The organism is Stenotrophomonas sp. TWI700, from assembly GCF_039673645.1.
GTDB lineage: Bacteria > Pseudomonadota > Gammaproteobacteria > Xanthomonadales > Xanthomonadaceae > Stenotrophomonas > Stenotrophomonas maltophilia_AA.
In genome coordinates this window covers 1-57,671 of record NZ_JBDJMB010000001.1, presented here as the reverse complement: position 1 = coordinate 57,671, position 57,671 = coordinate 1, and the positions used below count along the sequence as shown (strand labels likewise).

The window sequence follows — 57,671 nt, the reverse complement described above, 5'->3', positions numbered from 1 at the left end:
CGTTGGACACATTGTGGAACAGCGCCACCGTGGCGCCGGTGCGTCGCACGCGATAGCGCGCGATCTTGTCGCCGGCATCGTCGTAGAGATTGAAGCTGCGGGTCTGGAAGCCACCGCCGGCCTGGAAGGCGTATCGATTGTGCAGGTCGAACGGGTGGTAGTACTGACCGGTCAGGCCGGGTTCGCTGCCGATCTGCAGCGCGATGCGCGCTTCGGCGCCGTAAGGCGACAGCGGCGAGAACAGCAGGCCGGCGCGCAGGTTGCTTTCGTGATTCCCTTCGAGGTCGTTGCTCAGGCTCAACCCTGCCTCCAGGTACACCGGTCCGTTGGGCTTGGGATACGCCGACACCACGACACCGGTCCTGCCGTCGCGCGCCTGGATCTCGTAGTTGATGCTGGCCAGCGTTCCCATGCCATAGGCGCGCAGTACGCCGGCCTGCATCGCCTCCACATCCAGCGGTTGGCCGATGCGGACCGGGAGATAGGACAGCAGCAGGGCGTCGGCGTACCCGGTGTGGTTGTCGATCTCGACGAAATCGATCGTGGCCGGCATTGCCGGCGGTGCGCGTCCGGCACGCTGCGCGGCCAGCCGGGTGTAGGTCTGCGGCGTCTGCGCGAACGCCTGCAGCGCCGGCGTGGCCTGGTCGGCGGCGAGCTGGCCGATCCGCAGCGCTTCGGGTGCCTTGTCGAAATCGCCGGTGGCGACCTTGCCGGTCAGGTCCGGCGAGATCAGCAGATCCTGCGCGCCCAGACTGTCCAGCTGCGCCTGCGCGCTGCGGGTCGTCAGGAAGCCGCTCAGCTGGCCGATCACCTCCACCAGGCTTGCATTGCGGTCCAGCGCGCTCAGCGGCGTGCCCACGTCCACCGCGATCACCCGGTCGGCGCCCATCGCCCGCACCACGTCGATCGGCACCTGGTTGGACAGGCCACCGTCGAGCAGCACCCGGTCGTGGATCACCACCGGACGGAAAATGCCCGGCAACGACATGCTGGCCCGCATCGCCATCGGCAGGCTGCCCTCGGACAACACCACCGGCTTGCCGGTATTGATGTCGGTGGCCACCGCCCGGAACGGGATCGGCAGGTCGTCGAAACGGCCATTGACGCGGCCACCGCCGGTGGCGCGCTCGAACAGGGCGATCAGCTTCTCGCCCTCGGAGACGCCTCCGGCCAACGCGACCGCCTTGCCCTCGCCGCCCAGCCCGATGCCGATCGGGGCCAGCTGGGCATAGTCGTCGGCCTTGCGTCGCAGCGAGCGCTCGCGGCGCGGCAAGGTATCGGTGAACAGGCTCAGCCATTCGGTGCTCAGCACCAGCTGCTCGATCTTCTCGGGCGTGGCGCCGGACGCGTACAAGGCCCCCACCAGCGCGCCGGCACTGGTCCCGGCGATGCAGTCCACCGGAATGTGCAGCGCCTCGAGCTGTTTGAGGATGCGGACATGGGCGATGCCCCGTGCGCCGCCACCGCCCAGCGCCAGCCCGATCCGTGGCCGGGTGTCGCCCGGGCCGCGCACGCCACAATGGCCGCCCTGGCCGGCCAGGTCGTTGGCCGCAACGGGTTCAGCCGCCCGCAGCGGCGACAGCGCGGTGCAGGCGAACAGGCTCGCGAGCATCAGCGCCGCCGTGAACGGGAAGCAGTACCGTGAAGGAATCAGCGCCACGCGCTGCCCACCCGTCAACGGCTGGCGGTGGCAGCGGGCGGGAAGCCCGCGAGCATCTTGTCCAATGCGGCCTCCACCGCAGCGTTGATCTTCTCCGGCGACGAAGGCACGGTGCTGCTGGCCGTGCCGCGCCACACGGCCTGCTTTGTGCGCGTATCGAACATGTCCAGCACCAGCGTGCCTACATCATAGGTACGCACGGTCGTGGTCGCGTTGCCCATGCCCCCGCGCCAGCCACCGCGCCAGCCCCACCCGCCCATGCCGGTCCCGGTGTAGAAGGTATCGAGCGTCTGCTTCCGGTCGGTGACGGTGTGTGCGGCGAGCGCGATGTCGCCCTGCGGCACCTCGCGCAGGCCCTTGGCCTGCAGTCTGGCATTGATGCCATCGACGATGCGTTGTTGCACCAGGGGCGAGCCGGCCGTTGGCTTGACCGCCCAGCTGTAGGTTCTGTACGCGCCGAAGTTGGCTGCCGGATCGAAATCGGTGTTGACGGTCGGTGTGGATGCACAGGCGACCAGGCTGGCCGCGACGGCGGCGATGCAGAGCGCTTTCATGACATGAGCCTCCCAGGTATGGACCGAATGACGCACTGCGGTCGCAGGCGTCCTGCTACAGCCAGTGACTCTCTGCGATCAGCAACTGCGCGGGCCGCGCAAGGATCGCGAGACGAACGATTCACCCTTCACCGCGGCCTCAACCGCCTCCAGCAGGTCATCACCTGCGTCGGACTTGAGCACATAGCTGCACGCTCCCAGGGCCATTGCCTGCGACACCATCTGCGGCGCGGCGTGCACGGTGATGAACACCACACCAAGAACGGGGCGCCGCAGTCGAAGCCGGCGTGCGGCCTCCAGCCCATCCAACTCCGGCATGCCAATATCCGTCACCACCACATCGGGCAACATCGCCTGTGCTGCCTGCACCAGTGAAGCCCCGTCCTGCACGAGCCCGATCACCTCGAAGTGCTGGGCAAGCAGCCCGCGCAGCTGGCGTCCCATCGCGCACCCATCCTCGGCCAGCAGTACCCGTACCGCGTTCATCGCACTCACCCGCTCGACACCTGTCCTGATGGTGCGACCGGACACCGGACGCTCACAAGGGAAAAACCACCGCGGGCGGGCAAGTAAATCTACTGGCTGCACACATCCAGGCTGCCTAGGGGCGGATCAGGCCCTCCAACTGCGCCTTGCGCACCAGCTCCAGCGTTCCGTGCACCCCCAGCTCCTGCATGATCGCGTACTTGTGCGATTCGATGGTGCGCACCGATACCCCCAGTGCGTAGGCAATCTGCTTGGAACGCAGGCCACGGCCGACGTATTCCAGGATGCGCAGCTGCTTGTCGGTCAGCGCATGCTGTCGGCGCCCCGACGACACGATCGCATCCGCCGCCAGGCTGGGCGTGACATAGGTGTGGCCTTCCATCACGCCCTGGATCGCGCGCACCAGTTCGTCGCCGGCCGCACTCTTGAGCATGTAGCCGCGGGCACCGGCACGGATCGCCTCGGCCGCCAGGCTGGACTCGTCGTGCATGGTGAGAAACAGAAACGGCGTCAGGCAACCTTCGCTGCGCACCTGGCGCATCACCTCAAGGCCGCTGATCCCGGGCATGCTGATATCCGAAACGACCATATCCGGCGGTTCGTGGCGGAGCGAGGCCAGCAGCTGCTCGCCGGACGACACCAGCACGATCGAGTCAAAACAGTCCATCAACAAGCGTTCGATGCCTTGGGCCACGAGCCGGTGGTCATCGGCGACGACGACACTGCGGAACCGCACAGACCTCCCCTGCACGCACGAGACGCCCATTGCCTGCCTCCGTTCGCTACGATCGCCCCCATGGACCCGTCGCTGCAGCCACCATCACCAGGTTGGTCATCGGCAATGCGCCACGACAAGCCTTGCCGATGCGTCTGCAGCGTGCCGAACATGCGAGTGGCTGCGTGACGGGGCCGTGATGCCACGCACGCGATGTCGCTTGCTGCAGCCAGCGGCTCAGGTCACGATTCAGCGTCGCAGGGTGTCTCGAGGACACTCCCCGAAGACAGTGCGGTACAGCAGGGAAAAGCGGCCCAGATGCCCGAAGCCCAGCCGCAGGGCTATCTCCGTCACGCTCCCCGTCGCATCTGCCTGCAGCAATGCGCTGCGCGCGCGGTTCAAGCGGGCCACCTGGTGCCAGTGGCAGGGCCCATGTCCGTAGGCATCACGAAACAGACGCTCGAGCTGGCGTTCGCCCACGCCCAGCGCGAGCGACAGGGCCGCGCTGTCGAACGGCCGGTCAAGATGGCCTTTCAGATGGGTCTCGGCCCGCCGCACCACGGCATCGCGGTGGCGTTCGATCCAGCTGCCATCGGCACATCGTTCCGGTCCGGCATCGGCGGCACTGACCGCATCCACGAAGGCCCCCAGCAGCAGCGCCGACTGTGCCGCCAGCTGCTCCCGCGTGATCAGGCCCTGCCAGCGGGCGGCCGTGTCCAGTGCCGTGGACACGCCGTAGCGCAGTGCCTGCGCGTGCGCAGGGTCGGCAGCTCGGCTGCACCAGCCACTGCGTGGCAGACGCAGTTCGCGACCCACCCGCGCGACCGCCTCGCGCTGCAGGACCTCGCGCGGAATCAGCAGCACGGCCCACTGCCACCCCCCGGGGCGCGGGCACACATTGAGTTCGCTGTCCTCGGCGAAGACCATCACCTGGCCCGCCGGAATCCAGCGCCCGTTGGCCCACATCGGCTGCCGGCAGGACACGGTAATTGCCAAGGCGATCAACCCTTTACCAAAACTGCCGCTGGCGAAAATCGGCAGCGTATAGGTGCCGCTGTCCAGGCTGAACTCCGGAAAAACCAGCCGCTGCAGGCACGCGCGAAAGTGCCCGGCGGCCAGCAGGCGCTGTTCGAACCGGGCGTCGCGCACCACCCCCAGCAACGCATCGGCGTCGAAGCCATCGACGACGAAGCGGCTGTACGGGGCCATCGGTTCGTCCATGCCAGTTCCTCGAACAGGTCGGAAAGCGGATAGCGCGACGGGGGACAAGCTGCTTACATCGGCGCGATTGTGGGGCGGAAATACCATCGCTACAAGCGGTGGCACCCGGCCTCCGCAAGCATGAAACGCATCACCTGGAGACCTGTCCAAGGGGCGCCCGCGTCCCCTGGGGACGAGCCCAGATCCGACGCTTCCTCACGCACCGGCCGAGGTCTACGTGCACGTCAGCGCGACCGTGACGCACATCGCACCCGTCGACAGCAGCCGTGCAATACCGGCGGACGAAGCGGTCAGCCCACCCGCCTCCACACGTACATCACCTGCGCTTCGCACAGCATTCACGCACGTGCTACCGCTGTTGATCGGCTGCCTGCTCGGCCAGTTGTTACCGACGCTGGCCCAGATGCCGGGCTTCCGCCTGCACGTGCTGTGGATTCCGGGCCCGCTGTTGATGGGCTGGCTGCTGTTCACTCCGCGTCCGCAGTGGCGCACATGCATCCTCGCGGCCGCGGCCGGCACCGTGCTGGCGTTCGTGCTGGTGCCGTTCGTCGGGCTGAGCGGGCTGATGGCCAGTACCGGTGAACTGGCCCTGGTGTCTGCCGCGGCCTGGCTGTTGCTGCGCTGGCGGCGGGCGGGCTCCGCGCTGGAGGTATACCGCGACATCGCGCTGTTCATCGTGCTCGGGGGCATCGCGCTCCCCGTGTGCGTGACGTTGTGGCAGATGCTCGTCTTTCCCGATACGCCCAGCGGACCCGCACCGGGCGGGCTGCGCACACGGCTGCTCTGCAGCAGCGTGAGCTACCTGCTGATCGTGCCGGCGGTGGTCAACATCGCGCGGGTGCTGCAGTCGCCAGAACGTCGCGCCGGCTGGCGCTGGCACACCGTCGCCGTCGCCGTGCTGCTGTTGGGGGCGCTGGGCGTGATCTGGGGCATGGACTGGGCCGAAGGGGTGATCACCCCGCTGCTGGTCCTGGCCCCCATCCCGCTGATGATCTGGGCGTTGATCGTGTTCGGGGTCAGCGGGGCGTCGGTGTGCATGCTGATCGTGGCGGTGCTGGCGATGCAGTTGAGCATGGCCGGCGTGGGTCCGCTCGCCTTCTGGACACCCGAGCGCAACCTGATCACCGCCCAGGTGTGGACCGTGGGCACCAGCTGCGCCCTGCTGTTCCTCGGCGCGCTGTCCGAGCAGAAGCTGTCCAATCACCTGAAGCTGCAGCAGGCCTATCGCCGGCTGGGTGAGGTGACCGGCCGGATGCTGGTAGTGCAGGAAGAAGAGCGCACACGCATCGCACGCGACCTGCATGACGACGTCAACCAGTCGCTGGCGGCGATCTCGATCTGCCTGAGCACCCTGCGCAACCAGATTCCAGAGTCCGAGCGGCACAGCGTGGTCGAGCTCCAGGAGCAGTTGCTGACGGTGTCCAATGACATCCGTTCGATCTCCCACGAACTGCATCCAAGCATCCTGCGTTTCACCGGCCTGGCCAGTGCGCTCGATGCGTTCTGCATCAAGCGCAATGCACGCGGCGCGCTGCGCGTGCGATGCCGGATCGAGAGCCCGCCCCGGCTCGGTGACGACCGCGAGCTGAGCCTGTTCCGCATCGTGCAGGAAGCGGTGAACAACGTGGATAAGCACGCGCGTGCCAGTACCGCCCACGTCCTGGTCACGGTGCGCGGTGAGCAGCTACTGCTGCGGGTCGACGACGATGGGATCGGCATGCCGGTAGCGGGCAGCACGCCGGCGGCGCCGGGGCTGGGCATGATCAGCATGGAAGAGCGCGCACGGCTGCTGGGCGGCAGCCTGCAGATCGGTTCCAGCCCGCTGGGCGGCACCCGTGTCGAAGTGCGGTTTCCGTTGGGCGATGTGGCGTCCGACCATGGGTTCCATCGCGCGCTGCAGACGCCGCTTTCACCTGGTCGTGACAGTTGAAAAAAGAAGTCGTCCGGGTGCATCCGCCACGACACTCCCGCCGTAAGTGAAGGTGCGTCATACCGGCGCATCCATTTGGGAGTTTTGGTCATGAAGATCCAGTTCGCAGGCCTCGTACTGATCGGTTGTCTTGCCGCTACCGCGTCCCCGCTCGTCTTCGCGCAGGACCCGGCCGCGCCGATGGCCGCGCACAGCAATCCGATGGTCGGCGGTGCGGCGATGTATGCCAACAAGGACATCATCGACAACGCCGTCAATTCCAAGGACCACACCACGCTGGTCGCCGCGGTCAAGGCCGCCGGCCTGGTCGATACGCTCAAGGGCGCAGGCCCGTTCACCGTGTTCGCACCGACCAACGCCGCGTTCTCGGCACTGCCGAAGGGCACCGTGGAGGGGCTGCTGAAGCCTGAAAAGAAGGCGGACCTGACCAAAATCCTGACCTATCACGTCGTTCCGGGCGCAGTCACTGCCACCGACCTGATGGCGAAGATCAAGCAGGGTGGCGGCAAGGCCAGCCTCACTACGGTCGAAGGCGAAGCGCTGACCGCGCACGTCGTTGGCAAGGGCATCACCCTGACCGACAGCAAGGGCCAGGTCGCCCACGTCACCATCGCCGATGTGAAGCAGAGCAATGGCGTGATCCACGTGATCGACAAAGTGCTGATGCCGTAACCGGAAACGGCGGCCGCAGACGACCGGCGGCCGCCCCGGAGCGGAGGGAGATGACCTGGCGCGCCGTCTTCAGGACGATGACGGGGGAGACATCACGCTGTGCGGACGACGCGCCAGGTCAAGACGGTCCCTCGCCGGCGCATGCGTGCGCCGGCCGGGTGTGTACACGGGGAAAGAGAACGCGGTCCGCCGGCGCTCAGCGCGGCAGTGCCTTGCCGGACAGCTCGACGCGTCGGTTGGGCGCCAGGCACACGATCAGCGCCTTGCGCTGCGTCTGCTCGCACTCCACCAGCGGATCGGCCTTGCCCCGCCCTTCGGCGACGATCGCCGCCGCCGGTACGCCGCCGGCCACCAGCGCGTCGCGCACGGCCTCGGCGCGCCGTTGCGACAGCACCCGGTTGTAACGGTCGCTGCCGATCCGGTCGGTGTAGCCGATCACCTGGATGGTCTGCACCCGGCTGGCATCGCGCACCTGCTGCAGCAGCGTCTCCACGTTACGGCGTCCTTCCGGCGTCAGCACGGCACTGTCGAACGCGAACATCGCATCCGCCGCCAGCCGCAGCGGCTCGCTCGGCATCGGTGCGGGCGCCGGTGGCATGGGTGGGCGCGGTGGATCGAGCACGGCGGCGCAGGCCTGCGGCTTCCAGTGCGCTGTCTGGGCAATGCCCTTGCCATCGAAATCGACTTTGAACTGGCAGGTGAAGTAATCCCCACCCGGGCTGCTGCGGAAGTTGAACAGGTAGTTCCACTCGCGCACGCCCCACATGCCTTCGCCGAAATGCGGGGTGCCCAGCAGAGCGTACAGCTGGCGTTTGCTCATGCCACGGGCGAACAGGCGCAGGTTGTCGACGTCCACGAACAGCCCCTCCTTCAGGCTGGCCTTGGCCGCATCCGGGAAGCTCACCGCCTCGGCGTCGACGGCGGTATCAGGCGAAGTGGCGCGTTGCTCGCCGTGGCTGGCGCAGGCGCCGAGCAGCAAGGCTGCCAGGCTCAGGCCCAGTGACCGCAGCAGCGGCCCCTGGGGAATGGTTGTGGGCTGCATGTGCATGGTGTTCCCCCTGTAAACGTTGAATGCGGACCGTGTGACCCGGTGCCGGCGGAGGGCCGGCACCGGGCGCGGTCACCACTGGATGCCGGCACCTACCGCGACACCACCATCGCCGCGGCTGTTGGTCGAACCGCTGAACTTGTAGATCCAGCGGCCGCCTTCGGAGACCCCCGAAATGCCCACCGCCACGCCGGATTCGCCGTTGAAGCTGCCTGCGGCGAGCGAGGCCATGCTGCGGCCGGCTTCATAGGGCTGCGGCAGGGCGGCCACCGCCATGGCCGAGGCGACACCGGCCGAGGCGCGGTTGTCGGTCTTCTGCAGATTGCGGTCGAACGAGTCCATGCGCTCGTCGGTGTACGCCTTGGACCAGTCCAGGGTCTGGGCCATGCCGCTGCGCAGCTGGTCCACGTTGACGGCATCGGTGCCGGCGGTGCCGGGCGCGACGTTGCGCACCGTGGTCGGACCGCTGGCGGTACTGCCGAGTGTCACGCTGTTGAGGTTGGTGGTGCCGTTGACGTTGGTGTCGTAACGGATCGTGCCCTGCTGGGACGCCTGCAGCTGGCGGACGTTGACCGCGTCGGTGGCTTCGCTGCCATCGGCGACGTTGGCGATCTGCCGCTCCGCGCCACTGCTGCCCACCGAGACCGTGTTGGCCCGGTTGGCCACCGAACCGGCGCCCAGCGCGACGCTGTTGCTGCCCTGTGCGCTGGCTCCGTTGCCCAGTGCGGTCGCGTTGGTGCCTGCGGCCGCTGCGCCGGCACCGCCGGCCACCGCGTTGTCGCCGGTCGCGGCCGGCGCGGCGAGGTTCTGCGTGTTGTTGACCTGGAACATCCCGGAGGTGCCGTTGTTGATGTTGTTGATCTGCGTGTCGGTATAGGCCTTGGACTCGGTGATCGCGTAGTTCACGCCGTTCTGCAGCTGGCCGACATTGACCGCGTCATAGCGTTCCGAACCATCGGCCACGTGGGTGACCTTGCGCTCGGCACCGGTGCTGCCGACGGCCACCTCGCCCACCGAGTTGCTGGCACCGGCCTGGCCGTAGGCACCGGTGTACCCGGCCTGTGCACCCACGCTGGCCACCGAGCCGGCGCCGAGGGCGACGCTGTTGTCCGCGCTGGCGTTGGCGCCGTCGCCGATCGCCGCGCTGCCGCTGCCCGCCGCACTGGCCAGCGGCCCGATGGCGATGCTGTCGGCACCGCCCGCGGTGGCCGCACCCTTGGTCGAGTTGACCTGCACGTACTGGCTGGTGCCGCCCGGCTGGATCTGGTCGATGCGGGTATTGAGGTTGGTCAGCGAGGTATCCACCGCCGAGAAGGCTGCGGTGACGTCGCTGTAGTCGTTGGCGATGACGCTGCCATTGGTGGCGATCGAGGAGATGCGGAAGGTCGGCGCGGTCCAGATGCCGGTGTTGCCATCGAAATTGGTGGTGCCGCCGAAATACCCGACCAGGGCCGCGTTGGTCTGGAACAGCTGGTTGCCGTTGACCGCATCCAGGCTGCCGGCCAGCACGCGTCCGTCGGCCAGGTTGGTCAGCGCCACCGCCGCGCCGCTGGCATCGCCGGCCAGGGTGATGGTGTTGGTCGCGTCGCCACTGGCATCGGCGTCGTACTTCACGGCCAGGCGGTCCACGGTGTCGGTCTGGTCGGCGACGTTGGCCAACGAGGTGCTCACGGCATCGAAGGCGCTGCCGACGTTGTCATAGCTGCCGGGGGTGACCTGGCCATCGCTGGCGACGTTGTTGATCGTGTAGCTCGGCGCGGTGACCAGGCCGTTGGCATCCAGCGCTGCGCCACCGCCCAGATGGGTGGCCACCGCCTGATTGGCATTGAACAGCTGGCCCAGGTTGACGGCATCGGTCGCCTGGGTACCGGCGGCGACATTGACCACCTGGCGCTCGGCACCGGCCGCACCGACCGACACCGTACCCTCGCGATCGGCCAAGGCACCGGCGCCCACGGCGATGCTGTTGGCCGCGGTTGCCGAGGCCCCGGTGCCGACGGCGATGCTGTCCAGCCCGGCGGCGGCGGCGGCGGCTCCGGTCGAGTTGATCTTCAGGTAACGGCTGCCGACGCCGTTGCGGATGTCGGTGATCTGCGTGTTGAGGTTGACCAGCGAACCGTCCACCGCGGAGAACGCGTCGCTGGCGTTGTCGTACACTCCCTGCGCGACGGCGCCACCGCTGGAGATCGTGGAGATCTGGAAGCTGGGGGCGGTCCACGCGCCGGTGGCGGGATCGTAGGCGGTGACACCGCCGAAGTAGTCGACGATCGCGCTGTTGGTATCGAACAGCTGGGCGCCGTTGACCGCCTCGGTGCTGCCCGCGGTGACCGCACCGTTGGCCAGGTTGCCGATCGTGGTGGTGCCGGTGCCGCCGCCGAGGGTGACGCGGCGATAGTCCGCACCGCCAGCCCCGTCGTCGTCGTAGGTCACCGCCAGCGTGCCGACCGCATCGATCTGCGAGATCGCGCCCTGCAGCTGGGCCACGTTGACCGCATCGGTGGCGGCACTGCCGGCAGCCACGTTGCTGATCTGGCGCTCGCCACCGGCGAAGCCGACCGAGACTTCACCGGCCGAGACCTGCGCCGCACTCAATCCATAGGCGCTGTAGCTGGCCTGCGCACCGCGGTTGGCCGCCGAGCGGTAGCCCAGCGCCACGCTGTTGGCCTGGTTGGAGGTCGCTTCCGAACCCAGGATGGTCTGCCCGTTGGCGGTGCCCGTCGCACTGTCGCCGACCACCACGGAGTGGCCCATGCGCGCTGCGTAATCGGCCGTCGGAACGCCCGTCGGATCGGTCGGGTCGTTGACCCCTGCGCCCGGGAACGCCACGTTGGCGTCCTGCTGCGGCAGCTCGTGGCGTGCGTTCGCACCGATCACCACTTCCCTGGACCCATTGGCATAGGCGCCGTCGCCCACCAGCACCTGATAGTCCTGCGCGGCGTTGACCGCCCAGCAGTCCACGCTGGCGACCAGCAGATTGACGCACTGGTTCGACCATGCCGGCGAACCGTCCGGCAGCACCAGCCCGAGCAGGCCGTTGGGGTCGCCGTTGTTGATGTTGTAGATGTAGCTGTCGGAGGTGACGCCACCGATCAGGGTCAGGTGCGAGCTGCCGCCAGTGCTTGCCCCGCCCAGCCCATCGAGCAGCGTACCGACCGGGGTCAGGTTGACCACCGGCACGCCCAGCACGTTGGTGACCGAGTAGGTCTGCATGACGTTGGCGCTGCTGACTGCGAGGTTGCCGTTGCGGACATAGCCGTCGCCACCCAGCAGCCCCTGCGCGGTCGGGCCGACCAGTTGCGACAGCGATCCGACCAGGCCGCCGGTGCCGATGACCAGCCCGGCATTCGGATCGGCCGGGGCCGGCCCCTTCGGGCTGCCCGGCGGCAGCGCGGTCGGCGCCGGGAAGACCGTGCCCAGGATCGGCGTGGTGATCGCACCGACCGCACCCAGCACCGGGGTGGTGAGGGTACCCACGGTAGTGCCGACGCCGTCGAGCAGGCCGCCGACCGCCCCGCCGACACCGTTCAACACTCCCCCTAAGGCGTTGCCCAGACCATTCGGCGCCAGCGCCATCGAGCTGGTCTGCACGGCACTGACGCCGGCATCCACGAGCTTGGGATTGCGGTCGGCCGCATCGACCACGTGGCCGAGCGCATCCACGCGCACGCCGCCAGCGACATTACTGGCCAGCGATGCCTGCACGGCATCCGGTGCGTCGGGCGTCACCGTGGCATCGGCGATCAGCGCCGCCCTGGCCTCCACCTCGGCCGCCGCCAGGCGTGCCTGTGCCGCCGCATCGACGTTGGCCTCCAGTGCGGCCTTCCGTGGTGACGGTGTCGCCGCGACCGCCACGCTCGCCTTCGCCTCGGCGTTCACTGCCAGCGCGGTATCCGCTGCCGCAGTGAGTCGCGCATCGGCCTTGACCGGAACGTGCGCCGTGGCTGCGGTCGGCGCAACCGAGGCGACCGCGTTGATGTCGGCATGGGCATTCAACCCGCCACCGTTGCTGTTACCTGCCGCGATGCCCAGATCGGCCAGGGCCGCCCCCTGGGCGCCCGGCGCGGCAACGCGCCTGGGCAGATCCGCGTTCGCCTGCGCAGCGGCCTGCACCTGCAGCGCCGGCCGGTTGGCCGTCGGTGTGCCGAGGTTGAGATTGACCTTGGCATCCACGCTCAGCAGGGGGGCGGTGCCACGATCACGTGCCGCGGCTGCCAGCGCCACTTCCGCATCGAGCTTCACCGGCAGTGGCGCGGTGTACTTGGCGGTCAGCGCCTGCAGGTCGGTGAGCGTCTGGTTCTCACCGGCCCATGCACTGCCGGTGCACAACGCCAGCGAGAGACCCAGCGACAGCACCGACATCGGCACCTTCAGATGCACGACGACCGGGCCGGCGGCCAGGCTGCCACGCGCGGTGGCGATTTCGGAGACGACCACCAGGGCGTTCAGCCGGTGGCTCCACACCAATCGAAAAATACGGTTCATCAGGTATTCCCCCGTGTACGAATGCGTTGAACATCACCGGTGCCTGACGGCACGTGGATGTCATTACAGTCGAGGGGTCAAACCGCGAGCACTTCATTCCGGCAGCACAAACGTGCGTTCCGGCAAGACGACGGGTAAAACCGGCAGCGGAATAGGCAATTTCGGCAGGTTGCCGAATATGTGCACGGCCGGCGTGTGGATACTCTTCTGAATGCTCAGGCCGGGCTGCCCATCTGCGCGGGCGCGCGCATCAGCGTGTCGCGTGGCAGCTCGCCAAACACGCGTCGATAATTATCGGCAAACCGCGACAGGTCCCACAGTCCGCAACTGAGCGCGATCGCCTTGACCGATTTGCGGCTGGAATCGGCCATCGACAACCCGCGGCACGCGGCGCACAGCCGCAGCATCGAGAGATAGCGGTTGGGCGAGGTGCCGAACAGGTCTTCGAAGGCATACCGCAGCGCGCGCTCGCTGACACCGGCCGCGTCGCAGATTTCATTCATGTAGATATAGCGACGCAGATTGAGCCGCATGAAGTTCTCGGCGCGCTGGGCGATCAGATAATGGGTACGCCGGCCCCGGCTGCAGGTCGGGTGGTCGTCGCTGCCGGCGCCCAACAGGGCCTGGATGTGGTCATGCAGCAGGCTATCCACGGCATCGGCCGCCAAGGCGCCGCCCTGCCCGACCAACGCGGCATGCACATCGGCATAGCGCTGCATCAGGCGCGCCCCGCCGCCGGCCGCGCCAACGTGGAACAGGGACAGCGCCTGGCCCGAAGGCAGTGTGTTGCGCAGGCTGAGTTCGGTCAGTTTGCGCTGCACCCGCTGCATCGGCGCGAGCAGCAGGGTCAGGTGGGTGCCGGCGCTGAGCGTGAACTCGCTGATGCCTTCGGGCAGCACGGTCAACGCCATCCCCGCCGCGAGCGGCATGCCGTGGCACCAGCTCACATTCTCGTCTGTGGCGTGGATCAGGCCGAGCAGGCACCAGTCCTGCGGCAGCATGAAACGACCGCGGAAATGGAATCCGCTCACGGCCGTGCAGAACAACGCCTCGTCATGCACCTGCGATTCAATGGCGGCCCGCGGGCCGTTGCCATCCAGCAGCACCATTTCCAGATCGCAGACACGCAGGACACCACTGAGCGATGCCAGGTCGAATGCCCTGAGCCCGCTCTCGATCCGGTTATCCACCACACCATCTACCATGACAGTGATGCCCCCCTTTGGCTGGATCCCCGGTGCCCTCGCTACACGGCCACCGGGTGCGCACTCCTGCGATTCCTGCTGCGCAGTCTGTTACGGCCAACCTCGCGCCGCGATGCCGCCAGCCGGCCGATCCAGATCATTCAGTGATTCCCGCTAAATGATTCAGCAGATGCCATGTCGCTCTGCGCGCGTGATTCGATGCGCATTTTTGGCAAGTATGCCCGAACTGGACGCCAGGTAAACAGAATCACAATCGTCGTCACAAATATGGCCAGAACCCCGGAAGTCCAGCGTTTGTACGCGTCTGCGCACCGTCAAATAGTTGACATCACATTGCGTTCACTTAATCTCCACCCGGAGTTCACTTTGGCGCTATTACATCAGGGTCATATAGCTCAGCCACGGCTGACCGGTTTTCCCTAAAGTTGAATCCGGGCCTGCCGATTTTGTGTATTGGATACCGCGCGATTCGTCGAGCATCCAGATCAGGACGCCCGGACATACCGACGCGGTGATACTGCAACACAGGGGGAACGCCATGGACAGCAACCTTCATCTTCAGTGTGTTCATTGCCACTGCCGCGTGCCGGCAGCAGTGACGTACTGTCCAGCGCGATCTGCCGTCAATGACGTCGGCCGGGCACAGCCCGGCCGATAGCGCAGGCCTGTAAAGGGCCGCATCGCGCAGGATGCGCGGTCGAGATGGACGTCCTGGCGGAGTCAGGCACCACCATCGGTACCAGGGGTTGTATCCGCCCGTTCGGGCTCTGATTGGGAAAGGGAGAAACCGTCATGAATGCATCCGTTCGCAAGTTCCTTGTGGAAGAAGATGGCGTGACCGCGCTCGAGTACGGCCTGCTGGCCGCCGTGATCGCGGGCATCCTGGTGGCCGTCGGTAAAAATCAGATCACCGACTTCTTCGGGAATCTGTTCGAGAAGCTCGGTGAGGTCGTCGACGCCGCCACCGCTGCCGCGGCCTGATCGACTGTTGCTGGCTGCCTGCTGTCGCCCGGCCCTCCCGCGGCGACGGCATGGCGCGGACGTGCTGGGGCACGACCGATTCGGGGGACATAACGCATGGAACTCCTTCCCCTGGTGGCATTGCTGCTGGGCATACAGGTCGCCATCCATGACCTGTATGCCCGACGGGTGTCCAATCGTGGGTTGATGCTGGCCACCGGCCTGGCACTGGTGGCGTTGGCCTGGCAGTGGCTGATGGCGGGCCGCGGCTTTCCGGGTACGCATCTGCTGGGCTTCGCGCTGGGTTTGCTGTCGCTGCTGCCCTTCTATGCCATCGGCTGGATGGGCGCCGGTGACGTGAAGTATTTCGCGGTGCTCGGCCTGTTGCTCGGCGCCGCACCGCTGCTGCCGATCTGGATCATCGCCAGCCTGCTCGCCGGTGCACATGCGATGTGCGTGATCGTGGCACGGCGCATTGGGCCTGTCTTCTTCCACGACGCACTGTCCACCGGCTCCAGCGGTCCGGTCTCGCGCAAGGTGCAGCCGGTGATCGCGCAGTGGCGTCATGCACGCCAAGGCCGGGTCGGCATTCCTTACGCGGCCTACCTGGCCTTCGCCAGCCTGTGGTGGGTGCTGCAGCAGCATTTCGGCGGTGCCGCATGAGCGTCACACGTCGGTACTGCCGTCCTGCCCGGCCCCAGCGCGGCATCGCCACGCTGGAATTCGCCTTGATGCTGTTGTTCGGCCTGTTGCCGCTGTTGCTGGTCACGTACTCCGGCGTGATGATCATGGCCGCGCAGCAGACACTCTCGGCGGCTTCCGCAGAGGGAGCGCGCGCCGCCTTCCGCCACGCCACGCCGACCGAACGCCGCACCGCCGCCTGCCTGGCGGCACGCCGCTCCATGCAGTGGCTGCTCACGTACGCCAAGCAGGCCCCCGACTGCGCTGCGGCTGCCGCCCCGCCGATCACCGTCTCCACGCCCGCGCCGTGCGCCGACCTGCCGGCCGCGCAGTGCATCCGCGTGGAAGTGAGCTACGACTACAGCACCTACCCGTTCCTGCCCGGCACCGGCCGCGTCTATGGCTGGGTGATGCCCAAGCCACTGCGCAGCACCGCCGTCGCCCAGCTCGACCTCGGCGGCAACTGATGACGCTCCGGAGAACAGCATGCTCAAATTGACCCGCATCACCGCGATCCTGTTGATCGGCCTGGCGGTGATCCTGGCGATCGTCGCCTTCGGCGTCAGCCGTCGCGCCAGCCAGACGCCCCCCGGGACGCCGGCGACTGCGAACACGCCTGCACAACCGGCGAGCTGGCCGGTGGTCGAAGCGGTCGGCGCGTTGCCGGCCGGACGCCCGATCACGGCCGAGGACCTGCGCGTCACCGGCCATCCCCAGCGCCCCACGGGCGGCTACACCTCGGTCAACGCCCTGATCGGTGCGGTGCCGACCCAGGACATCCCGGCCGGCACCCAGATCCAGACCGCGCAGATCGCGCAGGGCTTTTCGTTGCGCCTGAACCCCGGCGAGCGTGCGCTCGCCGTGCCGGTGGACGAACTGGTCGCCGCCGGCAACCGCATCCAGCCCGGCGATTTCGTCGACGTCTTCCTCAACCTGCGCGCCTCGGGCGGGGTGCGCGATGACGGCGATGCACAGACCCGGTTGCTGTTGTCGCGCCTGCGCGTGCTCAGCTATGGCGCGCAGGACGTACAGAGCGTGGCCACGGTGCCGGCCGATGGCAGCGAGCCGCCGCCCGCAGACAGCCGCGCACAGGACATCACCGGCGGGAGCAGTTCGGCGGGCGGTTCCCGCAGCGAGGGCACCACGGCCCCGGCACGCAGCGCGGTACTGGCCGTGCCGGTCGCCGAGGCGAACCGGCTGCTGCTCGGCGCCCAGCAGGGCAAGCTGTTCCTGGCGCTGCGCAACCCGGCCGACATCGGGCTGCCGGACCAGGCGCTGTTCCCGACGCCCAGCCGCGTGCTCAGCCCGCGCCGCGAGCTCTCCGCCGACGAGCGCCTGGCCTTGCAGCGCCCGGAGAATGACGCCTATGCCGGCATTGATACCGATGCATTGGCCGGCCGCGGACGCAGTACCGCCGCCACACTGCCGCTACCGACCAGCGCCCCCCGCCGCGCCACGCCGCGCGCGGACCGCGGCATCGAGATCATCCGTGGCGACATTTCCTCCCATAGCGGGTCGCGCTAAGCCCATGCCGAGACAGCCCATGACCGAACGCCCCACCCTCGCGCGCCGTCTCTCCCACGTTCTGCCACGCTGCCTGCTGGTCGGCGTGCTGATCGGCAGCCCGCTGTTGGCCAGCGCCGAGGCAGAGCTGGTGCTGCAGACGCGCGAACAGCGGCCGTGGTCACTGCCGGCGAATCTGGAGCGGGTGGCCATCGCCGACCCCAGCGTGGCCGACGTGGTGATGCTGCGCGGCCGTGAGGCGCTGCTGGTCGGCAAGGCGCCGGGCAGCACCACGTTGCTGTTGTGGCGCAACGGCAGCCGCGAGCCGGAGCGTCTGCAGGTCGAGGTGCGCAGCGCGGTGCAGGGCGCCGTAAGCGCACAGGGTGGCGGCACCGGCCTGATCGTGCAGGACGGCCAGGGCCTGCTGCAGGGCCTGAGCCCGTCGCTGCTGGACCACCAGAGCAGCGTGAAAGCGGCCGCGATGGCGGTGGGCAAGGACGGCCAGCTCGCCGACATCGCCACCATCGCCAGCGGTGGCGTGGTCCAGGTCGAGGTGAAGATCGTCGAGTTCAACAAATCGGTGCTGCGCCAGATCGGCATGAGCTTCGGCAACAAGAACTTCAACCGCAACAACGGCTTCTACTACGGCATCACCCGCCCGGGTTCCACCCTGCCGGGCCTGCTGCCGGTAGGCGAATCGGCCGGCCCCGACGACGTCATCATCACCAACCCGCTCTCGTCCGCATTCGGGCTGGTATTCAAATCCCTCACCCATGGGTGGGATGCGAACATCGACCTGCTGCAGAGCAACGGCATGGCCCGGGTGCTGGCCGAGCCGACCCTGGTCGCGCTATCCGGGCAGAGCGCGAGCTTCCTGGCGGGTGGCGAGCTGCCGATCCTCGAGCCGCAGGGCCTGGGCACCACCACGGTGACGTTCAAGCCGTTCGGCATCGGCCTGACCGTGACCCCGACCGTGCTCGGCCCGAACCGCATCGCGCTGAAGGTCGCCCCGGAAGCAAGCGATCTCAACTATGCCGCCGGCATCACCTACAACGACGTGCAGGTGCCATCGATCACCACGCGCCGCGCGGACACCACGGTCGAGCTGGGCGACGGCGAAACCTTCGTGATCGGCGGGCTGGTCAGCAACAACGTCACCTCCAATGTGGACAAGGTGCCGCTGCTCGGCGATCTGCCGATCATCGGCTCGTTCTTCCGCACCCTGAATTACAAGAAGGAAGAGAAGGAGCTGGTCATCATCGTCACGCCACGGCTGGTGCAGCCGCTGGCCCAGGGCACCGAGGTGCCGCTGCCGGGCCAGCGCGAGGCATCGCCGAACCTGCCGGTCTGGGGGGCCTGGCTGCTGAGCCCGGCGTCCTCGGACCAGCTGCCCGGATTCTCGCGCTGAGCCCGATGCCAGGAACCTGCCCGCCATGTCCGCCACCCTGCAACTGGTCCAACCACGGGATGCTTCGATGAAGCTCGTGCTGTTTGCGCCGGACCGCGAACTGGCCCCCCTGCTCTCGGCGTTGCTGCCGTCGCTGGGCACGGTGCAGTGGCTGGACAGCGCCGCGCCGGCGTCGGCGCTGGAATCCCTGCGCGATACCGGCTGCGTGGTGCTGTTGGACTACCGGCATGAGCACGCGGCGTTTTCCGCGGCCCTGACCCGCCAGCTGCAGGCGCAGGCGCCCGAGCTGCCGCTGGTAGCCGTTGGCTCGACCCAGGCCGAGCACATGGACGGCGTGGTGGCCGCGCTGCGCGCCGGGTTGCGCGACCTGCTCGACCTGGACAGCGCGCCACAGGACATGGAGGCCGTGCTGCGCCGCGCCGCGTCGCTGGGCGTGCAGGGCCGTGGCACCGTCCCGGTCGCGCCACCGGCACGCGCGCGCATGGTGCTGCTGCTCGGGGTACGCCCCGGCGTCGGCAGCAGCACGCTGGCCGCGCATCTGGGCGTGCTTGCGCAGCAGGCCACGACGGCCCACCCGGATGTTCCGGCTGAAGCGGCACCTGCCGACACGGGCACGTTGCTGCTGGACCTGGGGCAACCCACCGGCGATCTGACGCTGTACCTCAATGTGGACCCCAGCTTCCATTTCGACGATGCGCTGCGCAACGCCGGACGCATCGATGCCACGCTGGCGCGCACCGCGATGGCCCACCATGCCACCGGCGTCACCCTGCTCGGCCAGCCGCCGGGCATGGAGGGGGCCGCACTGCCCGACCCCGGCATGCTGATGCAGCGCCTGCGCAGTGTCTTCCACACCGTGCTGTGCGACCTCGGCGGCGTCCCCCTGCGCCAGTTGCCGGTGTCGCTGCTCAACAGTGCCGATGAAATCTGGCTGATCGCCGACCAGTCGATCGGTACCCTGGTCTCGCTGGACCAGATGCTCCGCCATCTCACCCAGGTCGGTGCGCGCGATGCCCGGGCGCAGCTGATCATCAACCGCCATGACGATGCCAGCGGACTGAGCCCGGCGCAGATCGCCGCCCGTTTCGAGCTGCCGCTGTTGGCGGTACTGCCCGATCGGCCCACACTGCGTTCCAGTGCCAGCCATGGCCGCCTGCTGCTGCAGGATGCGCCCCGTGATCCGTATGTGCGTGCCCTTGCCCCGCTGTTGTCGCACCTGGATCCGACGGCCCCCGCGCCGGCCAGGGGCTGGCGGGAACACCTCGCCCTTCGCCTGAGTGGTTCCCCATGGAAGACAAAGTGACCCCGTTCCCGACCCCCACGGCCCGTGCCGATGCCGGCCCCGAAGCCGAGCCTGGCGCGCAGCCGTTCGAGCAGTCCGAGCAGTACCAGAAAGTGCTGATCGCCGCGCATGAGCACCTGCTCAACAGCATCGAGGACGAGCGCATCGACATCGATGCATGGGCGCCGGATACCGTGTCGCGCTACGTGCATGCGCAGACCGCCGGCTTCGTCCATGAATGGCGGATCCCGATCAACGAGGCCGAGAAGGACATCGTCGCCAATGCGCTGGTCAAGGAGCTGACCGGCTTCGGTCCGCTCGATGACCTGCTGCATGATCCGGAGATCGAAGACATCCTGATCAACGGCTACAAGGACATCCACGTCTCCCAGGGCGGCATGCTCAAGCGCGCGCCGCAGCGCTTCAGCGATGACAGCCACCTGCTGCGCATCCTGCGCCGGATCCTGGCCCCGCTCGGCCGCCGGCTGGACGAATCCAACCCGATGGTGGATGCGCGCCTGCCCAACGGCGGTCGCCTCAACGCCATCATCTCGCCGCTGGCCGTGGATGGGCCGATGGTCTCGATCCGCAAGTTCCGCAAGGACCCGTTCACCCCGGACGAACTGCTGCGCATGGGCACCTTCGACCGGGCGATGCAGGCACTGCTGCACGCGATGGTGCTGGGCCGCTGCAACATTCTCGTCTCCGGCGGCACCAGTTCGGGCAAAACCTCGCTGCTCAATGCGCTGGCCAATTACATTCCGGCCAACGAACGCGTCATCACCGTCGAAGACACCGCCGAGCTCTCGCTCAACCACCCACACGTGGTGCGCCTGGAAAGCCGGATCGGTGGCGCGGACGGCAACGGCGCGATCAGCATCCGCGATCTGGTCCGCAACAGCCTGCGCATGCGCCCGGACCGGATCGTGGTCGGCGAAGTGCGTGGCGCCGAAGTGCTGGAAATGCTGCAGGCCATGAACACCGGCCATGACGGCTCGATGGCCACCATCCACGCCAACTCGCCGCGCGACTGCCTCTACCGTATCGAGATGCTGGCCGGATTCGCCGGTTTCCAGGGCAGCGAGGACAGCCTGCGCCGGCAGATTGCCAGCGCCATCGATTTCATCGTGCAGATCTCCCGCCTGGGCAGCGGCCGTCGCGTGCTGGTCTCGATCACGGAAATCACCGGGGTCACCGACAACATGATCGCGACCCAGGAGATGTTCCGTCACGAAGTGCAGATCGATGCCGACGGCAAGGAACAGGACCGTTGGGTCGGGCTGGGCTTCCAACCGCATTCGCACAAGCTCGAGCCGTTCCGCCGGCAGCTGCGCGAAGCGCTGGGTGGAGGCTTCTGAGCATGGCCTTCGTCCTGCTCCTGTGCAGTGCGGCGCTGGTGCTGGTGGCCCTGGCCGTGGAGCTGTGGGGCGGCGCGGCCGCACGCGAGCAGCGGAGGCTGTCGCTGCAACACGCCGAGCAGCGGCTGGCGCGGCCGGACACCTCACCGCGCCTGGCCGGGATCAGCGACAGCCCTGCCCCGATGCCGGTGACCACCGCGCCCACCGGCCTGCCCTGGGATGCGCTGATGCAACGCGCCGCCCTGCCGACCGGATGGCGGGTGCCGTTGCTGATTGCCGCCGCCGCTGCGTTGCTGGCGTGGATCGCCAGTGCGCGGCTCGGCACCGCGTGGGCTGCGCCGATCGTGCTGGTGCTCAGTGCCTTGGCGGCGTGGTTCTGGGTATCGCGCCGGATCAACCGGCTGCAGGCCAGACTGCTGCGCCAGCTGCCGGACTTCCTCGACAACCTGGTGCGCTTGGCCGGGCTCGGCAACAGCCTGCAGATGGCGTTCCAGACCTCGGCCGCGCAGATGCCGATGCCGCTGCGTGGCCTGCTCGATGCCACCCTGTCCTACACCCGCAGCGGGCTGGACCTGGACCGCGCCCTGGCGCAGGCGGCCCAGCCCTATCGGCTCGAAGCCCTGAACGTGCTGTCGGTCGTGCTCGGGGTCAGCGTGCGCATCGGCGGCCGTGCCGACCAGATCCTGCAGCGCATGGCCGATTTCATGCGCGATCTGGACCAGGCCCAGCAGGAGCTGATGGCCACCACCTCCGAGACCCGCATGTCGGCCTGGGTGCTCGGCCTGCTGCCGCCGATCAGCGCCGTCCTGATGGCGATCACCAGCCCGGACTTCTTCCAGCCGATCATCCACGAGCCACTCGGCCACAAGCTGCTGCTGTGGGCGCTCGGGCTGGAACTGATCGGCGGCTTCCTGCTGTACCGCCTGGCCAAATCCCTATGAGCGCCCGCCTGCCCTTCCCGGCCACCGGAGGTCACCATGACCAGTAGCGGCTGGTGGATCGCCTCGTTGTTGGTGCTCGCCACAGGCGTGGCCCTGCTGGGGGTGCGCGGCTGGGTACTGAGTGGCCGCGAGCAACGCAACCAGGAGACGCTGCAGGCCGCGTTGCGTCCGCGCGACGTGCCGGGCTCACCGTCCCCGCCCGCGCAGCCACCGGTGAGCCTGCGCCAGCGCTGGCTCAAGGGGATCGCGGCATTCGGCCAGCGCTTCAATGGCGGGCGCATCGAAGCCGCCCTGCTGGCCCCGGAAGATAGGCTGCTGCTCGACCAGGCAGGCTGGAACACCCAGGCCGGCACCGCGATCTTCCTCGGCCTTCGCCTGTTGATCGCGGTCGCCACACTGATCCTGGTACTGGCCTTCAACGACAGTACCGGCTTCAGCCGCGCGATGGCGATCTTCGGCGCACTGGCGTTCGGCATCCTGCTGCCCAAGTTCGCCTTGCGTGCCTGGGCGATGCGCCTGCGCAGGCAGGTCTCCGCGGAACTGCCGCTGCTGATCGATCTGCTGCGGCTGCTGCAGGGGGTGGGTTTCAGCATGGACCAGAGCCTGCAGACGCTGGGCGACAAGCTGCGCAACGCCATCCCGGTGCTGGGCCGCGAGATCCACCAGGCCAACATCGCCTACATGCATGGGCGCAGCCGCGAGCAGTCACTGCGCCGGCTGGGCGAATCGTTCGATGACGAGGACCTGCGCAGTCTGGTGCAGCTGATCCTGCAGGTGCATGCCCATGGCGGCGCCGTGCAGGAGCCGTTGCGCCAGTTCAGCATCCGGCTGCGCGAACAGCGCCGTTCCACCCTCAAGGAGAAGGTCGGCAAGCTCTCGGTGAAGATGACCGTCGTGATGATGTTGACCTTGTTGCCGGCGTTGATGCTGGTGCTGGCCGGTCCGGCCATCATCGCCCTCGCCTCCGCCCTGACCCAACTGGATTGAACGCCATGCGCCACGCCGTGCTTTCCCGCCTCTGCCTGCTGCTCGCCGCGACAGCACTCTGCGCCGCCTGTTCGAACGTGCGCAACGGCTACCGCCAGGACCCCATGGCGTTGGCCTCGCCCGAGGTGGCGCCGCAGGACGACAAGCAGCTCTACGCCGAGCTGATCGCCAGGATGCAGCAGCAGGGCGCGTACTACGCGTCGCTGGCGCACGTGGATGCCTACCGGCAGCGTTACGGCGACAGCCCGCAGCTGCGGCTGCTGAATGCCGATGCGCTGCGCGAAACCGGGCAGCGCGAGGCCGCGCTGACGATCTACGTCAGCCTCACCAGCGGACCGCAGGCCGCGGCGGCATGGCACGGACTGGGTCTGGTCGCGGCCCGCGACGGCGACGCGGCGCGCGCGGAACAGGCACTGGCGAAGGCCGTGCAGCTGCAACCGTTGAATACGGGCTACCTGGGCGATCTTGGCTTCGCCCGGCTGCGCGCCGGCGACTGGGCCCGGGCGCAGGAACCGCTGGCCAAGGCTGCCGAGCTGTCGCCCGGCAGCGCCAAGGCCAACGCCAATCTGGCGGTGTGGGCCCTGCTTCGCGGCCAGAACGAGATGGCCGAGACGATCATGCGCAACGCGCGCTTGACCGACAGCGCCCAGGCCGAAGTGCGGCGGCTGGCGGAACAGCTGCGCCAGCAGGCCACGCCTGCACCGTCGGTGCAGCGCGCCCCGGCCAGCGTCGCCGCAGCGGCCCCGGCCCCGGCGCCCACACCCACCGCCCGCGCCGCCACCCCATCGGCAGCCCGCCGGGTGGCGGTCGATACCGATCGCCGCACCAGCAGCGATGCGCGCCTGGCGCCATCGATGCTCGAGCGCTTCAGCACCGCCACTCCCGCCAGCGAGAACACGCCATGAGCCAGCTGCGTCGCCTGCCTGTTTGCCTCCTGCCCGTCGGCCTGCTGCTGATGCTGCCGGCCTGGATCTCGCCCACGCTGGCGCAGCAGGCACCGCTGACCGGACAGATGCTGGGCGGGCAGGATGCCCCGCCGCTCGCCGTCACCGCGCTGCCCGCCGCGCTGCCCGCCGCGGCGCCCGTCCCGCCCGATCCCGCTGACGTGGCGCGCGCACCGGGCGATGCCTCAGGCGTACCGGCCGAGCGTTACGTTCCCCCCGCGCCGCCGCCACGCACCGAGATCGGCCAGACCACCCGTGACCTGCTGCGCATGCAGGCCGCGGGCACCCACGCCGGGCCGCGCCTGCCGATCCTCGGTGACCAGGCGAGCGCGAGCTACGCGCGTTACCTCAAGAGCTTCGAGCACGAGATTCCCGAGTTCCTCAAGACCAGTGTGAAGAAGGACGTCAGCGATACCAACTGAGGAGGGCAAGGCCATGCACCAGTCCAGCGCCCGCGTACCCCCGCCGTCCCGCCGGCGGCTGCGCGGCGGGATGTCGGTCACCATGATGCTGGTCCTGCTCGGCCTGGTCGGCATGCTCGGCCTGGTCGAAGTGGGCTATCTGTACTGGGCCAAGCGCGATGCGCAGAAGGTGGTCGACCTGGCCTCGATGGCCGGTGCGCAGCGGCTGGACCTGTGCAGCGCCGACCGCGGCGACAACAGCGCCGCACGCGGCAACGCGGCACAGGGCAATGGATTCTCCGGCACCCTGGCGATCCAGTGCGGCAACTGGAACCCGACGCGCGGAACGGACGACCACTTCAGCATGACGCTGGATGCGGCAAACCCGCTCAACGCCGTCAAGGTCGTGGCGACCCGCCCGGTCCTGCCGTTCTTCGGCCAGAACACGCGCCTGCCGACGGTCCGCGCGCAGGCGGTGGCGACCCGTGCGCCACCGATCGCGGTGTTCTCGGTGGGCTCACAGCTGCTGCGGGTCAATGGGCGATCGCCGTTGGGCGACGTTCTGTGCACCGTCGGGGCGTGTCTGGATCAGACCACCCTGCTCGGCTACGACGGACTGGCGCAGGCGAGGATCACACCGAGTGGATTGCTGCAGGCACTGGGCATACCGGTCGATGCCAACATCGGTATCGCCGAATTCAACGCGCTTCTCGCGGCGAATCGCGTCTCGCTCGGGCAACTGCTGGATGCCACCGCCAGCGTGCTGGCAAAAAGCGGTGTCGCGAACGTGGACCTCTCCGCAATGCGCAGTGCCCTCGCAACACAGATCAATCTCAACCAACTCAACGTCCAGCTCGGCAGCACCGATGCCACGAGCGGCTTGTTCGCCCGTATCGTCGCCCCGGAAGGCCCGGCCACCGCAGCCCTCCAGGCCGACGTCAACGCGCTGGACCTGATCACCACCAGCATCAGCATCGCCAGCGGCGGCAATGGCGTCGCGGTGAACAACCTCACCATCCTGGGCCTGGTGCAGACCCGCGCGGCGATCATCGAGCCGCCCTCCATCGCCATCGGCGGCGTCGGCACGCGCGCCTACAACGCGCAGGTCCGGCTGAAGATCGATATCGATACCGCCGGCCTGGCCGTGCTCGGCCCGGTGCTGAGCGGACTGGGCATCCGCCTCAACCTGCCGATCTACGCCGATGTGACCAACGCGATGGGGACGCTGGAGGCGCTCAATTGCGGCGCAACACCGCCCACCGCCACGGTGCGGGTGCAGTCCTCGCTGCTGCGCGCCTGTGTCGGCCGCGTCGATGCGGCCCATCAGTTCTCCGAGCGCAATGTCTGCGATACCGGGCTGCAGAACGAGCAACTGCTGACCCTGCTGGGCGCGCCGCTGGTCACCGACAAGATCTCGCTCAATGCGCTCGCACACGATGAACGCGTCACGCTGGCTGCCGGGGAAACCGCCTCCACCCGCTTCAACCAGGCCCAGGTCGGCGCGGCCGTGTCCGGCCTGGTAAGTGAACTGCTGCGGGTGCTGAGCAACGTGGTTACTCCCGGCAAGCAGGGCAGCACCGATGCCGCCACCGCCAACCGGTTGGCGGATCAGTATCTCAAGGCCGCCAATCCGGGTAACGGATTCTACGACGCCAAGAAAACCATCGAGCTGCTGCGCCAAGGTGATCCGGCGCACGGCATCGGTGCGCTGGGTGACTGGGATGTGCCCAATGGCGTGCCCTACCCGTGCGGCCTTCTGAATCTCGATACCTGTTTCAAGACCGGCTCGGTCTGGGTTGGTTACAACGCGACGGTCACAGGTGAAGGCATGGGCGGACTGAGTGGCGTGCTGGGTCCCATTCTCGGCGGACTACTGATCAACCGCTGCAACAGCCTGCTCAGCAGCCTGCTCAACTACAACAACTGCGTCAAATCCAATCTCGCCTCTTATCTGCAGACCCGGCCCGGCGGCCTGCAGGACCTGGGCGGCGGCACCGGCGTCACCGATCCGGGCAGCGACCAGGTCCGCTGCAGCGGCCTGCTGTGCCTGGCCCTGACCCCCGTCCTGGAAACCCTGAAGCCGCTGCTCAATGGCGTCGGCACCCTGCTCTCGCAGACCCTGGCGCAGATTCTCGGGCTGGAGCTGGGCCGGACCGACGTACATATGCAGTCCATCCAGTGCACCCCGGCACAGTTGGTTTATTGACGCCGTGGTGAAGTGCGGACCACGCGATTGTGCGTGCTAGACTTCGGCGGGGACTTAACTTCACCGATAATCCATTCGTGGATGGCCAGAATATGCGAGAGAGAAAAGGGGTAGGTTCCATCGTCACGCACGCGTTGACCGGTGGAATCGTGTTGCTGCTGACGTTGTCCGTCGTACCGCAGGCCCTGGCCGCGCGCGCATCGCGTGCCGAGCCGGCCGTGGAGGCCACACCGCGCCCGGCGCCGGTGGTCCGCAATACCGTGGACGAACTGCGCCAGCTGGTCGACTCCAAACAGCTGACCGAGCTGCGCACGACCTACAACGGTGCCTACGGCGCCAGCCTGCTGTTCAATACCAGCACGCTGAACTATTACGTGGCGCTGTTCCACGAGAAAGACTTCTGGCGCGTGATCAAGACCGATTCGGTCGACAACGCCGAGAAGGTCTACCGCACGTTCGTCGAACAGACCGAACAGCTGGCCCAGGTGTATATCGATACCACCCGCCTGCAGGCCGGCAAGCGTTACACCGAAAACCTGGTCGCCTACAACGCAGAGCGACTGCGCAGCCTGCAGCAGGAAGCCGAGCTGCAGCGCCAGCAGTCGTTGCAGGTCAGCGCCTCGCTGGAACAGGCCAAGCAGCAGGCCGTCAGCCTGAGCACCGACCTGCGCAGCACCCACAGCGAACTGGACGCGCTCAATCAGCGCATCCAGACGCTGCAGGCGCAGCAGCTGGATCCGGCGCTGTCCCTGCCCTCGGCCGAGTCGGCCACGCCGGATCCGGTGCCGCAGGGCAACCCCGGCACCCCGTAACGGCATCGCGCGCCCTGCCCCGGCGGGGCACGTCACGGACGGCGCCGATGGCGCCGTCTTCGTTTGCGGTGCAGTACCCTTGGTGGCGCAGACGTACTGCGCATCAGCAAGGAGTGCACCATGCCCGTTCCACGTCCCCGCATTACCGTGTCCGGCCTGCGCGGTCCGCTGGCGTCATCGCGCGCCGGACTCGCCGCGGCACTGGTCGCCGTCCTCGCTCTGCCGGTCGCCGCCGTCGCTACCCCGGCGCCGCCGACCGCACCGCCGCTGTCGGCGGAGGCGTCCGATCCGAAGCTGCTGGGCTGGATGCAGAGCGCGCCGCCGCCGGAAGACAAGCGCATCCGCTACACCGACGACGATTATTTCAGCTTCCCCAAGCTGCGCTGGACGGCCTGCCATTTCCGCCAGTTGATGCCCACCGTCGGCGTCAGCCGCGGTGCCGGCGCTGCCCGTGCGCTGCCGCGTCGGCTGGATGACGCGATCGACGCGCTGTCGTTCACGCCGCTCGGCAGCAGCACCCGCATGACCTGGGCCCAGTCACTGCCGGCCAATTACACCGACGGCATCGTCGTGCTGCATGACGGCGTGGTGGTCTACGAACGCTACAGCGGCTGCCTGGACGAGCATGGCCAGCACGGCGCGATGTCCGTCACCAAATCGATCACCGGGCTGCTCGGCGAAATGCTGGTGGCCGAGGGCGTGATCGATGAAACCGAGCGCGTCGGCGCGATCATTCCCGAGCTCAAGGACAGCGCCTTCGGCGACGCCACGGTCAAGCAGGTGCTGGAGATGACCACGGCGCTGCGCTACAGCGAAGACTACGCCGACCCCAATGCCGAGGTCTGGCAGTACTCCGCCGCCGGCAGCACCCTGCCCCCGCCCGCCGGCTACACCGGGCCGCGCAGCTACTACGATTACCTGCAGACCGTGCAGAAGCAGGGCCGCCACGGCGAGGCGTTCGGCTACAAGACGATCAACACCGATGCCCTGGGCTGGATCATCGCCCGCCGTACCGGCCAGTCGGTCGCGCAGCTGCTGCAGTCGCGGATCTGGGAACGTCTCGGCGCCGAGCAGGATGCGTATTACACCGTGGACTCCACCGGCACGCCGTTCGCAGGCGGTGGCTTCAATGCCGGACTGCGCGATCTCGCCCGGGTCGGCCAGCTGCTGCTCGACGACGGCAAGGTGGGCGGCCAGACTGTCATACCCGCCGCCGCGATCGCCCGCATCCGCGCGGGCGGCAACACGCAGGCCTTCGCCAAGGCCGGGTATGCACAGCTGCCGGGCTGGAGCTATCGCGGCATGTGGTGGATCTCGCACAACGAGCATGGTGCCTACATGGCGCGCGGCGTGCATGGCCAGGCCCTCTACATCGATCCCACCGCACGGGTGGTGATCGCGCGGTTCGGCTCGCACCCGGTCGCCGGCAACAGCGCGAACGACCCGACCACCCTGCCGGCTTTCGATGCCGTCGCGCGGTACCTGATGCCGCAGCACTGAGCGCGGTTGCCGGCGGCGACCGGTCAAGCGGAGACGCGTCGCCTCCGGTGCGCCGATCGAACCGATGCCGGGCGGTCACCGGCAGGCATCGTAAACACGGTCATCCGTCTGCCGACTCAGCGCGAGGCTCGGCCGCTGGCCCGCCTTTTTGTATGCCGTCTCCCGCTGGCGACGCGCCGCGGCGCACTTCACAGGATCGGTGTGGACCGTGATCAGCGCACCGCGGACGGCGGAGGACGGTGCCACGCGGGGGCGCTGCGCGCGCTTCTGGCGCGTGGGGGCTGCGTCCGCGCGCCGTCTGGCCTGGAGCTCCTGGCGCAGCGACTCGATATGCATGTCACTGGCCCAGGTGTCGGCAGGCGGCGGCATCTCGCGGATGCGTTCGGTGCGACCCTGGCACGGGGTGGACTGGTAATGCCGCGCCCCATCCACCAGGCAGGTGTGAACCTTTCGAGGGGGCGGCTCCACCGTGGTAACACTCATCATCAGGGTCAGCAACCACGCAGGCATCGCATCGCTCCGTGCAGAGGCATCCAGCCTGTCGCGGGGCCGGTACCGCTGTCGTGACCGGCTGCACAATGACCCATCCATGCGCATGAACCCGACACGGAATCACTGCCACGCCCTACCCCGACCCTACGGTGTGGCGCCCACGTGGAGCTCGAGCACCTCATCACCCAGCGCATCAATTTCGCCGGTCGGCCGCCAGCCGAGGTAACGATAGAATCCGTGCGAGCGAACCGCCGGATCCGCTGCACACCCCAGGATCAGCCGCGTATGCCCCGTCTCGACCAGATCGGCAATGGCCAGATCCAGCAAGTGCCGACCGATACCCCGCCCTTCATAGGCCGGCAGCAACGCAAGCACCACGATTTCGCCGCCTTCGCGATCGCCAAAGCAGTAGCCGAGCATCCGCTCACCGTCGAGTGCGATATGCCCCGGCAGCGCATCGTCACGGATACCGGCCGCCCAGCTGTCTTCCGTGATGCCGAGCTCGGCGAGCTGCGCGGCGGAAAACGCATTCTCGCGGGTGCGTCCGCGCAGATCGATGCAGGCCGCGGCATCGTCAGGTAGCGCGCGGCGGTAATGGATCGGGTGGGTCATACGTGCTTCCTGCCATCGCCGAAACGCTCGGCAGCGTACAGTATGCCGTTGCATCGCGACCGGCCAAAATGCAGCGGGCCCGGCATTGCCGGGCCCGCGAGGCGATTACAGGAAGCGGTAGTCGAACTCCAGCCACAACTGGCGGCCGTACGGGTCGTAGTTGCCGACCGGATAGAACGGCCAGCCACCGCCGTTCTTGTCCGCCGGCGGGCGGCTGTCGCGCAGGTTGTTGACGATCAGGCCGAGCGTGGCGTTGTCGTTGAGCTTGCGGTACAGGCTGGCGTTGTAGGTCATGTACGGGGCGATGCGGCCGCTGCCGTCGGTCTTCGGCAACGAACCGTAGCGCATGCCGTACAGCGTGGCGGTCCAGTCATTGATCGCCCAGGTCACGCTGCCGTTGACCTTGCTGCGCCACTGGTAGGAATCCAGCGAGTTGCGCTGGTCCTGGACCTCGTCACCGGCGAACTGGCGGTAGCTGTGATCGATCACCAGCGAGTACGCCGCGCGCGCGGAGAAGCGGCCGTAGCGACCGGCATCCCAGCGCAGGTTCGACTTCAGGTCGATGCCGCGCACGGTTTCGGACGCGGCGTTGATCGGGTTGATCAGCACGCGCACCACCTGGTTCGGCTGCACCGCGGCATCGGCCGGGTTGCGGATCACCCGGCGCAGCGCGTCCTGGCATTGCGCCGAACCGATATCGCGCGCGTCGCCGCCCACGGTCTGGCCGAGACGGCAATCCGCTTCATCCTTGAGGATGCGCGTGGCGTCGAGGTTGGTGACCTCGTCGTCGATGCGGATGTCGTAGTAGTCGGCGGTGAAATCCAGATTCGCCGACGGCGACCAGACGAAGCCCAGGCCATAGGACTTCGCGGTCTCCGGCTGCAGCTGCGGGTTGGCGCCGCTGGTGTAGTCGATCGCCAGCCCGCTGAAGTCGCAGTCGTCATAAGCCTGGCCGGCGCTGCGGCAGCGCCAGTAGTCGGTCATGCCGGGGTTGTAGCCGCGCGTTTCGGTCGCGAACACATAGTTCATGTCCGGCGCACGGAAGCTAGTCGCCGCGCTGGCGCGCAGCAGCAACGTATCGAACGGGCGGAACTCCAGGCCGGTGCTCCAGGTCGCCTTGCCCAGGTGATCCCCGGCCGCGCGGTACTGGTCGTAGCGGCCGGCGACGGTCGCGGTCAGGCGCTCCAGCAACGGCAGCTGCAGCTCCACGCCGGCCGCATAGCGATCACGTTCGCCACCGGCGGGAATGCCGGCGTTGAGGTTCCAGAACACGCCCTGGCCCAACGCCGGGTCCGGGCGGTTGCTGTAGCCCTGGCTGCCGGCCTCGACCACTGCTGCCAGCGCGGCACGGCCGCCGGGCAGATCGAACAGCTGGCCGTTGACACTGACGCTGGCGGTCTGCAGCCACGCCGCGTTGCGGCTCTCGTAGCGGTCCGAGAGACCGTCGTACTCCCCCGGGGTCAGCGGCTGGTACAGACGTGACGGATCGGGTGCATACACCTCCACGCCGTTGCGGGTGCCCAGCTGCGAGCCGAGCAGGTATTCATTGATGCCGACCAGCAGGCCCGGACGCTGCGTCCTGTTCTCATAGCGCGAGCGGCTGTAGGCCGCTTCGTAGTCCCAGTCCGAGCCGCCGATGCTGCCTCGCGCACCGACGTTGAACGACCACGACTGCTCCAGGAAGCGGTTGGCATTGCGCTGTACGCCACCGAGCTCTTCCGGCGCGAAACGCCGGTACCAGCTTTCCAGCTGACCGCTGTTCTGGTTGTAGAAGTAATTGCGCGAGGAGGTCCAGCTCGGCGCACGCGTGTTGTTGTAGATGCGCGCGGTGCCGATGGCCGCATCGGCGAACAGTTCCTGGCGATCGTTCAAACGCCAGGTCACGGCGCTGTAGGCATCGATGTTGCGCTTCTCGGTCTGCACGGTCCAGAACGTCGGTGAGGCTTCATTGCTGCCGCAGTACCAACCCTGGCGGGGATTCTGTGCGCGGAACACACTGCCGCCGTAGAGCGTGCTGGAGGCATCGCAACCGTCGGTGCCGGGATCGATGTAATTGTTGGTGGACGCGTTGCGGCGATAGGCCAACGCCGTCGCCAGCGGGTCCACGCCACGCGGGTCGTCGGTCAGCGAGTCCATGAAATCGCGCTGCGAGCCGTAGATGGCCTTGCGGTTGGCGATCTCCAGGCCGAAGATCGCGTCCCACTGCTCGCCCGAACCGCCGCCGACGGCCTGCAGGCGCTGGTTGTCACCGCCGCCCTGCTCGGTGGTGCCGGCGCGGACATTGATGCCGACGCCGTCATAGGTTTTCTTGAGGATGATGTTGACCACGCCGGCGATCGCATCCGAGCCGTACACCGCCGACGCACCGCCGGCCAGCACTTCGATCCGGTCGATCAGCGCACTCGGGATGTTGGCCAGGTTGACCACGTTGACCGAGCCTTCGTAAGCCAGCGGGTAATCGGACTGGCGGCGGCCGTTGACCAGCACCAGCGTGCGGTTCGGGCCCAGGCCACGCAGATTGATCGTATTGGCTGCCGGAGTGAAGGTGTTGCCGAAGTCCTCGCCCTGCACGTTGCCGGTGTTCTCGGTCAGCGCGCTGAGTGCTTCGAAGGCGCTGCGATAGCCCTGCGCCTCGATCTGCTCCTGGGTGATCACCGTTACCGGGGAGGGGCCTTCCACGCTGGCGCGGGGGATGCGCGAGCCGGTGACCGTGACCGCATCGAGCTGGGTCGGCGCATCGGCGGCGTGGACCAGGGAGCCTGCGCCAAGCAGGGGCAACAACGACAGAACCAGGGCCCGCCGACGCAGCGGGCGATACAGCACAGACATGCAGAATTCCGGTAAAGAGCTACGTCCCGTCGCGGGCAGGCCCGTGCCGGAGCGTAGTGAGGAAGGGGCCGTGATTCTGCTGAACAGGCGGAAAAGGGGGAAATGACCGCCCGGGATATGCTTATCGATATTTCGCCTAAGCAACCAAAAACGGCGGCCCTGCGGCCGCCGTCTGCGTGACTTCGCGTGCGCCTGGGCTCAGGCGTCGGCAGGCAGTGCACTCTGGCGGTTCACCAGCGCGCTGAAGCGTGCGAGCGAGCTCAGGTGGTGATGCACCAGCGCCAGCCAGCCGTTGCGGTGCCAGGCCACCACGGTGGCATCCGGCAACGCGGCGAACTTCTCCACGTCCACGACCTGGAAACCGTTGATCGACATCTGCCGGCCATCGGCCAGGGTGACGTCGATATTGCGGTCGATCAGCAGGCTGTTCTCGATCAGGGCAGCAGTGAAACGACGGGTCGCATCATGCTCACGGGTGTAATCGCCGCAGAAGCGCATGGCGTTGTCGACCACCTCGGTCGCCTTGCCATCCTGGAACAGCGGCAGGCCGTCCTCGCTCTGGCCCTGGTTGACCTGCCGCGCGGCCGAGTCCAGCGCAAGCACGTACTCGTCCTGCTCGCCGGCCTGCATGAACACGAACGGGTAGCGACGCACGTACGCGGGCACGTAGCTCTGCTCATCCCACAGGTCATTGGCAACGAACAGATTGCGCTGGGCCAGACCCACGGCCACCAGCGGCATCGCATCCTTGCCGGTGAAGATGATCGGGTAATGCTGGGCCAGCGAGCCGAACTCGCCGATCACGGCGGGGATCGCATTGGTATCCGCAGCAAAATGCGCGGTGTCGGGCACCAGGCGCCAGGCGGCATGCAGATCCGAGCGCAGCGGCACGGGCGCTTGGTAGAACAGCGGACCGGTGGCCTGGGACGGCGCAGCGGCGGGCGGAGTCGTGGTTTCAGCAGTCATGGAATCAGTCGGATACGACGCGCCAGTCAGCCCGGGCGCGAAAGCGGGAACCGCATTGAACGGCCACTATAACGTGCCACGTCCGCGGTTTTTGTTTCAATCGTGCGATCTGCCACGCCTCACAGCACGCCATCCAGCGGACCGGCCGCGCCGGTCAGCACCGCGCACGCATGGTCCTGCAGCTCTTCGCCGCTGGCCTTGTTGCCGGCTGCCAGGTCCAACCGTGTGGCCAGCAACACGAAGCCGGGCGCGCCGGCTGCATCGGTCCGTCCCGCCGCCACCAGCGACCAGTTGCCGATATCGGCGGGGTCGGCCAGGTGAGCGACCAGCAGGCGCACCGGATTGGCGGTGAGCTCGGCACCCGGCAACTGGCGGGCCAGATAGGCATGTCCGCGCAGCGGCTCCGGCAACGGCTGCCAGTCGCTGCCGATGGCAGGCTGCAGCCGACGCAGCTGGCCCAGGACATCCGCGCGCAGGCAATCCACGTGGATGTGCAGCTGGTGCTGGGAACGACCATGCGGGGAGTTCAAGGCCAGGCTGGCCACATCGCGCGGCAGCGCCCGGCCCAGTGCCTGCTCGGTGTGGCTGCGGGCCGCCCAGGCGGCGGCGAAATAGTTCGGTGCACCGGCCCTCAGCAGCGCCGGGCTTTCGATGCCCGAGACCCGGTCCAAGGGCAGCAGAAGAAATTGATAGTGGCCATGCCCGTCCTTCAGCAGCACATCGCGGCGATGCGCCTCGGCGGCTACCGCCAGGCAGCTGCCGCGCGGCGCTGCATCACCCGCGCAGTCGCGCTGGATGATGCCCCACAGCGCGTCGGGATTGGCAGGCAGTTTGGCAGGCGGTGCGCCCGGCGGCCGGGCCGGCGTGGCGCAGGCGGCCAACAGCAGCAGCGCACAGGACAGGGACAATCGGGCGATCACGGACAGGCTCGGACAAGGAAACAGGCCCGCAGCAGCGATGCCGGCGGGCGGGCGCGATTGTACCGTGCCGGTTCTGTCGCTTCCGTGTCAGTACGTGCTGTAAGGCACCTCAACCACCACCGGCGCGGCGGGTGCCGGCGGCTGCAGGGTGTAGCGATCCAGCGCGCCATTGTCATCGGCGAACCGCTGCGACTGCACCTGCAGCCGGTAGCGGGTGGTGCCAAGCTTGATGCTGCCGCTCTCTTCCAGCGCAGCACCCGCCGGCAGCAGCAGACCACCGAGGTCGCTGTAGCCGCCGCCGTCCTGCGAGAAGACGTGGTCGACCAGCTCGCCCTCGCGCTTCATCGCGAACACATGCGGGTCGCCGTGCCGGCGGTTGTAGTCCTCGTTGCCAAGCAGGTCGGCGATCCAGACGCCGGGCAGCCGGTAGCGGGTTTCCAGCGCGATCGCATCCAGGCGCTCACTGTCGACCACCAGGCAGCACACCGCCTGCTTGTTCTCGCGGTCGAGGATCGCGAAACGCTCGCCCTTGGCGACCTCGCGCGGCAGGATCGCAAACGGCTGGTTGCGCAGGACCGGCTCGGCGCCACTGGCCGAGTGCAGGTTGCGCCAGCCACCGAACACCGGCGCGTCCGGCTCGGCCGCGGCGGCGTGGCCCGCCATCGTCACTCCCAGTGTCACGATCAGCGCGGCCGTGATCTTCCTGCTCTGCATGTTCTACTTCCGTGGGTTGATCTGTCGCGGCGACAGCGCCGGACCTCATAGGACCGCGACACTATGCGCCAGCGGCATGGCCGCGGGCAATCGGGTCCGCTCAGCCGATCACGATGTAGTCACTGACCAGGGTGATCCCGCGGTGCCCACCGCGCTCGAGCTGCACATGGCGGCCGCCGACCTGGTCGATGGCGATGCAGTCATCCACCTCCAGCAGCGCGTCGGTATGCGGCTTGAACCAGCTGGCATCACGCAGGCCCTTGGCCTTGCGCTTGGCCTCCTCGACATCGGTGGCGACCAGCAACCGGTAGTCATGCGCCTCTCCCAGCGCGCCTGCGGCGTACCCACCGAGATTGAGGAAATACAGCCGCGGCGCGCCGGCCGCAGGTGCGACATCGGCAAACCGCACCCGGTACTCCTCCACCCCATCCACCGCGAGCCAGCCATCGACATGCAGCCCCCTGCGTTCGCCGAACCAGTCCTGGCGCAGCTGCGGGTAAGCCTCCTCGATCGCATCGACATTGGCGAAGGCCACGTCGTGCACCTCGATCCGGGCGCGGGCATGCCGCCCGCCAAGCATGAACACGTGCAGCACCCGCGACTCCCGGCCTGGCCGATTCTGAGAGGGGCCAGTGTAACGCCCAGGGCGAAGCGCCCTGCCCCCGCACGCCGACCCGGCTGCGTCGAACGGTCGCGGGGCGGCCACCACGCGACGATGCACGTGGCGGTGGTATGGTCGGCGCCTGACCCCGCAGGAGCGACCCGATGGCATCCCTTTCCCGTTATCCCCTCGCCGCGATCATGCTCGCAGGCACCCTGTCGCTGACCGCCTGCGTCAGCTCGCCGGGGCCGGAAATCAAGGGCCCGGGCCTGTGCAAGGCCGACGAACTGGGCTGGGCCATCGGGCAGCCGGCCGACCAGGCGAACATGCGCAAGCTGCTGCTGCAGAGCGGCGCCGGCCTGATCAACCCGATCGGCCCGGCCACGATCACGTCGCGCGACCTGCGCCAGGATCGCCTGCGCGTGTTCATCGACAAGGACAACGTGATCACCGCCGTCCGCTGCGAGTGATTCCCCACGGGTAGAGCCACCCCATGGGTGGCTGTGCTGGCGTATCGCAGGTTTCAGAGCAGCCATCCATAGGGTGGCTCTACGGGCAGTCGCAGCTGCCCCAGCCGCGCGTCTTCGCGGTCTGGCCGATGCCGGGATTGAACGTATTGCTCGGATCCAGCTGCTGATAGAACGCCGCCAGGGTCGGCTTGGCCGGGTACAGATGGCCCACGTTGTGTTCGGCCGGGTACTCGGCGCCCCGCGCGTCCAGCAAGGTCCACATGGCATGCTCGATCGCCAGCGGATCTTCGCCCTTGCGCACGATGTAGTCCTGATGGAACACGTGGCAGAAGAAGTGCCCGTAATACAGCTTGCCGGCCAGCTTGGCGTCGATGGCCGCCGGCAGCTGTTCGACCCACGCGCGGTCGTCGCGCCGCAGGGCCACGTCCAGCGCCACGATGTCCTCGACCTCGCGCCGATGGACTTCGCGGTAGCGCACCGCCGCGCCGGCGACCGCGAACCGATGCAGGAATGCCTTGCGCCCTTCCTCGGCCGTGCAATGGAAGAAGTCTCCTTCGCCATCGGCGAAGTGATTGCGCAGGAAAGTCTCGGTCGCCGCGGCATCCACCGCTGACACCTTGAGCAGCAGGTGGTGCTCGTAGCGATCCCGGAACTGCCGCATGCGTGCCGGCAGATGGCCGGGCAGGCACTGCATCGCCAGCTGGATCACCCGGTCGGTGACCCCGCGCAGGCCCAGGCTTTCGAACCAGCCGTCGACCCGGCTCTTCAGCGCGAACGCCGCCGGCACCCGCGCGGTACCGAAGCGGTCGATCAGCAGGAAGGTGTCCTTGCCGTAGCGTTCGCCGATGTCGTACGCCTGGCGGTGCAGGTACTCGCCGGAGATCGGCAGGCGCTCGAAGGCAGTCAACAGGTGGCGGCGGATCGCAGTGAGATCCTCCATCGCATTGCTGCCGATGTAGAACACTTCGCCCGGCTCGCGCTCGAACGTGTCCAGGCGCACCGCGAACACCGCCAGCTTGCCGGCCGAGCCCGAGGCTTCGTAATGCCGCGCGGGATCGGCGTTGTAGCGGGCCGGGGTGGCCGCATCGACCTGGCGCACCTGCTCGGCATAACGCGGATCGGAGGCCGCGCGGTCGTTGTCATTGTCCACGTCGGCAGCCGCGTAGTCGCCGCGCTGCAGCCGCTGCAGGATCTGCTCGGGGGTGTCCCCCAACGCGATGCCGAGATGGTTGACCAGCTGCAGCTGCCCATCGGCATCGACCTGGGCGAACAGCGCCATCTCGGTATAGGCGGGCCCGCGCCGCACCAGCGAACCCCCGGAATTGTTGCAGACCCCGCCCAGCACCGAAGCCCCGATGCACGACGAGCCGATCACCGAGTGCGGTTCACGATCCAGCGGTGCGAGCACCTTCTCAAGGCGGTCCAACGTCGCGCCCGGCAGGCAGATGACCTGGTGGCCGGCGTTGATCAGCTGCACGCCAGTCAGTCGCAGCGTGCTGACGATCACCACCGGGCGGTCGTAATCCGCGCCATCGGGCGTGGAACCACCGGTGAGGCCAGTGTTGGCCGCCTGCATGATCACGATGGCGTTGGCCGCCACGATCGCCTGCAGGGCGTACCACTGCTCCAGCAGCGTGCCCGGGCGGACCACTGCCAGCACCGGGCCGTCGCCGAAGCGATAGCCCTTGCGGAAGCGCCGGGTCGGTTTGTCGCCGGACAGGACGTGCGCATCGCCGACGATGTCGCGCAGCTGCGCCAGCAGTGCCACCGTGCCCTGGGATGCGCCGCTCACGGTGCGACCGCGAGGCGACGGGTGGCGTCCACCAGCGAATCGCGGCTGATGTCGGCGATGGTCTTCGCGCCGGTGAGCGTCATCGCCACGCGCATTTCCTTGGCCACCAGGTCCAGCAGGTTGGCTACGCCGGCCTCGCCCTGCGCTGCAAGGGCATACACGAACGCACGGCCGAGCAGCACGCTGTCCGCGCCCAGCGCGATCATGCGGACCACGTCCAGACCCGTGCGGATGCCCGAATCGGCCAGGATCTTCAGCTCGCCCTTGACCGCATCGGCGATCGCCGGCAACGCCCGCGCGGTGGAGAGCACGCCGTCCAGCTGGCGCCCGCCGTGGTTGGAGACCACGATGCCGTCGGCACCGAAGCGCACGGCATCGCGCGCATCCTCCGGATCGAGGATGCCCTTGATCACCATCGGGCCGGTCCAGAACTCGCGGATCCACTCCAGGTCTTTCCACGAAATGGACGGATCGAAGTTGTTGCCCAGCCAGCCGATGTAGTCGGCCAGACCGGTCGGGCTGCCACGATAGGTGGAGATGTTGCCCAGGTCGTGCGGGCGGCCGAACAGGCCCACGTCCCACGCCCAGCGTGGATGCGTGACCGCCTGCAGCATGCGCCGCGCCGCCGCGTTCGGGCCGCTCATGCCCGAGTGCGCATCCCGGTAGCGCGCGCCCGGCGTGGGCATGTCCACGGTGAACACCAGGGTGGTCACGCCGGCGGCCTTGGCCCGCTCCAGCGCATTGCGCATGAAGCCGCGGTCCTTGAGCACATACAGCTGGAACCACATCGGCCGGTCGACGGCCGGCGCCACTTCCTCGATCGGGCAGACCGAGACGGTGGACAGCGTGAATGGAATCCCCCGGCTCGCCGCCGCCCTCGCCGCCTGCACTTCACCGCGGCGCGCGTACATCCCGGTCAAGCCGACCGGCGCCAACGCGACCGGCATCGCCAGGCGTTCGCCGAACAGGTCCGTTTCCAGGCTCAGGTCGGACATGTTGCGCAGGATGCGCTGGCGCAGCGCGATGTCGGACAGGTCCGCGACATTGCGCTTCAGGGTGTGCTCGGCATACGCGCCGCCATCGATGTAGTGGAACAGGAACGGCGGCAGGCGACGTTGCGCCGCTGCGCGGTAATCGGTGGAGGCGGAAATGATCATGGGTCAACCGTGGGAAGAAGGAAGCCGTGACGCGCGGGCGCGGCGGGCTTCGTTGTCGTCGAGCGTGCGCAGGGAGGTGTGCACGAATTCCAGGTGCGCGTGCGCGGCGGCACGCGCGCGTTCGGGGTCGCCGGAGAGCACGCCGTCCATCATCTCGCGGTGCTGGGCCGACAGCGGCTCGAAGGTGCGGGCGGAGGTATAGAGCTTCTCGCGGCTCTGCGAGATATTGGTCTGCAGCAGCTCGAACAGGCCGCGCATGACCTGCAGCAGCACCAGATTGTGCGAGGCCTCGGCGATGGCCAGGTGGAAGGCCGCATCGGCCTGCGCCTCGCCGGCCGGATCGTCCTTGCCGTGCGCGGCCATCATGGTCTCGAAGGCCTCGCGGATCCTGGCGCGGTCCTCGTCGGTGGCCCGCAGCGCCGCATGCCAGGCGGTCGCCCCTTCCAGCGCGTGGCGGATTTCCAGCACGTCGAAGCGGTATTCCGGGTCGCCCTGGAACAGCGGCAGGTACGGCATCAAGGGCTCATCGATGGTCTGGCGGGCGCGGGCCGCCGGCTCGCTCACGTAGGTGCCGCCGCCGACGCGCGCGCTCAGCAGGCCCTGGCTGGCCAGCTGCGCGATCGCCTCGCGCAGCGCCGTGCGCGAGACCCCCAGCTGAACCGCCAGGGGACGCTCGGCCGGCAGGCGGTCGCCAGGCTGCAGGTTCTGCTCACGGATCAGGCCACGCAGCTGCGCGGCCACCTTGTCGGACAGGCGTTCGTTCTTCATGGCGCCATTGTCGCCCGCGTGGCGGGCGATGGGGTCGATGCCGGTGGCCGGGATGCCGCGCATGGGCTCAGGGAATCATCCAGGTGAGCCAGTAGGCCTGCACCGTGGTGATGATGCCGACCATCACGGTGAAGATCAGGCTGTGCTTGACCGTGAAGCGGAACAGGTCGGACTCCTTGCCAGCCAGGCCGACCGCCGCGCAGGCAATCGCGATCGACTGCGGCGAGATCATCTTGCCGGTCACGCCACCGGTGGTATTGGCCGCGACCAGCAGCACCTCGGACACGCCGATCTGCTGGGCCGTGGTCGCCTGCAGCGCCGAGAACAGCGCATTGGACGAGGTATCCGAACCGGTCAGGAACACGCCCAGCCAGCCCAGGAACGGCGAGAAGAACGTGAACGCCTTGCCGGTATGCGCCAGGGCCAGTGCCAGCGTCGCCGACAGCCCGGAGTAGTTGGCGATGAAGGCAAAGGCCAGCACCATGCCGATCGAGTAGATCGGAACCTTGAGCTCGTTGGCGGTTTCGCCCAACGTGCGCAGCGCCGCGGCCGGGCGCATCTTCAGCAGCACGATCGCGATCACCGCGCCGAGCATGATCGCGGTGCCGGTGGCCGAGACCGCATCGAACTTGTACACCGCCTCGTAACCGGTTGGCACCGGCACGATCGGCGGCATTTTCTGCACGAGTTGATCCAGCGACGGCACCGGAATCTTCAGCACCCAGTGTTCCAGCGCGCCGCCGGCGGCGAACAGCGCCTTGAACGGCTTGACGCTCCAGATCGTGACCATCGCGGTCAGGATCAGGAACGGCGACCACGCCTTGACGATCTGGCCGGCGGAGTAACGCGGGGCCTCCCGTGCCTGGGCCGCCGCCTCGGCGCTGGTTTCGGTATCGAAGCGGAAGATCCGCACCGGTGTCCACCTGCGCAGGAACAGGGTCAGACACACCAGCGAGGTCAGCGAGGCGGTGATGTCCGGCAGCTCCGGACCGATGAAGTTGGAGGTCAGGTATTGCGCGATGGCAAACGAGCCGCCGGCCACCAGCACCGCCGGCCAGGTTTCCTTGACACCGCGCCAGCCATCCATGATCGCCATGATCCAGAACAGCACGATGATGGTCAGGAACGGCAGCTGGCGCCCGGCCATCTGACCGATCTCGAAGGCGTCCAGTCCGGTGACCTGCCCGGCCACGATGATCGGAATGCCCATCGCGCCGAACGCCACCGGCGCCGTGTTGACGATCAGGCACAGCCCCGCGGCATACAGCGGCTTGAAGCCCAGCCCGACCAGCAGTGCGGCGGTGATCGCCACCGGGGCACCGAAGCCGGCCGCCCCTTCCAGGAACGCGCCGAACGCAAACCCGACCATCAGCATCTGCAGGCGCTGGTCTTCGGTGACCGAGAGGATGGAGGCGCGGATGATGTCGAATTGACCGGTCTTGACCGAGACCTTGTACAGGAACACGGCGCCCAGAATGATCCAGGCAATCGGCCACAAGCCGTACACGAAGCCATAGCCCGCCGCCGCGAACGCCTGCGACAGCGGCATCCGGTAGAACAGCAGCGCCACCGCCAGCGCGATGGCCACGGTGATCGTGCCGGCAAGCCAGCCTTTCATGCGCAGCACAGCCAGCGCGACGAAGAAGAAGGCGATCGGCAGCAGCGCGATCAGGCTGGACAGCCAGAGGTTGCCAGCGGGGTCATACAGTTGTTGCCAGGCCTGCATCGGCGGATCTCATCAAGGCGGACAGGGGTCCGCGCGGTTAGCACCGCGCGAGCCGGGAACGCTCAACAGGCCTTATTGGTATGACCAATAATAACAAGGCCCGTTGAAACTGCCCGCATTGAAACGCCAAACGCAGGGCGAGCCTATTAGACCATAGGTCTAGGCTCGCCGATTGGTACTACCATCAGCCGCAGTCGCGGGAGCGCCCCTTGAGCTCGACCGAATTGCCGTCGGGGTCGCGCAGGCGCAGCGACAGCCCATCGCCCTCTGCGCCGTAGTTGCGCTCGGCCGGGCCGGTCACCTCCACCTGGTGCCCCTGCAGATGCAACCGCACCTGTTCGGCGTCGAACGGCTCGACGCGCAGGCAGACATGCTCGACATTGCGCCCTTCCCGCCCCGGCGCCGCGCCACCTTTCAGCCCCAGAGGACCATCGACACTGATCAGATCGATCAGCGACTCACCGGCATGCAGATGCACCATGCCCAGTGAGGGCCGCTCGCGGGCGACCGTGCAGCCGAGGATGTCGCAGTAGAAACGCACAGCACGCGGAAGATCCTGTACGCGCAGCACCACGTGATCGATGCGTTGGATCTCGAAGGGACGTTCGCTGCTCATGACGACTCCAGTTTCTTGGCGATTCGGCTGAACACCACCAGCACGATCAGGCACAGCACACTCACGCCGACGGCGATCACGTACTCGCCGATGCCAACCGCGATACCGATCGCGGCGGCCATGATCAGCGAACTCGCCGTGGTCAGGCCGCTGACCTGATCGTCGCGCGACCCCCGCAGGATCGTGCCGGCCGCAACAAAGCCGACGCAGGCCACCACTGCTTCGATCAGGCGCACCGGATCGACCTGCAGGAGGTCGCGGTAGCGCTCTTCCTGGAAGTGCTCGGCGATGCTGTCACCGAGCCCCACGATGAGGGCCGCCGCCCCCGCAATGAGCATGTGGGTGCGCAAACCGGCGGCGTGCTTGCCCATCTCGCGCTCGATGCCGAGCGTGGCGCCCAGCAGCATGGCCACGGCGATCCGCAGCAGGATCGATAGATCTTGTTCCAGTCCCATCCGCGTCTCTCATCCGGCGATGGAGGGAGCGTCGCAGACAAGGGCGTCTGGGCACCGTGAAGCCAACGGCAGGCCAGGGTGAGCCTGCCGTCGCAGGGCTTAGTGCGCCAGGTAACCGCCATCGATGGCGTAGTACGTGCCGGTCGCAAAGCCTGCATCGGCGCTGGCCAGCCAGGCCACCAGCGCGGCGACCTCTTCCGGCTTGCCCAGGCGTCCCAACGCATGCTTGCTTTCCAGCGCCTGCTTCACCTTCGGATCCATCTTGTCCAGCAGCGGCGTGGCAATGAAGCCGGGGCCGACCGCGTTGATGCGGATGCTGTCGGCGGCGTGCTCCCACGCGGCCGTCTGGGTCAAACCGACCACGCCGTGCTTGGCCGCGACATAGGCCGCTGAATTGTTGAACCCCACCTGGCCGAGGATGGAGGCCATGTTGATGATGCTGCCGCCCTTGCCCGCGCTGCGCATCGCCTGGATCTGCGCGCGTTGGCACAGGAACACGCTGGTGAGATTGACGTCGATGACGTTCTTCCAGCCCTCCACGGGATAGTCGCCACTGGTGGCCGACGGCCCACCGATGCCGGCGTTGTTCACCGCGATGTCCAGGCCGCCAAGCTCCTCAACCGTCCGCTTCACCGCGGCTTCCACCGCCTGCGCGTCGGTGACGTTCAACGCGATGCCGATCGACTTCACGCCTTTCCCGCGCAGCGCCTCGGCTGTCTTTTCGACAGCGTCGGCCTTGAGATCCCAGACCGCCACCGCCGCGCCGGAATCGGCCAGCAGTTCGGCCACGGCCAGGCCGATGCCCGAGACGCCGCCGGTGACGATGGCGACCTTTCCCTTGAGCTGATAATCAATCATCGCGTTGTTCCTCGTGCTGGAAAAAAGCTGCGGGCGATGCCTGCCCATGCCTCGACCATACGCCGCGAAAACGTTACAGAACGTGCACAGCGTGCTCCGCAACAATCCTTCCCATCGCTGCAACGCACGCGGGCCTATGCTCGGGGTCGTACGTCCACCTCCCATCTTTCATCCGCCAATGGCGGCAGCCCCTCCCCCAAGGTAAACCCATGACAGAGTCCAGTGACGGCCCGTTGTTCTCCCCCACCCGTCTGGGGGCCATCGACGTCGCCAACCGCGTCGCGATGGCGCCGCTGACGCGCAACCGCGCGATCCACGACCGCATCCCCAATCCGCTTGCGATCCAGTATTACGAGCAGCGCGCCAGCGCCGGCCTGATCATCGCCGAGGCCACCCAGATCAGCCCGATGGGCCAGGGCTACCTCGACACGCCCGGCATCTACAGCCAGGCGCAGATCGACGCCTGGAAAAAGGTCACCGATGCGGTGCATGCACGCGGCGGCAAGATCGTGCTGCAGCTGTGGCATGTCGGCCGCATCTCGCACACCAGCCTGCTGCCCGAGGGCGAAGTCCCGGTCGCACCGAGTGCACTGCGTGCCAACACCAAGACGTTCACCGCCAACGGGTTTGAAGAGGTCTCCGAGCCGCGTGCCCTGCGCCTGGACGAGATTCCCGGCCTGATCCAGGACTTCCGGCAGGCCGCGCGCAACGCGATCACTGCCGGCTTCGACGGCGTGGAAGTGCATGCCGCCAACGGCTACCTGATCGACCAGTTCCTCCGCGATGGCAGCAACCAGCGCACCGACGAATACGGTGGCAGCATCGAGAACCGCACCCGCCTGCTCGATGAAGTGGTCCGCGCGATCGCCTCGGAAATCGGTGCCGAACGCACCGGTGTGCGCCTGTCACCGGTCACCCCGGCCAACGATGCCGCCGACTCCAACCCGCAGCCGCTGTTCGAACGCGCCGTCGAACGCCTGGAGGCCATCGGCCCGCTCGCTTTCATCCATGTGATCGAAGGGGCGACCGGTGGTCCACGCGACAACATCGCCTTCGACTATGCCGCCCTGCGCGCCAAATTCACCGGTGCCTGGATCGCCAACAACGGCTATGACCAGGCACGTGCGGAAGCAGCGGTGGCGTCGGGTTATGCCGACATGATCGCCTTCGGTCGGCCCTATATCGCCAACCCGGACCTGGTCGAGCGCTTCCGTCTCGGCGTGGCGTTGTCCGATCTGGACCAGGACACGCTGTACGGCGGCGGTGCGCACGGCTACACCGACTACCCCAGCGTTTCCGGCTGATCCGCGCGCCGTTACCGGGCGCGCATCGCATCGGTCACATCGCCGCCGGCAAGCACCGGCAGCAGCGCCCGGGGCAGCTTGCAGGGGCGCGTGGGCACACTGTCCACGCGCCACCCGCGCCCGAGCAGCACGCCCTTCCCCTTCGAGGGTGGGCCATTTCCCGGTGCCGGACAGCTGATGTCACTGAGCAGCACCTGTCCGTTGCGATCCAGCCATTGCTGGACGAAGTACTCCCCATCGGCAAAGCGCATCGTCCCGAGATTCAACTGCGTCAGCGGCCGACTTTCCACGTCGCCCTGCCAGGTGGACTGCAGTTCCACGCCACTGAACAGCAGGCGTCGCCGCAGCAGCACCTGGTGGTTGGCATCCAGCAGGACCAGTTCCTCATCGCCCCCGTCCAGATAGCGGCGCGTCCAGGTGCGGTCCGTGCCCCAGGGCAGGATATCGAAGCTCTCTGGCGACACCGGTTCGCTGCCATCGGCCAGCATCATGCCCAGCTTCCCGTCCCGGCGGAATACCACGCGGTCAGCGTCCATGCGCACCACAGCTTCGAAGGGACGACCCACGATGCGGCCACGCGCGAGGTTGCACAGGTGGTTGACGCCGGCGTCCTGCTCCCGGAGCAACAGCAACGGCGGGGTGACGTGGTTTTCGTCGATCGCCATCTCGGCAGGCACCGTGTAGGCCGTGCGTCCATCCCACCACAGGCGCGGTGAGGACTCGTCGCCGAACCTTCCCAGCAATCCGCTGCCAACGGTATCGAACCGGGTCACGCCTGAGGGCGCGAAGATCACCTTGCCATCGCAGTCCAGTACCGCTGCGGTCTCGGTATCGGTGGGATGGCGCACGCGCCATGGCGGTGCCTGCCGCTGTTCGGCATCGGGTTCGTCGAGCACCACTGCCAGCGCGGCCGGGGCGGCGGTGGGCGGGTGGGCGCCCTCCTTGTCCGACACCTGCCAGCGGCCACCGCAGTAGTCCAGGCGGACGTTGCTACGCTGTGCGGCAAAGTGTCCATCGGCCATCAGCCAGCCGGGCTCGGGCGTGTCGTCGGCGCTGCCGGTAGCGTGCCGGTGGACCTGCTCGGGCCAGTCGCGCCGCCCTGCGGTGCCGCCGTACTGTCGGTAGCGGGGATACAGGCCATCCTGCTGGTAGCGTGCGATGTCGGTCGCCCTGCCCTGTGCATCCACCCGCCGCCACAGCTCGCCCTGACGCAGCCACCAGCCACCGTCGCTGACCGGCAGCAGTGCGTCGATGTCATCGGAGAACAGCGTCGTGCCTTCTTCATCCAGCACGTTGCAGTGTTCAGGCACCTGGACACTGCAGGCCACATACACAGGGCGGCCGGCGAACGGTCCGGCGACCCACTGGAACTGGCGCTCGTCCAGTTCCATGACCGGGTGCCCGTGCAGGTCATGGAAGCGAAGCGGACCACGTTGGGGATTCCACAGCACGCGATCGGGCGCCGCCAATGGTACCCACTCGCCATCGTTCAGTGCAGGCAGGCGCACCTGGCCCAGCGCATCGACCACGCCCCAACCGCCGGTGGGGTCTCCGTCCGGCTTGATGAACGCCTTCCACAACGGATCACCGGGGACGGCCTGGCGCAGCACGAACCGTTCTTGGTACTCAGTGTAGCCGCGGTCCTCGCGCAGCAGCCGGCCTGCATCGTCATACCACTGTTGTGGCGTGGACGTGTGCTGCGCGCGCATCCAACGGTCGGCGGACAGGCGCTGCATGCGCGCGCCATTGGGCGGTACCAGCAGGCGGCCATCGACGGACACCAGCGCCTCGGCGCCGAAGCTGTTGCCCAGCACGGTGAACGACTGCGCCTGCGCGCCGCCTGCCAGCGACGCCAGCGCGGCTACCACGAACATCCTTTTCATCGGTCACATCGTACAAAGCGGAGCTGCACGCTACCGCCTGTGCAGGGACGATGCAATGCAACCGGCGCGACCGCGCACGCGGCGTGCCATCGCAGCCGCGCGGGAAAGCCGGCCGTGTCCGCTCAGTACACCGGCAACGAAATGAAGCTGGCCTGCTGCGGCGCGTGCCAGATCTGCTGCGTCGCCTTCTGGTAATCGCCCGGCTTGGCCAGGTAGATGTTCGGCACGAACGTCTGCGGATTGCGGTCGTACAGCGGGAACAGGCTGGACTGCACCTGCACCATGACCCGATGACCCGGCTGGAACACATGGTTCGCGGTCGGCAGACCGAATTTGTAGTCAAGCACCTGATTGCTCGCGATCGCCTTCGGGTCGCTGAAGCTCTCGCGGTACCGGCCACGGAAGATCGCCATCGAGACCGACAGCTCGTACCCGCCCATCTCCGGCGTCGACGGCGTCTGGTCCGGATACACATCGATCAGCTTCACCACCCAATCGCTGTCGCTGCCGCTCGTCGCCGCCTGCAGATTGACCTGCGGCGCACCACCGATCCGCAGCGGTTCGGTCAAGGGCTCACTGACGAAGGTCAGCACGTCCGGCCGGCCGTCCACGAAGCGCTGATCCTTCACCAACCAACTGGTCCACATATCGCGGTCGGCGAACCGCACCGGGCGCGGCACGAACGGCACCGGCTTGGCCGGATCGGACACATACGCCTCGAACGTGGCCTCCCCCGCCTGCGGTGCCTCGAAGGACAGCTTGCCGCCCGCGCGCAGATACAGCGGCCTGGACTGCGCCACGCTGCGCGGCCACTGCTGCAGCTTGTCCCAGTGGTTCTCGCCGGTGTTGTAGATCAGCACCGGCGGCGTCTGCGCCTTGGGCGCGCCATCGACCAGGTACTGATCGAAGAACGGCTTGAGCACATCGCGGCGGAACTGCAGTGCGGTATCGCCGTCGAACTTCAACGGCCCCAGGCTGCTGCCGTCATAGTTGACCTGGCTGTGCCGCCACGGGCCCATCACCAGATAGTTCAGCGTGTTGCCGGTGTCGCGCGGTTCCATCGCCGCATAGCTGTGCACCGCGCCCCACATGTCCTCCTGGTCCCACAGGCCCTGCAGCCACATCGTGGGCACCTTCAGTTCGGTCTTGGCCATCCGCGCGTCCAGCGCCTGCTCCTGCCAGAACGCGTCGTAGCCTGGATGCTCGATCAGCTTGTGCCACCACGGCAGCTGGTCCAGCCCATTGGCCTTGGCGTAGTCGCCCGCCGAGCCGGCGCGCAGGAAGGTCGTGTAATCGTCGTAGCCCACGCTGGGGATCGACGGCCCCTTGCCGCGCTTGGCCAGCTGCCCGGTGAAGTAGCCGAAGTTGACCTGCCGGAACGCCCCGTAGTTGAGCCAGTCGTCGCCCATCCAGCCATCGATCATCGGGCTCTGCGGCGCGGCGACCTTCAACGCGGGGTGCGGGTTGGTCAGCGCCATCACCACGGTGAAGCCCTCGTAGGATGAGCCCAGCATGCCGACCTTGCCGTTGCTCTCGGGCACGTGCTTGACCAGCCAGTCGATGGTGTCCCACGCGTCGGTGGCGTGGTCGACCTTGGTGTTGTTGAGCGGCCCGCGCAACGGCCGGGTCATTACGTAATCGCCCTCGGAGCCGTACTTGCCGCGGATGTCCTGGAACACCCGGATGTACCCGCCATCGACGAACACCTCGTCGCCCTGCGGCAGGATGTCGCGCATGTTCGGCGAATCCATGCGCTTGGCGCGGTTGGCGGCGTCATAAGGCGTACGGGTCAGCAGGATCGGCGCGTTCCTGGCGCCCTTGGGCACCACGATCACCGTGTAGAGCTTCGTTCCATCGCGCATCGGCACCATCACCACACGCTTGTCGTAGTTGTCCTGCGCCGTGGGCGTCACGAAGCCCTTGGCGGGAATGTCCGGGGTCATCGGCGAGGTCTGCGCCGACACACTGGCCGCAACCATCAGACTCAACAGCGCAACTGGCAATACACGCACACGCATGGGGCTCTCCCGGCAGTGATGGCAACTCCCGCAGCCTAGCGCTGCGGGCGCTGCCCCGGTAGATGCCGATCGGCCTGTTCCGTGGCCATTTCGCGCATTCAGCTGCCAACCACCGTTTCATGCAAAGCCTGCCAGGCCAGCGTGCCCTCAGCGCTGTCCACCAGGATGGCCAGGGCTTCGCGGCGATGGCCCGCGCCACCCGCCTCGCTCTGGTCTTCGCGGTAGCGCACTGCGCAGGTGTTGGCACCCAACGGCAGATACTGCAAAGCATCGACGGTGATCTGCAGGCCTGGCCGGCTGCCATGGGCCGATCCGAAGAAGCCTGCCAGCGCCGGCTTGTCCAGGCGCACGCCCCGGATGCCGACCATGCTGAAGTCGTCGTTGAAACGGGCGAGCAGCGTGTCCAGCGCAGCCAGCGGCGCGCGGCCGGTGAACCAGTCTTCGATCAGTACATGCAGGTCATGGATTTCGGTGAAGGCAAGCGTGTCATTCATGGGGAGGTTCTCAAGGAAAGGGAGGACGCCGGCAGGCGCCACAACAACAGGATGGGCAGCAGGCTCATGCCGGCCGCCAGCAGCAGGGTGAGCGTGAATGCCTGTGCCGGCAGGACGGCGGAGAGCAGCGCCAGGACGCAGGCCAGCAGTGCGGCGGCCAGGCAGAAGCTGAGCTGGCGGTTGAGGTTCCACAGCGCGCTGCCCGGCAGCAGCTCCGCATCCGCCAGGCTCTGGAAGGCGAGCGTCTGCGCACTGCTGCTGCACAGGCTGCCACCCAGGCCCATCAGCGCGAACGCCAGCACCGGCAACCCCGGGTGGCCGACCTGCACGCCGATCAGCAGCGCGATGCCGAGCGCCTGACATCCCATGCCGAAGCCCAGGAGTGGGCGCGCCCCGATGCGTGGCAGCCAGTGCCGGGTGGTGGCGATCGCGCAGGCCGAGGCGATCGCCCACGGCACCATGAAGCCACCGATGGCGGCGGCCCCGTAGCCTTGATCATGCAGCAGCAACGTCGCCACCAGTTGGGTCCCGATGAAGGTGCCCGGCACCAGCAGATAGACCAGCATCGCCAACCGCAGCGAGGCATGCCGCAGCAACGACCACTGCAGCACCGGCTGATCGGTCCGACGCGCACTGCGGGCGTAGAGGAACAGCACCACGGCGGCGGCAACCAGCAGCCCGGCGCCCACCGGCCGCTGGCCCGGCTCGGCGATCAGGCTCAGCGCGACCAGCAGCACGCTCAGCCCCATCGAACCCAGCAGCAGCCCGCGCCGGTCCAGCGCTGGCGCGGACAGCGGCGCACCCGGACGCACCCAGCAGGCCGCCAGCACCAGGGCCACCACGGCCAGCGGCACACTGACCAGCAACACGCCCCGCCACGAGCCCCACTCCACCAGCAGGCCCCCCAGGGTCGGCGACAGCGCCGGCACCAGCAGCGCGACGGCCATGATGCGGGCGGTCAGGCGCGCGCGGTCGGCCGGTGGGCATTCGCGGTAGGCCATCGCCTGCCCGACCGGAATCAACAGGCCGCCACCCAGCCCCTGCAGCAGGCGCCAGCCGATCAGCCACTCGATGCTGGGGGCGGTGCCCGCCAGCACCGCGCCCAGGGTGAACAGCGCCAGCGACACGCACAGCAGCAGCCGCTCACCCAGGCGTGCGGCGAGCCAGCTGCCGAGCGGAATGACCAGGGTCAGGCCAAGCATGTAGGCGTTGCCGATCCACGCCAGCTGCGGCACGGAGGCCTGCAGGTCGGTGGCGATGGCCGGATAGGCGACCGTGCCGATGAACATGTTCACCAGGTCCAGCGAGAATCCCAGCAGGTACAACGTTTCCACTCTCGCCCGGTAGGTCATGGCGTGCTCCGATTACAAGGCGGCAGCATGCGCGTTGCCAGCGGCTGGATATATGGGCAATCGAGTGCAAGACTGTCAAACCATTTTTGACAGACACGGCAGCCATGGTCAGCCTGGACCGCTTCGAAACCTTCAAGGCGATTGTCGATGCCGGCAGCCTGACCGCGGCCGCGCAGCGCCTTGGTCAGAGCCGGGCCGTGGTGAGCTTCAATCTCAAGCGGCTGGAGCAGGAACTGGGCGTGACCCTGCTGGTGCGCAATACCCGCAGCCTGGCGTTGACCGAGGCCGGCGAACGCTTCTACCAGCACTGCACTGCCCTGCTGGCGACTGCCGAACTGGCGATCGATGAAGCCCGCAGCGAACAGCTGCAGCTGCGCGGGACACTGCGGCTGACCACCACGCCGGAGTACGCGATCGCCCGGGTCGTGCCGGTGCTGGAATCGTTCCGTGCCCTGCATCCCGAGCTGCGCCTGCACCTGTCGACTTCACCGGCGCCGGCGGACCTGATCCCCGAGCGGTTCGATCTGGCGATCCGGCTGGGGCGCCTGCAGGACTCGCAGCTGCGCGCGACCCTGCTGGACGAGCACGCGCTGTGCGCGGTCGCCTCACCGTCGTTGTTGTCCACCTTGCCCGACGATGCGGCACGCGACGACCCGGACTGGATCCGCACGCTGCCACGATTGGGGTACCCGCGCCTAGCGGACCTGCCGCTGGTGGCCCCCGATGGGAGCACCGCGCTGTTTGCCTGCAACCCCGCCCATGCGATGGTCACGGTCGACAACGCCTCCACGCTGCGCGCCTTCGCGCTGGCCGGGGCCGGCGCGACCGTGTTGCCGCAGTGGTTGATCGATGACGATCTGGCGCAGGGCCGGCTGCTGCCGATCCTGCGCCACCATCGTTTCCCGCGCCAGGGCGTGTATGCGGTGTTTCCGAACACCGCCCAGCCCTCGCGCCGGGTCCGGCTGCTGCTGGCGCACCTGCGCGAGCACCTGCCGGGGTGACCGGTGGCACGACCAACGGTCGTGCCCTACCCCGTAACGCGCGTTGGGTCCGCTCCGCGGTAGGTACCGACCGTTGGTCGGTACCGGCGCGTCCGTCAGCTCAGCGGACGACCTGTTCCGCCAGCTCCAGCGGCACGCGCTGGACCGGTGCGTTGGCCGCGCGCGACAGCTGCACTTCGTACTGCCCACCGGCGATCTTCCACTGCTTGTCGGCGGTGTCGAAGCTGGCCAGCGTCTTCGGTTCGGCTTCGATGCGGATCCTCCGGCTCTCGCCCGGCTGCAGCATGACCTTCTGGAAGCCGATCAGGCGGATCGGCGTGGTGCTGCCCTGCGGCAGTTGCAGGTACAGCTGCGGCACATCCGCACCGGCGACCTTGCCGGTGTTGCGCACGTCCACGCTGGCGACCACACGCTGGCCTTCCACCACCACCTGCAGGTTGTCGTAGCCGAAGCTGGTGTAGGACAGGCCATGGCCGAACGCGTACTGCGGGGTCAGGCCCTTGGCGGCGAACCACTTGTAGCCGACGTTGGCGCCTTCGATGGTGTAATCGATGGTGTCATCCGGCTTGTTCTTCGGGTTGAAGCCCAGGCCGTTGACGTGCGGGCGCGGCAACTGGCTGACATCCACCGGCCAGGTCACCGGCAGGCGGCCGGACGGATTGACCTTGCCGGTCAGCAGCGCGGCGATGCCTTCGCCACCGCGGATGCCCGGGTACCACGCCTGCAGGATGGCCGGTACCTGCTGCAGCCACGGCAGCTCGACCGGGCCATTGGTTTCCAGCACCACCACGGTCTTCGGGTTGGCCTTGGCCACCCCGGCGATCAGCTTGTCCTGGTTGTCCGGCAGCTGCATGTGCGGCAGATCGACCGACTCGGCCGACCACTGCGTGGCGAACACGATGGCCACATCGGCGGCAGCGGCAGCGCGCGCGGCGGCAGCCACGTCACGGCCATCCACGTAATCGATGCGGGCATCCGGACGTTCGGCACGCAGCGCTTCCAGCGGCGAGGACGGATGGAAGATCACCGGGCCCGGCCAGGTGGTCGGCATCACGCCCGGCACCGCATTGGTGCCGCGCGCGGTCCAGCCGACCATCGAGGAACCGCCGCCGCCGATCACGCCCTTGTCGGCATGGCCACCGATGATGACGATGCGCTGCACGTCCTTGCCCAAGGGCAGCAGATCATCGGCATTGCGCAGCAGCACGCTGCCTTCTTCGACGGTGCGCTGCGCGGCGTGGAAACCGGCGTCGTCGTCGATCGGCTCATGCACCGGCGGCAGGTCGAAATTGCCGTGCGCGAACATGGTGCGCAGGATGCGGCTCACCATGTCGTCCAGGCGCGCCTGCGGCACCACGCCACCGGCCACGGCCAGGCGCAGCGGTTCGTCGAAATAGACCGCCTTGTCGAACACTTCACCGGCCGACTGCTGGTCCAGGCCGGCCAGCGCCGCCTTGGAGCCGCTGTGCACGCCGCCCCAATCGGACATCACGAAACCGGGGAACTTCCATTCCTGCTTGAGCACCTCGTTCATGAGGTAATCGTGTTCGCAGCCGTAGGTGCCGTTGATGCGGTTGTACGAGCACATCGCCGAACCGGGCTTGCCGATGTCGATGGCGATCTCGAAGGCCAGCAGGTCCGACTCGCGCATCGCCTGCTCGCCGATCTCGGCGCTGTGGAAATTGCGCGAGGTCTCCATGTCGTTCAGCGCGAAGTGCTTCATCGTGGAGATCACGTGCTGGCTCTGCACGCCGCGGATCGATTCGCCGACCAGCACGCCGGCCAGCAGGGGATCTTCACCGGCGTATTCGAAGTTGCGGCCATTGCGCGGATCGCGCTGCAGGTTGACGCTGCCGGCCAGCAGGATGTTGAAGCGCTGCTGCCAGGCTTCGCGACCCATGGTGGCACCGCCAGCGAAAGCGATATCCGGGTTCCAGCTCGACGCGGTGGACGGACCGGACGGCATCGCGGTGGCGTGGTCGCCCTTGCGCAGGCCACCCGGGTTGGTCACGCCGACGCCGGCATCGGCCGACTGCTGCGAGGGAATGCCCAGGCGCGGCACGCCCGGTACGAAACCGGCCGAACCGACCGCGCCTTCCGGCAGCGGACCGCCGTCCTTGCCCAGCCCGAAGTAGCTGTGCAGCATCTGGAACTTCTCGTCCACGGTCATCTGCGCGACCAGGGCCTTGGCACGGGCATCGGCGTTCAGGGCGGTGTCCATCCACGGCGTCTCGCCGCCGACCGGCGCGGCATAGCCCAGGGTCAGCAGCGTGGCCGCGGTGGTGCCCTTCCTGCCGTCATGGGTGCGCAGCTTGATCGGGGCCGAGCTGGCCGACTGGAAGCCATCACTGAAGTAGCGCTCGTTGGCTTCCAGCGCGACGCGCGACGGATCGAAGCCGGCGGTGGTGGCCGCATCGGCGCTGACCGCGCCCAGCAGCACGGCCGGTGCGCCCAGGCGCGAACGGGTGACCAGCGGCGGCAGTGCGGCGGCATCGGCAGCGCTGGTGTACAGCGCGACGACGTGGCGGCCGTCGTTGAGGCGCAGGTAATTCAGCGACGGCTGTTCGGTGCCCGACTCGGCCTCGATCGGCAGGCGGGTCAGCACGACGCTGCCGGTCTGCTGCGCGGCGGCAGGATCGGCGGTCACGAAACGATAGTGGTAGCCCAGCGCGTCGGCCAGACCCTGCAACGGGTCCACGCGGTCGGCGCGGCGTTCCACGTTGCGCACGGTCAGGGCATCGACCTGCAGCTGCTCCAGCTGCGCGGCGACCACGGCCGCATCCAGCTCACCCGGGGTCTGTTCCAAGGTCAGCACGGTGAACGCGTCGGTGGTGGCGGCCGGGGCGGCAGCCCAGGCGGAAGCGCTCAGCGAGAGCGCGATGGCGGCCGTCAGGGCCAGGGGCTTTGAAATCGTTTTCATGAGCGGACGAAACACCTTTGCTTGCGCAATAAATCCAGGGAGTCTTGCCGCAGAAGGGTGCAGCGCCATGTCGGCGGGAACCACGCGCAGGCGCGCGGAACCGTTTACAACGCAAGGCGATGACGGCTACGTCCAGGCCCCTCCGCCCGTCGTGACAGCCGCACCACCCGGGAGCCCGTTACCGGCACTCCACCCCGGAAGAGTGGGCGAGCCTGTTCATGCCTGTCAACAGCGTGTTCACATTTGGGACACCGTGGCGCGCCGGATTCACGACGAAACAGGCTTGATGACCCGGGTCTGGGCGGCCTCCAGCACCTGCCCGCGCTGGTCGCGCGGCTGCATCAGCGCCAGCGGGCGATCGTCGCTGTCGGCCTGCAGAACCGAGCGTGGTTCGCCCGGCGCGAACAGGAAGGCTTCGCCCCATTGGCGCAGCGCCACCACCAGCGGGAACAGCGCGCGACCGCGTTCGGTGAGCACGTATTCCTGATAGCTGCGGCCTTCGGCCAAGGGCTGCTGCGCCAGCACGTCCGCCTCCAGCAAGGCCTGCAGGCGCTGGCTGAGCATGCTCCGCGACATCCCCAGGCGGCGCTGGAAATCGCTGAAACGGCGCACCCCGTCGAAGGCCTCGCGCACGATCAGCAGCGACCAGCGGTCGCCGACCAGATCCAGCGCGCGCCCGACCGGGCAGGTTGTCATCGACTCGGTGGTCATCAGGATTCTCCGCTCAAGGTTTCATTTTAGAACCACATGCCGCAGAATCAACTGGTTCTATTTTGAGACTGAATGATGGCGCCCACCGCCCCCGGCATTTCCGCTTCCCCGCTTCCCTCCGCCCTGCTGATGCTGTTCGCCTGCGCCGCCGGGCTCAGCGTGGCCAATGTCTATTACGCGCAGCCCTTGCTGGATGCGCTGGCGGCCGATCTGCAGATCAGCACCGGCCGCATCGGCGCGGTGATCGCCGCCACCCAGCTCGGCTCGGTCGCCGCCCTGCTGTGGGTGGTGCCGCTGGGCGACCGCATGGAGCGTCGCCGCCTGATGGCGATCCAGACAGTGGGCCTGGTGCTCGCCCTGCTGGCCGTCGCGATGGCCGCGCAGGCCTGGAGTCTGTTGCTGGGCATGCTGGCGGTGGGCCTGCTCGGCACCGCGATGACCCAGGGGCTGATCGCCTATGCGGCCGCCGCCGCAGGCGAGCACGAGCGCGGCCGCGTGGTCGGTGCCGCACAGGCCGGCGTGGTGGTCGGGTTGCTGTTGGCGCGCGTGGTGGCTGGCGCGGTGGCCGATCTGGGCGGTTGGCGCGCGGTGTACCTGCTCTCGGCGGCGCTGATGGTGGTGATGGGCACCCTGCTGTGGGCGCGCCTGCCGCGGCTGCCGGTGCCCATCGCGCCCGGCGCGCGGACCGGCGTGATCGCCCTGCTGCGGCAGCAGCCGGTGCTGCGCCAGCGCGGCGTGCTGGGACTGCTGCTGTTCACCGTGTTCGGGCTGTTCTGGAGCAGCATGAGCCTGCCACTGAGCGCACCGCCGTATGCGCTCAGCCACACCGGCATCGGCGCCTTCGCGCTGGTCGGCCTGCTCGGCGCATTGGCGGCGGCACGCAGCGGGCACTGGAGCGACCGTGGCCATGCCGGTCGGGTCACCACCGGCGCCCTGCTGCTGATGCTACTGAGCTGGGCGCCGATCGCGGCGATGTCCCACCACCTCGGCTGGCTGGTGCTCGGTGTGCTGCTGCTGGACCTCGCCGTGCAGGCGCTGCACGTGACCAACCAGAGCCGCATCCTGGCCGCGGCCCCGCACGCACAGGCGCAGGTGATCGCCGCGTACATGCTGTTCTACGCGGCCGGCAGCGGGATCGGAGCGCTGCTGGGCAGCAGCTTGTATGCCGCGTATGGCTGGAACGGCGTGTGCATCGCCGGCGCGCTGGTTTCGTTGCTTGCGCTGGGCGCGTGGGAAACCCTGCAACGCTCCCCGAACGGCCGGTCGTCCTGACCCCGACCGCCTCGGCGGCGGGGCTTTCCGCTACCCTGCGCAGCAGATGCAAAGATTGAATGATGCGGAGCGTGCGTTGAAGGCGTCCACGGCAGTAAACGAGCAGTGGTCTGGCGCACTGCTGCTTGGCCCGCATTTCGCCGTGCTGCAGGGGCATGCCGGTGCCACCGGTGCGCATGCCCACTATGCCCACCAGATGCTGCTGGCCGAGACCGGCCAATGGACTGTGGAGAACGAAAACGGGCTGCAGTGCGGCGCGCGCCTGTTGCTCCCCTCGTTCCAGTCGCATGCGGTGCGCACCGTGCCGCTGCGCGGCTGCACGGTATGGATTGAACCCAGCCATGTCGACCTGCAGAAGCTGCAGACACAGCTGCCATTGCTTCCCTGTGATCCGCAGGCCTTGTTGCCCTGTCTGTCGGCCCTGGTCGCGCGGGCGCCGCTGGATCGACGGCTGCAGGCCGCACTGTCCGCACTGGACGCGCGGTTGCCCGAGCGCATTGCGGCACCGGCGATTGCGGCGGCCGCGCACCTGTCCGAAAGCCAGTTGCACCGCCGCTTCCAGCAGGACCTGGCGGTGTCGCTGCGTGGCCTGGTGCTGTGGCGCCGGTTACGCCAGGCACTGGTCCAGGTCATCGAGGGACACAGTCTGACCACCAGCGCACATGCCGCCGGCTTCGCCGACCTTGCGCACTTCTCGCGCAGCCTGCGGCGCATGTTCGGCGTGGCGCCCCGGCCACTAGCCCGCCCGCCACCAACGCACAAAAGACGCGACAGAAACAACCCC

The 57,671-nt window shown here is 67.9% G+C and carries 49 protein-coding genes (1 of these 49 running past the window's edge); 21 read left to right on the top strand and 28 right to left on the bottom strand.

Annotated elements, in window-relative coordinates; translation table 11 throughout:
* The 5 genes from ABE473_RS00245 to ABE473_RS00225 all read right to left on the bottom strand — a co-directional run.
* Nucleotides 1-1,612 carry the 5' portion of a patatin-like phospholipase family protein gene (locus ABE473_RS00245; protein WP_346488012.1) on the bottom strand. It extends 638 nt beyond the left edge of the window, so the window shows 1,612 of its 2,250 coding nt (coding positions 1-1,612); the start codon lies at nt 1,610-1,612; the stop codon falls past the left edge of the window.
* 62 nt (nt 1,613-1,674) lie between these two features.
* On the bottom strand, nt 1,675-2,214 hold the full coding sequence (locus ABE473_RS00240) for a DUF4136 domain-containing protein (RefSeq protein WP_346488011.1): 540 nt from the start codon (nt 2,212-2,214) through the stop codon (nt 1,675-1,677).
* A 78-nt stretch (nt 2,215-2,292) separates the two neighbouring features.
* On the bottom strand, nt 2,293-2,745 hold the full coding sequence (locus tag ABE473_RS00235; RefSeq protein WP_346488010.1) for a response regulator transcription factor: 453 nt from the start codon (nt 2,743-2,745) through the stop codon (nt 2,293-2,295).
* A 70-nt stretch (nt 2,746-2,815) separates the two neighbouring features.
* The gene (locus tag ABE473_RS00230) at nt 2,816-3,466 is read right to left on the bottom strand and encodes a response regulator transcription factor (RefSeq protein ID WP_346488009.1); all 651 of its coding nucleotides are present in this window, start codon (nt 3,464-3,466) and stop codon (nt 2,816-2,818) included.
* Nucleotides 3,467-3,664: 198 nt separating this feature from the next.
* On the bottom strand, nt 3,665-4,636 hold the full coding sequence (locus ABE473_RS00225; protein WP_346488008.1) for a helix-turn-helix domain-containing protein: 972 nt from the start codon (nt 4,634-4,636) through the stop codon (nt 3,665-3,667).
* 346 nt (nt 4,637-4,982) lie between these two features.
* On the opposite strand from ABE473_RS00225, the gene ABE473_RS00220 reads away from it, so the two are divergent.
* Both ABE473_RS00220 and ABE473_RS00215 read left to right on the top strand, forming a co-directional pair.
* Entirely contained in the window at nt 4,983-6,566 is a 1,584-nt protein-coding gene (locus ABE473_RS00220) for an ATP-binding protein (RefSeq protein WP_346488007.1), read from the top strand.
* A 90-nt stretch (nt 6,567-6,656) separates the two neighbouring features.
* Complete coding sequence (locus ABE473_RS00215) at nt 6,657-7,238, top strand: fasciclin domain-containing protein (RefSeq protein ID WP_346488006.1); 582 nt, start codon at nt 6,657-6,659, stop codon at nt 7,236-7,238.
* Between the two features lie 196 nt (nt 7,239-7,434).
* On the opposite strand, the gene ABE473_RS00210 is transcribed toward ABE473_RS00215, so the two are convergent.
* The 3 genes from ABE473_RS00210 to ABE473_RS00200 form a co-directional block, all read right to left on the bottom strand.
* Nucleotides 7,435-8,280, bottom strand: coding sequence for an OmpA family protein (locus ABE473_RS00210; protein ID WP_346488005.1), 846 nt, complete (start codon nt 8,278-8,280; stop codon nt 7,435-7,437).
* 78 nt (nt 8,281-8,358) lie between these two features.
* The gene (locus tag ABE473_RS00205; protein WP_346488004.1) at nt 8,359-12,768 is read right to left on the bottom strand and encodes a YadA-like family protein; all 4,410 of its coding nucleotides are present in this window, start codon (nt 12,766-12,768) and stop codon (nt 8,359-8,361) included.
* Nucleotides 12,769-12,983: 215 nt separating this feature from the next.
* A complete protein-coding gene (locus tag ABE473_RS00200; protein WP_346488003.1) occupies nt 12,984-13,973 on the bottom strand; it encodes a helix-turn-helix domain-containing protein in 990 nt (329 codons plus the stop codon).
* A gap of 792 nt (nt 13,974-14,765) precedes the next feature.
* Between ABE473_RS00200 and ABE473_RS00195 the strand changes: the two genes are divergently transcribed.
* From ABE473_RS00195 to ABE473_RS00130, 14 genes are all read left to right on the top strand, one after another.
* Nucleotides 14,766-14,954, top strand: coding sequence for a Flp family type IVb pilin (locus ABE473_RS00195; RefSeq protein ID WP_346488002.1), 189 nt, complete (start codon nt 14,766-14,768; stop codon nt 14,952-14,954).
* 96 nt (nt 14,955-15,050) lie between these two features.
* Entirely contained in the window at nt 15,051-15,596 is a 546-nt protein-coding gene (locus ABE473_RS00190; RefSeq protein ID WP_346488001.1) for a prepilin peptidase, read from the top strand.
* Nucleotides 15,593-16,081 carry a pilus assembly protein gene (locus tag ABE473_RS00185; protein ID WP_346488000.1) on the top strand — a complete coding sequence of 163 codons (489 nt, stop codon included), beginning with the start codon at nt 15,593-15,595 and terminating at the stop codon, nt 16,079-16,081. Before ABE473_RS00190 ends, ABE473_RS00185 begins: the two co-directional genes overlap by 4 nt.
* A gap of 19 nt (nt 16,082-16,100) precedes the next feature.
* A complete protein-coding gene (gene cpaB, locus ABE473_RS00180) occupies nt 16,101-17,138 on the top strand; it encodes a Flp pilus assembly protein CpaB (protein ID WP_346487999.1) in 1,038 nt (345 codons plus the stop codon).
* Nucleotides 17,139-17,157: 19 nt separating this feature from the next.
* Nucleotides 17,158-18,525, top strand: a complete 1,368-nt coding sequence (locus tag ABE473_RS00175; protein WP_346487998.1) for a type II and III secretion system protein family protein — start codon at nt 17,158-17,160, stop codon at nt 18,523-18,525.
* Nucleotides 18,526-18,592: 67 nt separating this feature from the next.
* The gene (locus ABE473_RS00170) at nt 18,593-19,828 is read left to right on the top strand and encodes a fimbrial protein (RefSeq protein ID WP_346487997.1); all 1,236 of its coding nucleotides are present in this window, start codon (nt 18,593-18,595) and stop codon (nt 19,826-19,828) included.
* On the top strand, nt 19,813-21,165 hold the full coding sequence (locus ABE473_RS00165) for a CpaF family protein (RefSeq protein WP_346487996.1): 1,353 nt from the start codon (nt 19,813-19,815) through the stop codon (nt 21,163-21,165). The genes ABE473_RS00170 and ABE473_RS00165 overlap by 16 nt, the downstream gene beginning before the upstream one ends.
* Before the next feature lie 2 nt (nt 21,166-21,167).
* Nucleotides 21,168-22,106, top strand: a complete 939-nt coding sequence (locus ABE473_RS00160) for a type II secretion system F family protein (RefSeq protein WP_346487995.1) — start codon at nt 21,168-21,170, stop codon at nt 22,104-22,106.
* A 36-nt stretch (nt 22,107-22,142) separates the two neighbouring features.
* Nucleotides 22,143-23,093 carry a type II secretion system F family protein gene (locus ABE473_RS00155; protein WP_346487994.1) on the top strand — a complete coding sequence of 317 codons (951 nt, stop codon included), beginning with the start codon at nt 22,143-22,145 and terminating at the stop codon, nt 23,091-23,093.
* A 5-nt stretch (nt 23,094-23,098) separates the two neighbouring features.
* A complete protein-coding gene (locus ABE473_RS00150; RefSeq protein ID WP_346487993.1) occupies nt 23,099-23,998 on the top strand; it encodes a Flp pilus assembly protein TadD in 900 nt (299 codons plus the stop codon).
* The gene (locus ABE473_RS00145) at nt 23,995-24,459 is read left to right on the top strand and encodes a DUF3613 domain-containing protein (RefSeq protein WP_346487992.1); all 465 of its coding nucleotides are present in this window, start codon (nt 23,995-23,997) and stop codon (nt 24,457-24,459) included. The genes ABE473_RS00150 and ABE473_RS00145 overlap by 4 nt, the downstream gene beginning before the upstream one ends.
* Before the next feature lie 13 nt (nt 24,460-24,472).
* The gene (locus ABE473_RS00140) at nt 24,473-26,644 is read left to right on the top strand and encodes a TadG family pilus assembly protein (protein ID WP_346487991.1); all 2,172 of its coding nucleotides are present in this window, start codon (nt 24,473-24,475) and stop codon (nt 26,642-26,644) included.
* Nucleotides 26,645-26,736: 92 nt separating this feature from the next.
* Nucleotides 26,737-27,456 (top strand): DUF2968 domain-containing protein, encoded by a 720-nt coding sequence (locus tag ABE473_RS00135; protein ID WP_346487990.1) that lies wholly within the window; start codon nt 26,737-26,739, stop codon nt 27,454-27,456.
* Nucleotides 27,457-27,576: 120 nt separating this feature from the next.
* A complete protein-coding gene (locus ABE473_RS00130) occupies nt 27,577-28,956 on the top strand; it encodes a serine hydrolase (RefSeq protein ID WP_346487989.1) in 1,380 nt (459 codons plus the stop codon).
* Between the two features lie 75 nt (nt 28,957-29,031).
* Here ABE473_RS00130 and ABE473_RS00125 read toward each other — a convergent pair whose 3' ends face one another.
* From ABE473_RS00125 to ABE473_RS00095, 7 genes are all read right to left on the bottom strand, one after another.
* A complete protein-coding gene (locus ABE473_RS00125; protein ID WP_346487988.1) occupies nt 29,032-29,466 on the bottom strand; it encodes a hypothetical protein in 435 nt (144 codons plus the stop codon).
* A gap of 126 nt (nt 29,467-29,592) precedes the next feature.
* Nucleotides 29,593-30,060: a GNAT family N-acetyltransferase gene (locus ABE473_RS00120; protein WP_346487987.1), complete on the bottom strand. Its 468-nt coding sequence runs from the start codon at nt 30,058-30,060 to the stop codon at nt 29,593-29,595.
* A 105-nt stretch (nt 30,061-30,165) separates the two neighbouring features.
* Nucleotides 30,166-32,889: a TonB-dependent receptor gene (locus ABE473_RS00115; RefSeq protein WP_346487986.1), complete on the bottom strand. Its 2,724-nt coding sequence runs from the start codon at nt 32,887-32,889 to the stop codon at nt 30,166-30,168.
* 198 nt (nt 32,890-33,087) lie between these two features.
* Nucleotides 33,088-33,855 (bottom strand): SapC family protein, encoded by a 768-nt coding sequence (locus ABE473_RS00110; protein WP_176988726.1) that lies wholly within the window; start codon nt 33,853-33,855, stop codon nt 33,088-33,090.
* Between the two features lie 119 nt (nt 33,856-33,974).
* Nucleotides 33,975-34,763, bottom strand: a complete 789-nt coding sequence (locus ABE473_RS00105; protein WP_346487985.1) for a CDP-diacylglycerol diphosphatase — start codon at nt 34,761-34,763, stop codon at nt 33,975-33,977.
* A gap of 99 nt (nt 34,764-34,862) precedes the next feature.
* Nucleotides 34,863-35,489 carry a decarboxylase gene (locus ABE473_RS00100; protein ID WP_346487984.1) on the bottom strand — a complete coding sequence of 209 codons (627 nt, stop codon included), beginning with the start codon at nt 35,487-35,489 and terminating at the stop codon, nt 34,863-34,865.
* A 100-nt stretch (nt 35,490-35,589) separates the two neighbouring features.
* On the bottom strand, nt 35,590-36,084 hold the full coding sequence (locus ABE473_RS00095; protein ID WP_176988723.1) for a DUF1543 domain-containing protein: 495 nt from the start codon (nt 36,082-36,084) through the stop codon (nt 35,590-35,592).
* A 170-nt stretch (nt 36,085-36,254) separates the two neighbouring features.
* On the opposite strand from ABE473_RS00095, the gene ABE473_RS00090 reads away from it, so the two are divergent.
* Nucleotides 36,255-36,560 carry a hypothetical protein gene (locus ABE473_RS00090; protein ID WP_179458752.1) on the top strand — a complete coding sequence of 102 codons (306 nt, stop codon included), beginning with the start codon at nt 36,255-36,257 and terminating at the stop codon, nt 36,558-36,560.
* Nucleotides 36,561-36,639: 79 nt separating this feature from the next.
* Here ABE473_RS00090 and dld read toward each other — a convergent pair whose 3' ends face one another.
* The 7 genes from dld to ABE473_RS00055 form a co-directional block, all read right to left on the bottom strand.
* Nucleotides 36,640-38,352 (bottom strand): D-lactate dehydrogenase, encoded by a 1,713-nt coding sequence (dld, locus tag ABE473_RS00085; RefSeq protein ID WP_346487983.1) that lies wholly within the window; start codon nt 38,350-38,352, stop codon nt 36,640-36,642.
* On the bottom strand, nt 38,349-39,509 hold the full coding sequence (lldD, locus tag ABE473_RS00080) for an FMN-dependent L-lactate dehydrogenase LldD (RefSeq protein WP_346487982.1): 1,161 nt from the start codon (nt 39,507-39,509) through the stop codon (nt 38,349-38,351). Before lldD ends, dld begins: the two co-directional genes overlap by 4 nt.
* A 3-nt stretch (nt 39,510-39,512) precedes the next feature.
* Nucleotides 39,513-40,277 (bottom strand): transcriptional regulator LldR, encoded by a 765-nt coding sequence (gene lldR / locus ABE473_RS00075; protein ID WP_346488277.1) that lies wholly within the window; start codon nt 40,275-40,277, stop codon nt 39,513-39,515.
* A gap of 67 nt (nt 40,278-40,344) precedes the next feature.
* Entirely contained in the window at nt 40,345-42,003 is a 1,659-nt protein-coding gene (gene lldP, locus ABE473_RS00070; protein ID WP_346487981.1) for an L-lactate permease, read from the bottom strand.
* A gap of 184 nt (nt 42,004-42,187) precedes the next feature.
* Complete coding sequence (locus tag ABE473_RS00065) at nt 42,188-42,619, bottom strand: VOC family protein (protein ID WP_346487980.1); 432 nt, start codon at nt 42,617-42,619, stop codon at nt 42,188-42,190.
* Nucleotides 42,616-43,074: an MgtC/SapB family protein gene (locus ABE473_RS00060; RefSeq protein ID WP_121037036.1), complete on the bottom strand. Its 459-nt coding sequence runs from the start codon at nt 43,072-43,074 to the stop codon at nt 42,616-42,618. The genes ABE473_RS00065 and ABE473_RS00060 overlap by 4 nt, the downstream gene beginning before the upstream one ends.
* Nucleotides 43,075-43,173: 99 nt before the next feature.
* On the bottom strand, nt 43,174-43,932 hold the full coding sequence (locus ABE473_RS00055) for an SDR family NAD(P)-dependent oxidoreductase (protein WP_346487979.1): 759 nt from the start codon (nt 43,930-43,932) through the stop codon (nt 43,174-43,176).
* Nucleotides 43,933-44,141: 209 nt separating this feature from the next.
* On the opposite strand from ABE473_RS00055, the gene ABE473_RS00050 reads away from it, so the two are divergent.
* Complete coding sequence (locus tag ABE473_RS00050; RefSeq protein WP_346487978.1) at nt 44,142-45,236, top strand: alkene reductase; 1,095 nt, start codon at nt 44,142-44,144, stop codon at nt 45,234-45,236.
* 11 nt (nt 45,237-45,247) lie between these two features.
* Here ABE473_RS00050 and ABE473_RS00045 read toward each other — a convergent pair whose 3' ends face one another.
* The 4 genes from ABE473_RS00045 to ABE473_RS00030 form a co-directional block, all read right to left on the bottom strand.
* Nucleotides 45,248-47,119, bottom strand: coding sequence for a hypothetical protein (locus tag ABE473_RS00045; protein WP_346487977.1), 1,872 nt, complete (start codon nt 47,117-47,119; stop codon nt 45,248-45,250).
* 122 nt (nt 47,120-47,241) lie between these two features.
* On the bottom strand, nt 47,242-49,137 hold the full coding sequence (locus ABE473_RS00040) for a CocE/NonD family hydrolase (protein ID WP_346487976.1): 1,896 nt from the start codon (nt 49,135-49,137) through the stop codon (nt 47,242-47,244).
* A gap of 98 nt (nt 49,138-49,235) precedes the next feature.
* Nucleotides 49,236-49,631: a hypothetical protein gene (locus ABE473_RS00035; protein WP_346487975.1), complete on the bottom strand. Its 396-nt coding sequence runs from the start codon at nt 49,629-49,631 to the stop codon at nt 49,236-49,238.
* Nucleotides 49,628-50,983: an MFS transporter gene (locus ABE473_RS00030; RefSeq protein WP_346487974.1), complete on the bottom strand. Its 1,356-nt coding sequence runs from the start codon at nt 50,981-50,983 to the stop codon at nt 49,628-49,630. The genes ABE473_RS00035 and ABE473_RS00030 overlap by 4 nt, the downstream gene beginning before the upstream one ends.
* Before the next feature lie 104 nt (nt 50,984-51,087).
* On the opposite strand from ABE473_RS00030, the gene ABE473_RS00025 reads away from it, so the two are divergent.
* On the top strand, nt 51,088-51,984 hold the full coding sequence (locus ABE473_RS00025) for a LysR family transcriptional regulator (RefSeq protein ID WP_346487973.1): 897 nt from the start codon (nt 51,088-51,090) through the stop codon (nt 51,982-51,984).
* Nucleotides 51,985-52,084: 100 nt separating this feature from the next.
* On the opposite strand, the gene ABE473_RS00020 is transcribed toward ABE473_RS00025, so the two are convergent.
* Both ABE473_RS00020 and ABE473_RS00015 read right to left on the bottom strand, forming a co-directional pair.
* Nucleotides 52,085-54,904 (bottom strand): glycoside hydrolase family 3 C-terminal domain-containing protein, encoded by a 2,820-nt coding sequence (locus ABE473_RS00020; RefSeq protein ID WP_346487972.1) that lies wholly within the window; start codon nt 54,902-54,904, stop codon nt 52,085-52,087.
* 267 nt (nt 54,905-55,171) lie between these two features.
* On the bottom strand, nt 55,172-55,615 hold the full coding sequence (locus ABE473_RS00015; protein ID WP_346487971.1) for a helix-turn-helix domain-containing protein: 444 nt from the start codon (nt 55,613-55,615) through the stop codon (nt 55,172-55,174).
* A gap of 75 nt (nt 55,616-55,690) precedes the next feature.
* Between ABE473_RS00015 and ABE473_RS00010 the strand changes: the two genes are divergently transcribed.
* Both ABE473_RS00010 and ABE473_RS00005 read left to right on the top strand, forming a co-directional pair.
* A complete protein-coding gene (locus ABE473_RS00010) occupies nt 55,691-56,887 on the top strand; it encodes an MFS transporter (RefSeq protein WP_346487970.1) in 1,197 nt (398 codons plus the stop codon).
* A partial coding sequence (locus tag ABE473_RS00005) for a helix-turn-helix domain-containing protein (RefSeq protein ID WP_346487969.1) occupies nt 56,832-57,671 on the top strand: 840 nt, incomplete at its 3' end. The genes ABE473_RS00010 and ABE473_RS00005, both read left to right, overlap by 56 nt.

Coding starts and splice junctions, on each gene's coding strand:
- ABE473_RS00240 (WP_346488011.1), bottom strand. CDS start 2,214: ATGAAAGCGCTCTGCATCGCCGCCGTCGCGGCCAGCCTGGTCGCCTGT.
- ABE473_RS00230 (WP_346488009.1), bottom strand. CDS start 3,466: ATGGGCGTCTCGTGCGTGCAGGGGAGGTCTGTGCGGTTCCGCAGTGTC.
- ABE473_RS00225 (WP_346488008.1), bottom strand. CDS start 4,636: ATGGACGAACCGATGGCCCCGTACAGCCGCTTCGTCGTCGATGGCTTC.
- ABE473_RS00215 (WP_346488006.1), top strand. CDS start 6,657: ATGAAGATCCAGTTCGCAGGCCTCGTACTGATCGGTTGTCTTGCCGCT.
- ABE473_RS00210 (WP_346488005.1), bottom strand. CDS start 8,280: ATGCAGCCCACAACCATTCCCCAGGGGCCGCTGCTGCGGTCACTGGGC.
- ABE473_RS00205 (WP_346488004.1), bottom strand. CDS start 12,768: ATGAACCGTATTTTTCGATTGGTGTGGAGCCACCGGCTGAACGCCCTG.
- ABE473_RS00200 (WP_346488003.1), bottom strand. CDS start 13,973: ATGGTAGATGGTGTGGTGGATAACCGGATCGAGAGCGGGCTCAGGGCA.
- ABE473_RS00195 (WP_346488002.1), top strand. CDS start 14,766: ATGAATGCATCCGTTCGCAAGTTCCTTGTGGAAGAAGATGGCGTGACC.
- ABE473_RS00190 (WP_346488001.1), top strand. CDS start 15,051: ATGGAACTCCTTCCCCTGGTGGCATTGCTGCTGGGCATACAGGTCGCC.
- ABE473_RS00185 (WP_346488000.1), top strand. CDS start 15,593: ATGAGCGTCACACGTCGGTACTGCCGTCCTGCCCGGCCCCAGCGCGGC.
- cpaB (WP_346487999.1), top strand. CDS start 16,101: ATGCTCAAATTGACCCGCATCACCGCGATCCTGTTGATCGGCCTGGCG.
- ABE473_RS00175 (WP_346487998.1), top strand. CDS start 17,158: ATGACCGAACGCCCCACCCTCGCGCGCCGTCTCTCCCACGTTCTGCCA.
- ABE473_RS00170 (WP_346487997.1), top strand. CDS start 18,593: ATGAAGCTCGTGCTGTTTGCGCCGGACCGCGAACTGGCCCCCCTGCTC.
- ABE473_RS00165 (WP_346487996.1), top strand. CDS start 19,813: ATGGAAGACAAAGTGACCCCGTTCCCGACCCCCACGGCCCGTGCCGAT.
- ABE473_RS00160 (WP_346487995.1), top strand. CDS start 21,168: ATGGCCTTCGTCCTGCTCCTGTGCAGTGCGGCGCTGGTGCTGGTGGCC.
- ABE473_RS00155 (WP_346487994.1), top strand. CDS start 22,143: ATGACCAGTAGCGGCTGGTGGATCGCCTCGTTGTTGGTGCTCGCCACA.
- ABE473_RS00150 (WP_346487993.1), top strand. CDS start 23,099: ATGCGCCACGCCGTGCTTTCCCGCCTCTGCCTGCTGCTCGCCGCGACA.
- ABE473_RS00145 (WP_346487992.1), top strand. CDS start 23,995: ATGAGCCAGCTGCGTCGCCTGCCTGTTTGCCTCCTGCCCGTCGGCCTG.
- ABE473_RS00140 (WP_346487991.1), top strand. CDS start 24,473: ATGCACCAGTCCAGCGCCCGCGTACCCCCGCCGTCCCGCCGGCGGCTG.
- ABE473_RS00135 (WP_346487990.1), top strand. CDS start 26,737: ATGCGAGAGAGAAAAGGGGTAGGTTCCATCGTCACGCACGCGTTGACC.
- ABE473_RS00130 (WP_346487989.1), top strand. CDS start 27,577: ATGCCCGTTCCACGTCCCCGCATTACCGTGTCCGGCCTGCGCGGTCCG.
- ABE473_RS00125 (WP_346487988.1), bottom strand. CDS start 29,466: ATGCCTGCGTGGTTGCTGACCCTGATGATGAGTGTTACCACGGTGGAG.
- ABE473_RS00120 (WP_346487987.1), bottom strand. CDS start 30,060: ATGACCCACCCGATCCATTACCGCCGCGCGCTACCTGACGATGCCGCG.
- ABE473_RS00115 (WP_346487986.1), bottom strand. CDS start 32,889: ATGTCTGTGCTGTATCGCCCGCTGCGTCGGCGGGCCCTGGTTCTGTCG.
- ABE473_RS00110 (WP_176988726.1), bottom strand. CDS start 33,855: ATGACTGCTGAAACCACGACTCCGCCCGCCGCTGCGCCGTCCCAGGCC.
- ABE473_RS00100 (WP_346487984.1), bottom strand. CDS start 35,489: ATGCAGAGCAGGAAGATCACGGCCGCGCTGATCGTGACACTGGGAGTG.
- ABE473_RS00090 (WP_179458752.1), top strand. CDS start 36,255: ATGGCATCCCTTTCCCGTTATCCCCTCGCCGCGATCATGCTCGCAGGC.
- lldD (WP_346487982.1), bottom strand. CDS start 39,509: ATGATCATTTCCGCCTCCACCGATTACCGCGCAGCGGCGCAACGTCGC.
- lldR (WP_346488277.1), bottom strand. CDS start 40,277: ATGAAGAACGAACGCCTGTCCGACAAGGTGGCCGCGCAGCTGCGTGGC.
- lldP (WP_346487981.1), bottom strand. CDS start 42,003: ATGCAGGCCTGGCAACAACTGTATGACCCCGCTGGCAACCTCTGGCTG.
- ABE473_RS00065 (WP_346487980.1), bottom strand. CDS start 42,619: ATGAGCAGCGAACGTCCCTTCGAGATCCAACGCATCGATCACGTGGTG.
- ABE473_RS00060 (WP_121037036.1), bottom strand. CDS start 43,074: ATGGGACTGGAACAAGATCTATCGATCCTGCTGCGGATCGCCGTGGCC.
- ABE473_RS00055 (WP_346487979.1), bottom strand. CDS start 43,932: ATGATTGATTATCAGCTCAAGGGAAAGGTCGCCATCGTCACCGGCGGC.
- ABE473_RS00050 (WP_346487978.1), top strand. CDS start 44,142: ATGACAGAGTCCAGTGACGGCCCGTTGTTCTCCCCCACCCGTCTGGGG.
- ABE473_RS00045 (WP_346487977.1), bottom strand. CDS start 47,119: ATGAAAAGGATGTTCGTGGTAGCCGCGCTGGCGTCGCTGGCAGGCGGC.
- ABE473_RS00040 (WP_346487976.1), bottom strand. CDS start 49,137: ATGCGTGTGCGTGTATTGCCAGTTGCGCTGTTGAGTCTGATGGTTGCG.
- ABE473_RS00035 (WP_346487975.1), bottom strand. CDS start 49,631: ATGAATGACACGCTTGCCTTCACCGAAATCCATGACCTGCATGTACTG.
- ABE473_RS00030 (WP_346487974.1), bottom strand. CDS start 50,983: ATGACCTACCGGGCGAGAGTGGAAACGTTGTACCTGCTGGGATTCTCG.
- ABE473_RS00025 (WP_346487973.1), top strand. CDS start 51,088: ATGGTCAGCCTGGACCGCTTCGAAACCTTCAAGGCGATTGTCGATGCC.
- ABE473_RS00020 (WP_346487972.1), bottom strand. CDS start 54,904: ATGAAAACGATTTCAAAGCCCCTGGCCCTGACGGCCGCCATCGCGCTC.
- ABE473_RS00015 (WP_346487971.1), bottom strand. CDS start 55,615: ATGACCACCGAGTCGATGACAACCTGCCCGGTCGGGCGCGCGCTGGAT.
- ABE473_RS00010 (WP_346487970.1), top strand. CDS start 55,691: ATGGCGCCCACCGCCCCCGGCATTTCCGCTTCCCCGCTTCCCTCCGCC.